The 57,671-nt window shown below is 71.1% G+C and carries 50 protein-coding genes, 2 tRNA genes and 1 other RNA gene (1 of these 53 cut by a window edge); 24 read left to right on the top strand and 29 right to left on the bottom strand.

What is annotated here, in order from left to right; translation table 11 throughout:
- Positions 1-465: the 3' portion of a metallophosphoesterase gene (locus Pen02_RS00525; RefSeq protein ID WP_203863879.1), read on the top strand. 429 nt of this gene lie to the left of the window's left edge; 465 of the gene's 894 nt are visible here — the last part of the coding sequence; the start codon falls outside the window, past its left edge; it ends in the stop codon at positions 463-465.
- A 107-nt stretch (positions 466-572) separates the two neighbouring features.
- Positions 573-649 (top strand) — tRNA-Pro (locus tag Pen02_RS00520).
- A gap of 56 nt (positions 650-705) precedes the next feature.
- Here the strand turns inward: Pen02_RS00520 and Pen02_RS00515 are convergent.
- The 5 genes from Pen02_RS00515 to Pen02_RS00495 form a co-directional block, all read right to left on the bottom strand.
- Positions 706-1,263 (bottom strand): SMI1/KNR4 family protein, encoded by a 558-nt coding sequence (locus Pen02_RS00515; protein WP_203863878.1) that lies wholly within the window; start codon positions 1,261-1,263, stop codon positions 706-708.
- Positions 1,264-1,421: 158 nt separating this feature from the next.
- Positions 1,422-2,567: an RNA polymerase sigma factor gene (locus Pen02_RS00510; RefSeq protein WP_203864290.1), complete on the bottom strand. Its 1,146-nt coding sequence runs from the start codon at positions 2,565-2,567 to the stop codon at positions 1,422-1,424.
- Between the two features lie 8 nt (positions 2,568-2,575).
- A complete protein-coding gene (locus Pen02_RS00505; RefSeq protein ID WP_203863877.1) occupies positions 2,576-2,983 on the bottom strand; it encodes a YciI family protein in 408 nt (135 codons plus the stop codon).
- Between the two features lie 242 nt (positions 2,984-3,225).
- Complete coding sequence (locus tag Pen02_RS00500) at positions 3,226-4,665, bottom strand: hypothetical protein (RefSeq protein ID WP_203863876.1); 1,440 nt, start codon at positions 4,663-4,665, stop codon at positions 3,226-3,228.
- Between the two features lie 362 nt (positions 4,666-5,027).
- Positions 5,028-5,510, bottom strand: a complete 483-nt coding sequence (locus Pen02_RS00495) for a GNAT family N-acetyltransferase (protein ID WP_203863875.1) — start codon at positions 5,508-5,510, stop codon at positions 5,028-5,030.
- Positions 5,511-5,882: 372 nt separating this feature from the next.
- Between Pen02_RS00495 and Pen02_RS00490 the strand changes: the two genes are divergently transcribed.
- Positions 5,883-6,452, top strand: coding sequence for a hypothetical protein (locus Pen02_RS00490; RefSeq protein ID WP_203863874.1), 570 nt, complete (start codon positions 5,883-5,885; stop codon positions 6,450-6,452).
- Between the two features lie 132 nt (positions 6,453-6,584).
- Here the strand turns inward: Pen02_RS00490 and Pen02_RS00485 are convergent, their stop codons facing one another.
- Entirely contained in the window at positions 6,585-7,034 is a 450-nt protein-coding gene (locus tag Pen02_RS00485) for a hypothetical protein (protein WP_203863873.1), read from the bottom strand.
- 315 nt (positions 7,035-7,349) lie between these two features.
- Here Pen02_RS00485 and Pen02_RS00480 point away from each other — a divergent pair, with 315 nt between their 5' ends.
- The 3 genes from Pen02_RS00480 to Pen02_RS00470 all read left to right on the top strand — a co-directional run bounded on the left by Pen02_RS00480 (position 7,350) and on the right by Pen02_RS00470 (position 10,763).
- Complete coding sequence (locus tag Pen02_RS00480; protein WP_239139850.1) at positions 7,350-8,318, top strand: GlxA family transcriptional regulator; 969 nt, start codon at positions 7,350-7,352, stop codon at positions 8,316-8,318.
- Between the two features lie 271 nt (positions 8,319-8,589).
- Positions 8,590-9,213 carry a DJ-1/PfpI family protein gene (locus tag Pen02_RS00475; RefSeq protein ID WP_203863872.1) on the top strand — a complete coding sequence of 208 codons (624 nt, stop codon included), beginning with the start codon at positions 8,590-8,592 and terminating at the stop codon, positions 9,211-9,213.
- Positions 9,214-9,332: 119 nt separating this feature from the next.
- Complete coding sequence (locus Pen02_RS00470; protein ID WP_203863871.1) at positions 9,333-10,763, top strand: sensor domain-containing diguanylate cyclase; 1,431 nt, start codon at positions 9,333-9,335, stop codon at positions 10,761-10,763.
- Positions 10,764-10,967: 204 nt separating this feature from the next.
- On the opposite strand, the gene Pen02_RS00465 is transcribed toward Pen02_RS00470, so the two are convergent.
- Both Pen02_RS00465 and Pen02_RS00460 read right to left on the bottom strand, forming a co-directional pair.
- Complete coding sequence (locus Pen02_RS00465; RefSeq protein WP_203863870.1) at positions 10,968-12,032, bottom strand: aspartate-semialdehyde dehydrogenase; 1,065 nt, start codon at positions 12,030-12,032, stop codon at positions 10,968-10,970.
- Between the two features lie 6 nt (positions 12,033-12,038).
- Positions 12,039-13,304, bottom strand: a complete 1,266-nt coding sequence (locus Pen02_RS00460; protein ID WP_203863869.1) for an aspartate kinase — start codon at positions 13,302-13,304, stop codon at positions 12,039-12,041.
- Positions 13,305-13,519: 215 nt separating this feature from the next.
- On the opposite strand from Pen02_RS00460, the gene Pen02_RS00455 reads away from it, so the two are divergent.
- The 3 genes from Pen02_RS00455 (at position 13,520) to leuA (ending at position 17,394) form a co-directional block, all read left to right on the top strand.
- The gene (locus Pen02_RS00455; protein ID WP_203863868.1) at positions 13,520-14,659 is read left to right on the top strand and encodes a hypothetical protein; all 1,140 of its coding nucleotides are present in this window, start codon (positions 13,520-13,522) and stop codon (positions 14,657-14,659) included.
- 85 nt (positions 14,660-14,744) lie between these two features.
- The gene (locus Pen02_RS00450) at positions 14,745-15,290 is read left to right on the top strand and encodes a nitroreductase family protein (protein ID WP_203863867.1); all 546 of its coding nucleotides are present in this window, start codon (positions 14,745-14,747) and stop codon (positions 15,288-15,290) included.
- Positions 15,291-15,639: 349 nt separating this feature from the next.
- Positions 15,640-17,394, top strand: coding sequence for a 2-isopropylmalate synthase (gene leuA, locus Pen02_RS00445; RefSeq protein WP_203863866.1), 1,755 nt, complete (start codon positions 15,640-15,642; stop codon positions 17,392-17,394).
- A 124-nt stretch (positions 17,395-17,518) separates the two neighbouring features.
- Here the strand turns inward: leuA and Pen02_RS00440 are convergent, their stop codons facing one another.
- On the bottom strand, positions 17,519-19,006 hold the full coding sequence (locus Pen02_RS00440) for an MFS transporter (RefSeq protein WP_203864288.1): 1,488 nt from the start codon (positions 19,004-19,006) through the stop codon (positions 17,519-17,521).
- A 182-nt stretch (positions 19,007-19,188) separates the two neighbouring features.
- Between Pen02_RS00440 and Pen02_RS00435 the strand changes: the two genes are divergently transcribed.
- The 4 genes from Pen02_RS00435 to Pen02_RS00420 all read left to right on the top strand — a co-directional run bounded on the left by Pen02_RS00435 (position 19,189) and on the right by Pen02_RS00420 (position 21,564).
- Positions 19,189-19,779: an HNH endonuclease family protein gene (locus Pen02_RS00435; protein WP_372445546.1), complete on the top strand. Its 591-nt coding sequence runs from the start codon at positions 19,189-19,191 to the stop codon at positions 19,777-19,779.
- The gene (locus Pen02_RS00430) at positions 19,674-20,042 is read left to right on the top strand and encodes a hypothetical protein (protein WP_372445545.1); all 369 of its coding nucleotides are present in this window, start codon (positions 19,674-19,676) and stop codon (positions 20,040-20,042) included. Before Pen02_RS00435 ends, Pen02_RS00430 begins: the two co-directional genes overlap by 106 nt.
- A 101-nt stretch (positions 20,043-20,143) precedes the next feature.
- Positions 20,144-20,698, top strand: coding sequence for a winged helix-turn-helix domain-containing protein (locus tag Pen02_RS00425; protein WP_203863864.1), 555 nt, complete (start codon positions 20,144-20,146; stop codon positions 20,696-20,698).
- Positions 20,695-21,564, top strand: a complete 870-nt coding sequence (locus Pen02_RS00420; RefSeq protein WP_203863863.1) for an SRPBCC family protein — start codon at positions 20,695-20,697, stop codon at positions 21,562-21,564. Before Pen02_RS00425 ends, Pen02_RS00420 begins: the two co-directional genes overlap by 4 nt.
- A 55-nt stretch (positions 21,565-21,619) precedes the next feature.
- Here Pen02_RS00420 and Pen02_RS00415 read toward each other — a convergent pair whose 3' ends face one another.
- The 9 genes from Pen02_RS00415 to ffs all read right to left on the bottom strand — a co-directional run bounded on the left by Pen02_RS00415 (position 21,620) and on the right by ffs (position 32,313).
- A complete protein-coding gene (locus tag Pen02_RS00415) occupies positions 21,620-22,750 on the bottom strand; it encodes an ABC transporter ATP-binding protein (RefSeq protein WP_443678471.1) in 1,131 nt (376 codons plus the stop codon).
- A gap of 73 nt (positions 22,751-22,823) precedes the next feature.
- The gene (locus Pen02_RS00410) at positions 22,824-23,987 is read right to left on the bottom strand and encodes an ABC transporter ATP-binding protein (protein ID WP_203863862.1); all 1,164 of its coding nucleotides are present in this window, start codon (positions 23,985-23,987) and stop codon (positions 22,824-22,826) included.
- Positions 23,988-23,993: 6 nt separating this feature from the next.
- Positions 23,994-24,971 (bottom strand): ABC transporter permease, encoded by a 978-nt coding sequence (locus Pen02_RS00405; protein WP_203863861.1) that lies wholly within the window; start codon positions 24,969-24,971, stop codon positions 23,994-23,996.
- 58 nt (positions 24,972-25,029) lie between these two features.
- Positions 25,030-26,034, bottom strand: a complete 1,005-nt coding sequence (locus tag Pen02_RS00400) for an ABC transporter permease (RefSeq protein WP_203863860.1) — start codon at positions 26,032-26,034, stop codon at positions 25,030-25,032.
- Positions 26,035-26,148: 114 nt separating this feature from the next.
- Positions 26,149-27,813, bottom strand: coding sequence for an ABC transporter substrate-binding protein (locus tag Pen02_RS00395; RefSeq protein WP_203863859.1), 1,665 nt, complete (start codon positions 27,811-27,813; stop codon positions 26,149-26,151).
- A gap of 430 nt (positions 27,814-28,243) precedes the next feature.
- Positions 28,244-28,837 carry a recombination mediator RecR gene (gene recR, locus Pen02_RS00390; protein ID WP_203863858.1) on the bottom strand — a complete coding sequence of 198 codons (594 nt, stop codon included), beginning with the start codon at positions 28,835-28,837 and terminating at the stop codon, positions 28,244-28,246.
- A gap of 11 nt (positions 28,838-28,848) precedes the next feature.
- Complete coding sequence (locus Pen02_RS00385) at positions 28,849-29,157, bottom strand: YbaB/EbfC family nucleoid-associated protein (RefSeq protein WP_239139934.1); 309 nt, start codon at positions 29,155-29,157, stop codon at positions 28,849-28,851.
- Between the two features lie 216 nt (positions 29,158-29,373).
- The gene (locus tag Pen02_RS00380; protein ID WP_203863856.1) at positions 29,374-31,992 is read right to left on the bottom strand and encodes a DNA polymerase III subunit gamma and tau; all 2,619 of its coding nucleotides are present in this window, start codon (positions 31,990-31,992) and stop codon (positions 29,374-29,376) included.
- A gap of 231 nt (positions 31,993-32,223) precedes the next feature.
- Positions 32,224-32,313: signal recognition particle sRNA small type (ffs, locus tag Pen02_RS00375), an RNA gene on the bottom strand.
- 85 nt (positions 32,314-32,398) lie between these two features.
- On the opposite strand from ffs, the gene Pen02_RS00370 reads away from it, so the two are divergent.
- Positions 32,399-32,483, top strand: a tRNA-Ser gene (locus Pen02_RS00370).
- Between the two features lie 232 nt (positions 32,484-32,715).
- Here the strand turns inward: Pen02_RS00370 and Pen02_RS00365 are convergent.
- Positions 32,716-33,207, bottom strand: a complete 492-nt coding sequence (locus Pen02_RS00365) for a hypothetical protein (protein ID WP_203863855.1) — start codon at positions 33,205-33,207, stop codon at positions 32,716-32,718.
- Between the two features lie 852 nt (positions 33,208-34,059).
- Here Pen02_RS00365 and Pen02_RS00360 point away from each other — a divergent pair.
- Positions 34,060-34,959 (top strand): phosphotransferase enzyme family protein, encoded by a 900-nt coding sequence (locus Pen02_RS00360; RefSeq protein WP_203863854.1) that lies wholly within the window; start codon positions 34,060-34,062, stop codon positions 34,957-34,959.
- Here the strand turns inward: Pen02_RS00360 and Pen02_RS00355 are convergent.
- A complete protein-coding gene (locus Pen02_RS00355) occupies positions 34,956-36,464 on the bottom strand; it encodes a helix-turn-helix domain-containing protein (protein ID WP_504739741.1) in 1,509 nt (502 codons plus the stop codon). The genes Pen02_RS00360 and Pen02_RS00355 overlap by 4 nt on opposite strands.
- A gap of 557 nt (positions 36,465-37,021) precedes the next feature.
- Here Pen02_RS00355 and Pen02_RS00350 point away from each other — a divergent pair.
- Both Pen02_RS00350 and Pen02_RS00345 read left to right on the top strand, forming a co-directional pair.
- Positions 37,022-37,324, top strand: a complete 303-nt coding sequence (locus tag Pen02_RS00350) for a hypothetical protein (RefSeq protein WP_203863852.1) — start codon at positions 37,022-37,024, stop codon at positions 37,322-37,324.
- A gap of 204 nt (positions 37,325-37,528) precedes the next feature.
- On the top strand, positions 37,529-39,103 hold the full coding sequence (locus Pen02_RS00345; RefSeq protein WP_203863851.1) for an FG-GAP-like repeat-containing protein: 1,575 nt from the start codon (positions 37,529-37,531) through the stop codon (positions 39,101-39,103).
- A 71-nt stretch (positions 39,104-39,174) separates the two neighbouring features.
- Here the strand turns inward: Pen02_RS00345 and Pen02_RS00340 are convergent, their stop codons facing one another.
- The 3 genes from Pen02_RS00340 to Pen02_RS00330 all read right to left on the bottom strand — a co-directional run bounded on the left by Pen02_RS00340 (position 39,175) and on the right by Pen02_RS00330 (position 43,513).
- Positions 39,175-39,774, bottom strand: coding sequence for a dihydrofolate reductase family protein (locus Pen02_RS00340; RefSeq protein WP_203863850.1), 600 nt, complete (start codon positions 39,772-39,774; stop codon positions 39,175-39,177).
- A gap of 287 nt (positions 39,775-40,061) precedes the next feature.
- On the bottom strand, positions 40,062-40,934 hold the full coding sequence (locus tag Pen02_RS00335; RefSeq protein ID WP_203863849.1) for a hypothetical protein: 873 nt from the start codon (positions 40,932-40,934) through the stop codon (positions 40,062-40,064).
- 209 nt (positions 40,935-41,143) lie between these two features.
- Positions 41,144-43,513 (bottom strand): HAD-IC family P-type ATPase, encoded by a 2,370-nt coding sequence (locus Pen02_RS00330; RefSeq protein ID WP_203863848.1) that lies wholly within the window; start codon positions 43,511-43,513, stop codon positions 41,144-41,146.
- Positions 43,514-43,669: 156 nt separating this feature from the next.
- Between Pen02_RS00330 and Pen02_RS00325 the strand changes: the two genes are divergently transcribed.
- The gene (locus tag Pen02_RS00325) at positions 43,670-45,478 is read left to right on the top strand and encodes a sensor histidine kinase (RefSeq protein WP_203863847.1); all 1,809 of its coding nucleotides are present in this window, start codon (positions 43,670-43,672) and stop codon (positions 45,476-45,478) included.
- Between the two features lie 75 nt (positions 45,479-45,553).
- On the opposite strand, the gene Pen02_RS00320 is transcribed toward Pen02_RS00325, so the two are convergent.
- Positions 45,554-46,369, bottom strand: a complete 816-nt coding sequence (locus Pen02_RS00320) for a hypothetical protein (RefSeq protein WP_203863846.1) — start codon at positions 46,367-46,369, stop codon at positions 45,554-45,556.
- Between the two features lie 144 nt (positions 46,370-46,513).
- Here Pen02_RS00320 and Pen02_RS00315 point away from each other — a divergent pair, with 144 nt between their 5' ends.
- The 3 genes from Pen02_RS00315 to Pen02_RS00305 all read left to right on the top strand — a co-directional run bounded on the left by Pen02_RS00315 (position 46,514) and on the right by Pen02_RS00305 (position 48,593).
- A complete protein-coding gene (locus Pen02_RS00315; RefSeq protein WP_239139846.1) occupies positions 46,514-47,050 on the top strand; it encodes a hypothetical protein in 537 nt (178 codons plus the stop codon).
- Positions 47,051-47,104: 54 nt separating this feature from the next.
- Positions 47,105-47,821 carry a hypothetical protein gene (locus Pen02_RS00310; protein WP_203863845.1) on the top strand — a complete coding sequence of 239 codons (717 nt, stop codon included), beginning with the start codon at positions 47,105-47,107 and terminating at the stop codon, positions 47,819-47,821.
- Between the two features lie 94 nt (positions 47,822-47,915).
- On the top strand, positions 47,916-48,593 hold the full coding sequence (locus tag Pen02_RS00305) for a flavin reductase family protein (protein WP_203863844.1): 678 nt from the start codon (positions 47,916-47,918) through the stop codon (positions 48,591-48,593).
- On the opposite strand, the gene Pen02_RS00300 is transcribed toward Pen02_RS00305, so the two are convergent.
- On the bottom strand, positions 48,556-49,437 hold the full coding sequence (locus tag Pen02_RS00300; RefSeq protein ID WP_203863843.1) for a DUF6082 family protein: 882 nt from the start codon (positions 49,435-49,437) through the stop codon (positions 48,556-48,558). The two genes, Pen02_RS00305 and Pen02_RS00300, sit on opposite strands and share 38 nt — an antisense overlap.
- An 89-nt stretch (positions 49,438-49,526) precedes the next feature.
- Positions 49,527-50,213, bottom strand: a complete 687-nt coding sequence (locus Pen02_RS00295) for an SCO2207 family protein (RefSeq protein WP_203863842.1) — start codon at positions 50,211-50,213, stop codon at positions 49,527-49,529.
- Positions 50,214-50,446: 233 nt separating this feature from the next.
- Here Pen02_RS00295 and Pen02_RS00290 point away from each other — a divergent pair, with 233 nt between their 5' ends.
- Positions 50,447-51,817 carry a glycoside hydrolase family 18 protein gene (locus tag Pen02_RS00290; protein ID WP_203863841.1) on the top strand — a complete coding sequence of 457 codons (1,371 nt, stop codon included), beginning with the start codon at positions 50,447-50,449 and terminating at the stop codon, positions 51,815-51,817.
- Between the two features lie 61 nt (positions 51,818-51,878).
- On the opposite strand, the gene Pen02_RS00285 is transcribed toward Pen02_RS00290, so the two are convergent.
- From Pen02_RS00285 to Pen02_RS00275, 3 genes are all read right to left on the bottom strand, one after another.
- Positions 51,879-54,503, bottom strand: coding sequence for an AAA family ATPase (locus Pen02_RS00285; protein ID WP_203863840.1), 2,625 nt, complete (start codon positions 54,501-54,503; stop codon positions 51,879-51,881).
- Between the two features lie 224 nt (positions 54,504-54,727).
- Complete coding sequence (locus Pen02_RS00280; protein WP_203863839.1) at positions 54,728-55,246, bottom strand: hypothetical protein; 519 nt, start codon at positions 55,244-55,246, stop codon at positions 54,728-54,730.
- Positions 55,247-55,331: 85 nt separating this feature from the next.
- The gene (locus Pen02_RS00275; RefSeq protein ID WP_203863838.1) at positions 55,332-55,871 is read right to left on the bottom strand and encodes a hypothetical protein; all 540 of its coding nucleotides are present in this window, start codon (positions 55,869-55,871) and stop codon (positions 55,332-55,334) included.
- A 366-nt stretch (positions 55,872-56,237) separates the two neighbouring features.
- Here Pen02_RS00275 and Pen02_RS00270 point away from each other — a divergent pair, with 366 nt between their 5' ends.
- A complete protein-coding gene (locus Pen02_RS00270; RefSeq protein ID WP_203863837.1) occupies positions 56,238-56,600 on the top strand; it encodes a MerR family transcriptional regulator in 363 nt (120 codons plus the stop codon).
- Between the two features lie 106 nt (positions 56,601-56,706).
- Entirely contained in the window at positions 56,707-57,597 is an 891-nt protein-coding gene (locus Pen02_RS00265; RefSeq protein ID WP_203863836.1) for a TIGR03619 family F420-dependent LLM class oxidoreductase, read from the top strand.
- Positions 57,598-57,671: the final 74 nt, after the last annotated feature.

Here is a 57,671-nt window from a genome sequence, read left to right as displayed (position 1 = left end):
GCCGAAGACCTCCGGGAGGTACTGGTCGGCGCGGGCTGGCACGACCTGAACAACGCGCGTACGTCGATCAAGGCCGGCGGTCGGAGCATCGAGCTCGTCGGCGTCGACGACCCGCACGTCGAACGGGACGACTACGCCTCGGTCGCCGGGCCGGTACCTGCCGGTGCCGACCTCGCCATCGGGGTCACCCACTCGCCCGAGCCCCGGGTACTCGACGAGATGGCCGCCGACGGCTTCACGCTGCTGCTCGCCGGGCACACCCACGGCGGTCAGGTCCGGGTCCCGCTGGTCGGCGCCCTGACCACCAACTGCGGCCTACCCCGCTCGATGGCCCGCGGCCTGCACCGCTGGCCCGAGACGGAATCCTGGCTGCACGTCTCCGCCGGCCTCGGCACCCACCCCACCGCCCCGGTACGGTTCGCCTGCCGACCGGAGGCGTCGCTGCTGACCCTGATCCCGCGCTGACCTGCCCCTGCCGGCCCGGTCCACGGGCCGGGGTGGGGCGGGACGCACCGGGCGGGATACCGAATTTGCCCGACGGGGCGGGTGGGCTACTATTGCTCGGCACGCCTCGGGGTGTGGCGCAGCTTGGTAGCGCGCTTCGTTCGGGACGAAGAGGTCGTCGGTTCGAATCCGGCCACCCCGACCAGGTGTAGAGGGCACATCCGGATGGATGTGCCCTCTGGCATTTCCCCCCTCGCCCGGTCAGTCGGCCGCCCGTCGCCTGGCCTCTTTCCACGGTGCCATCTCGAAGTCCTCGCCGTTCTCGGCCTTCACCCACCACCCCGTGTCGTCGACGTAGTGTTCCAGCCACTCCGCCAGGCTCGGCGTGTCCACGAACCACGCCTCGTCGGGGTCCCCGGGGTTCGGCTCGAAGAGCAGTACGGTGCCCGCGTCGCTCCGGCAGTCGACGCAGGCGTACATGCCGCAGCCCCAGGTCAAGATCGGAAGCACGCCCTCCGGCCAGGCCCACTCGGTACCGGCGCCTTCCGCCCGTGCCTTGAGGTAGCAGTCCACCGCCTGCTCGGACGTCGGCCCGTCGGTCAGACTCAACAGTTGGTACTCGGGGCCGAAGCCGCCGTTGGCGAAGTCCCGGTAGAGCGCGGCCAGCAACGGATGCAGCCTGAACCCCAGCCGCTCCTCGGCCCGCTCGATCGCGGCCTGGGAAAGCGGAGCGGGCAGGTCGTCGACGACCGGCAGGTCGGGGTCGTCGCGGCGCGCTCGTGCGGCGATGGCGGCCAGTGTGGCGGCGTGATCCGTCATGGGCAGCGATCCTGCCACCGACGGCCGACAGAGCCGGACCACGCCGACCAGACCGGTTCGCCCACCAGGATCTCCGGGCGCTGACCGCCGGGATGCCGGGGCGTTGACCGCAAGTATGTCCCGGGCGTCGACCGCCAGGGATGTCCGGGCGTCAACCGTCAGCGGCTCAGGCGGGTGTTGAGCCGGGCCGCCTGCCGGGTCAAGTGGTCGCGCTCGGCGAGGTTGGCTGCCTTGCGGGCCGCTTCGGCGTACAGGCGGGCCGCCGTGGGCAGGTCGCCGTCGCGCTCGTGCAGGTACGCCGCCACCGCCGTGTGGCGGGGCAGGGACGCGTCCAACGCCGCGAGTGCGGCCAGGCCGGCGCGCGGTCCGTCGGCCTCGCCGACCGCCACCGCACGGTTGAGCCGGACGACAGGGCTGTCGGTCAGCCGGGCGAGTTCGTCGTACCACTCGACGATCTGCACCCAGTCGGTCTCCTCGGCGACGGGCGCGTCGGCGTGCAGTGCCGCGATGGCGGCCTGGGCCTGGAACTCGCCCAGCCGGTCGCGGGCGAGCGCGGCTTGCAGGATCTCGACGCCCTCGGCGATCGACACGGTGTCCCACCGCCCCCGGTCCTGCTGGGCAAGCGGCACCAGGCTGCCGTCGGACGCGGTCCGGCTGGCCCGCCGGGCGTGGTGCAGCAGCATCAGGGCGAGCAGCCCCGCCACCTCGGGGTGGTCGATCGCGGCGGCGAGCTGCCGGGTGAGCCGGATCGCCTCGGCGGCGAGGTCGACGTCGCCGGAGTAGCCCTCGTTGAAGACCAGGTAGAGGACCCGCAGCACGGTGGCGACGTCGCCGGGCTGGTCGAACCGTACGCCGGAGACGGTGCGCTTGGCCCGGCTGATCCGCTGCGCCATCGTCGCCTCGGGTACGAGGTATGCCTGGGCGATCTGGCGGGTGGTCAGCCCGCCGACCGCGCGCAGCGTGAGCGCGACGGCCGACGACGGCGTCAGCGACGGGTGGGCGCACAGGAAGTAGAGCTGGAGCGTGTCGTCCACCTCGAGTACGGGTCCGGGCGCCGGTTCCTCGTCGACCAGGTCCTCACGGCGGCGGCGGGCGGCGTCCGCCCGGGTCGCGTCGAGGAACCGGCGCCAGGCCACCGTGATCAGCCAGCCCTTCGGGTCCTGCGGCGGATCCGCCGGCCAGGCCCGGACCGCCTCGACCAGCGCGTCCTGTACGGCATCCTCGGCCGCCGCGAAGTCGGCTCCACGGCGGACGAGGATGCCGAGCACGCTCGGCGTGAGGCTCCGGAGCAGGGCCTCGTTCATCGCAGCGGTCACTCCGTGATGGTGGGTGGCTCGGTGAGGAACGGGCGCAGTTCGAGCCACTCGTGGATCGGCTTGCCGCCCGCCCCCGGGGCGGCCGACAGCTCGCCGGCCAGTTCGACGGCGCGCTCGTAGCTGTCGACGTCGATCACCATCCAGCCGGCGATCAGGTCCTTGGTCTCGGCGAACGGGCCGTCGGTGACCGGCGGGCGCCCCTCTCCGTCGTACCGGACGAACGTCCCCTCGGGGGCGAGTGCCTGGCCGTCGACGAACTCGCCGGTTCCCTCGAGCCGGGCCGCGAAGTCGCGCATGTACTGCATGTGCGCCGAGATCTCCTCCGGCGTCCACCGGTCCATCGGCACGTCGTTCACTGCGGCCGGGGCGCCACGGTAGTGCTTGAGCAGCAGGTACTTGGCCATCGTCGTTCTCCTCGGTGCTGGTGCGACCCATTCTGGTCACGATCACCACGGGGACGGAGCCGGGCCCGGATTCTCGACATCGCCGTCGAAAAATCTTGGCTTCGTTGTCGAGCCCGGGTGAGTCGTCCCACGCTGCCCGGGTCGACGGCGTGGCACCGCGGAACCGTCAGCCGGCCCGGCATGCAGCACGGAGTCCCGAGGGCGGCCGGGGGCACCGGCCGTCAGCCGCAGGTGATCAGCGATCAGCCACGGGTGATCAGCGACCGGAAGGCTGCCCTGACGTTGGCGTCGGAGGCGGTGACGTAGACCTCGGAGGGCGGGCCGGTATCGATGAGACCCGTGTAGCGGGTGTAGGTGAGGATCCTCGGGCAACTCGTACCGGTGATCTGTATCTTGCCCGTGACCACGAGCTTCCCCGTCCGGAGTTCGTACGCCTTCATCGGGATCGCGATCTTGCGAAATGCCACGGTGGTCGGGAACTGGGGGAAGAGTTTGTTCTCGTACGGGCAACTCCGGACGGTTGTTCCGTACTCCTTCTGGCCCAGGCAGACCACCAGCACGGCAGCGGTGACGTCGGTCGCCCGCCAGGTACCGGGCAGCTTCTTGGCGTACTCGTCGTTGCCGTAGAACAGGGCGCGGTTCGTCCTGCCCTTGACGTACGGAGCGGCCGCGCTGTACGCCGCCGGCTGGGTGCAGTACCTGGGTTGGCCGCTGGTCGTACCGTCGAGCAGGCTGCGGACCGTCGCCAACTCGATGGCCAGACCTGCCTTCTTGACTCCCTCGGCCGCCCGGACGTTCAACTCCTGCCCCTGGCCCGGGTACTGGTCGAGAAGCTGCTGATAGCGCGTCCGGGCCAGCGCCCAGTAGGAGCCGGTCATCAGGCTGTCGGCACAGCCGACCAACGCCGCCGGCGCGGTCCGGGGCACGACCTCGGCCGACCGATCCAGTGCGTTGTTGGTCGGCTGCCGCTGGCGGAGCCAGTCGGTGACCGCGACGGTCCGGCACGGGTCCGGAGTCGGCAGCCCGCCGAGGAACCTGTCCAGGGCGGTGTCGACCATCCTGTCGTGGCCGGGCAGGTCCGCGAGGACGCGGCCGAGACCGTCGAAGCCCGCCGTCAGCCCGTCGGTGTTCCCGGTCAACCCGTCGGCGAGCCGCTCCTCGGCGACCTGCAACCGTTGGCAGGCTTCGACGCTCCGCTCGCCACGGACGGTCAGCGGTGCGTCGGCGACCCGGTGGCCGAACGACACCCCGTCCAGTGCGGTCAGCGCCCGCGTGCAGTCGCCGCTGCCCCGAGCCTCGGTGACGGTCCGCTCGATCCCTGCCGCGTCGAACCGCAGCAACCCCAGGGCCAGCAGCACCGGAACCGTGACGGCGAGCGCGACCAGTTGCTGGTCATGCTGTACCGCGCCCTGCCGGCGCCCGCCGGCCAGGAACCACGCGTGCCCGACGAGCGCCACCCACCAGACGAGCACGACGAGTTCGGCCCAGGTCGATCGTGCGCCCCAGACGAGCGAGGCGACGAGTACGACGCTGACCAGCGTCGCGGCCGCAGCCAGCCTGATCCGCCCGAGCATCAGGTAGCCGACGCCGATCAGCGAGGCGTTGCCCAGCGCGGCGGCCAACGGGTCATGGCTGCGTGCCGCCGGCTCGCGTTCCAGCCCGGCCTCTTTCACGAGATCCATCTGATCGCCGCCCGCCGCGCCCCACCGCATATCGACATCGTTCCACGAACAACGGTCATCGCACCCCGACCGATCCCTGCGGAATTTCGCACGGCGTCCATCGTGTACAGACCATCAGAGCCACGGCCGCCTGAGCCGTCATCATCGGCGGATCTCGTACGACGCGTACGTCTTCGCGGTCGCGGCGACGCCCGCCCGCCGGCACCGCCCCGTCTGGTCGTGGCGGAGCTGGCGGCGGATCTGCCGCTGCGGCGCTGACCTGCCCTGTCGGATACGCCACCGGATCCCCTTCAACCGGGGCCACCGGCCCGACGAGGAGCAGCGGTGAACGGCCGGCACGTTTCGCGTCCGCCCCGGGGCGGTCAGCCGGGCAGCACCAGGTGGCTCATGGTGGCGTCGGCACCTTCCCTGATCGGCGCGGTCCCGCCGTCGGGGCGGAAGCCGTACCGCTCGTAGAGCCGGCGGGCGTCGGGATTGCCGTCGGCCACCCAGAGGTCGACCGACAGCCCTCGATCGTGGGCCCAGCCGACCACGTGGTCGAGTACCCGCCGGCCGATGCCCTGGCCGCGCCGGTCCGGCTCCGTCCACATCGCCACCACCATCAGCCGGCCCGGCTCGTGGAGCCAGCCGGCACCGATCCCGACCGGCTCGTCCCCGGCGTACGCGAGCACGGACGGCCCACCCGTGCCGTCGAGCCGAGACCGCCAGGTCTGCTCGGTGAACGCCGCCTCGTGTTCGTGCGTGGAGCCGAACGCCTCCGGATCGTGCTGGAGGGAGCGCAGCCGCACGTCCCGCCACGACCTCCAGTCGTCGGGTCCCACCGTCTCGGTCCGGACATCAGCCACCCGCAACTCCTCCTCCACAGGGCTGCCGTGGCCCGGCCGGTCGAAGTGTGGCACTGGGGCAACGTCGGTACAGCACAGCCACCAGGTCATCATCGCCAGCCGGTCAAGGAGATTCCGCTCCCGCCCGTCCGGGCACGATCATCCGGGGCAGCAGCGGGCGCCAGCCCTCCGCATCGCCCACGGATCAGCCGTCGCACGATCATCCAGGGCAGCGACGGGCGCCGACCCGCCGCATCGCCCACGGATCAGCCGTCGCACGATCATGCAGGGCAGCGGCGGGCGCCGGCCCTCCGCATCGCCTACGGGTCGGCCGTCGGTCGATCGTGGCCGTGCCGAGCCTGAACGGTGATCGTCGCCGGTCACCGTGGAACCATGCGTATCCTCCGGACGGCACTGCTGCTGCCACTGGCTCTGACGGTCCTCACCGGCTGCACGCCGGCGGACGAGCCGCTGGCCGCGCTGGCGATCCGCGACGGCGAACCGACCGTCCTGCTGGTCGGCTGCGACTCGGGCCCCGCGTCGATCCACGTACGCGAGGACTCGACGATGGCCTCCGCCAGTCCGCGCCCGACCCGGAGCGCGACAACCGCCACCCCCGGCGGCCCGAGCGCCGGCCCGTCGGGCGCCAGCACCACCGGTTCCCCGCAGTGGTCGCTGCACACCGACCGGGCCCAGCCGGTCAACGAGATCCCGTTGCTCGACGCCGACCCGCCCGCCGGCTGGATCGTCGACGAGTCCACCCTGGGCCGGATCGAACCCGGGATCTGGTACGGCATCTCCGCGTACGGCCGCCGGGACGCCCACCCGGTCCGGTTCGACACGGACGCCTTCGCGAAGCTGGACGGCGAGCACGTGCTGGCTCCGGTCAGCCACCGGAAGCAGGAGATCATGACCCGGGCCGAGTTCGAGCGCGACGCCAAGGAGGCGTGCCCGTCCAGTTGACCGGGCCGACCGTGTTGACCGGGCCGACCGTGTTGACCGGGCCGACCGTGCCGTTGTCAGCGCGGCGTGCGCGGAGCGTTCCCGGACGGCTTGGGCGCGGATGGCCGAACCGGACCCGTCGCCGGGCCGGTCTCAGGGTGCCGGGACCGGGTCGTTGTTGAGCTGGGCGGTCACGATCGCCACCAGCCGGTTCCGGGCCTCCAGGAGCTGCCGGGACAGTTCGTCCAGGGCGCGCGGGTCGACGAGCTGGCGTACGTAGGTCTTGTCGTCGAACAGTTCCCAGCGCTGTACGGACTCGTCGGGGGCCTCGCTGACCCACATCGCGGAGACGACCGCGTGCCGCTTGGCGAGCAGTTTCGCCGCGATCTCGACCACCGGCAGGTACGCCTGGCGGTATTCCGGGGTGGCGAACTCGACCGAGCCCCGGGCGGCGCGTACCGGCTCGCCGGGTCTGGCGAGTACCTCGAACGCGTTGCCGCCGGCCTGGTCGGCGCCGATCCAGGCCAGGATGAGTTCCAGGTCGCCGGCAGCGATCGTGATCCGGCCGATCGCGGCCACCACCTCGTCGGGCAACCGTGCCATGTCGGGCTCTCCGTCCTCCGACTTCCCGTTCCATGATCACGAGGCGTCAGTGCTCGCCGAGCGTCCATGATCACAAAGACTGTGGCCGATCCTAGCCAAGCGCCGACCGGCGTACCCGGTCCGGCCCGGCGTATTGACCGACCGCCGGGCCGCCCCGACCGCCGTCCACGTGCGGACGCCGCCCCGAGACGAACCCGGCGTCGACGGCCGTCCGGCGGCCGTAGCGTAAGGCATCGGGGCCGTCCGGCGGCCGTGGCGTAATCTGCAATACCTGCGTCATTGACGCCACAACCCCGCCGCGAGCAGCATGAATACATGCGACGACGGGTGGTGGCAGTTACCTTCGAGGGCTTCCAGAACCTCGACCTCACCGGCCCGGCCGACGTGTTCGCGCTGGCGAGCCTGATCGTCGGCGAGAGCCGTGGTTACCGGCTTGACGTCGCGGCGGTACGCCCCGGCCCGGTGACGGCCGGAAACGGGGTCGCCACGCTGGTGCCGCTGGCGCTCCACCAGGTCACCGGCCCGATCGACACGCTGGTCGTGGTGGGCGGTCTCGCCGTACCGGCGCACGTCGCCGACGGGGAACTGGTCAGCGGCATCTCCCGGTTGGCCGGCATCGCCGACCGGGTCAGCTCGGTCTGCAACGGCGCACTGCTGCTCGCCGAGGCCGGGCTGCTCGACGGCCGGCGGGCCACCACGCACTGGCTGACCGCCCAGGAACTCGGCGACCGCTATCCGGCGGTCGAGGTGGACGCCGACCGCATCTACATCCGCGACGGCAACGTCTGGACCTCGGCCGGGGTCACCGCCGGCATCGACCTCGCCCTCGCGCTGGTGGCCGAGGACCACGGCCACGAGATCGCCCGGCACGTCGCCCGTGGGCTGGTGGTCTATCTGCACCGGCCCGGCGGGCAGAGCCAGTTCAGCACCCCGATGCGGACCGCCGTGCCGCGCAACGAACCGCTGCGGGAACTCCAGACCTTCATCGACGGCAACCCGACCGAGGACCTGAGCGTGCCGGCGCTGGCCCGCCGGGCCGGGATGAGCGAACGGCACTTCTCCCGGCTCTTCACCGAGCAGACCGGCGTCTCTCCCGGTCGGTACGTCGAGCGCAGCCGGGCGGACGCCGCCCGCCGGCTGCTCGAACGGACCGGCCATCCGCTGGACCGGGTGGCCCGGGAGTCGGGGCTCGGCGCCGCCGAAACCCTCTACCGCGTCTTCCGCCGGCACTGGCGGACCGCGCCCGGCGACTACCGCCGCCGGTTCCGGTCGAAACAGACCTGACCCCAACCCACCGGGTACGCCCACCGCACCTCCGACGCCCACCGGCACTCCGGTGGCCCCGGAGCCGACCCCGCACACCTGAAAACGGTCGGTGACCCCGGAGCCGACCCCGCACGCCCGAAAACGGTCGGACGCAGCCGCCCCGACCGGTCGATCCCGCGCGCCCGAACACACCTGCGGCGCGCGCCCGAACACACCGCACAGCACGACCGGAAACACCACCAACCACGACCGGAAGCACTTCCGAACTCCGAAGAAGGAGAAACCGATCATGCATGTCGCCATCCCGCTCTACCCGCAGTACACCGCTCTCGACGTCGTCGGGCCGTACACGGTGCTGGCCTTCGCGCCCGGCGTCACGGTGACCCTGGTCGCCGCCGAGCCCGGACCGATGGTCGACGACCGGGGCAGCCTGGCGCTGACCGCCACCGCCAGCTTCGCCGAACTGTCCCGCCCGGACGTGATCGTCGTCCCGGGTGGGCCCGGCACCCGGAAGGCGCTCGCCGACGCCGCGCTGGTCGGCTGGATCGCCCTCGCGCACCAGTACACCCGCTGGACGACCTCGGTCTGCGCCGGCTCGTTCCTGCTCGGCGCGGCCGGGCTGCTGACCGGGCGACGGGCGACCAGCCACTGGGCCTGGCTCGACCAGTTGACGGCCTTCGACGCCGAGCCGGTCCGGGAGCGGGTGGTCCGGGACGGCAAGGTGATCACGGCGGCCGGCGTCTCGGCCGGCATCGACATGGCGCTGACCCTGCTCGCCGAGGCGACCGACGTGCCGACCGCGCACAGCGTCCAGCTCGCCATCGAGTACGACCCGAAGCCGCCGTTCGACGCCGGCTCCCCGGCGAACGCCCCGGCCCCGCTCCGGCAGGCCGCCCTGGCGTTGATCACCTGACCGGACAGTCCGGGCAAGCGGTCCCGGGGAGGCGGGGGTCACTCGTGCCCAGCAGATTCTCAGCACCCTGAGTAATCTTGGTCCGGCCCCTCCCACCCCTGCACCCCGGATCGGAAACGGTGTCCCTCGACCACTCCCGCGTTGTCCGCGACGTGACCACCCGGCTCTCCACGGCGTCCACCGCCGTGGAGGCCGGCCAGGTGACGGTGGCCACGCTGGGCCGGCACACCCCCGGCCGGATCGCCGTGCTGCTGTGGGTACGCGACCGGCTCCGCTGTGTCGCCGCGACCGGATCGTGGCAGGTCTTCGCCTCGGTACCGGCCGGCGCGGGAACGGTCGGCCGGGTCTACGCCTCCGGCAAGACCGAAACGGTGCCGGAGGTGACGAACGAGCCCGACTACGTAGCGTTGCGCCCGGATGTCCGGGCCGAGATCTGTGCCCCGATCCTCGACCGGGCGGGGCAGCCGATCGGCGTACTCGACCTGGAGTGGCCGACCGCCGAGATCGACCTGGACGCCTGGCGGCAGACCGTCGAGCGGGTCGCCTCGCTGCTCGGCATCCGGATCGGGCAGCTCGGCGGGCCGCCGGCCGAGACGCGGAGCGAGAAGCTGCTCCGGCACGCCTCCGCGCTGACCTCCGCCGCCACCGAGTCGGAGCTGATGACCGCCGCCGTCTCCGCCGCCCGGGACGTCTCCGGGCTCGCCTCGGCGGTCTTCGTCCTGGACGGGCCGACCGGGCCACGGGTGGCCACCCCGAGCCTCGTACCGGACGGGTTGGAGTCGCGGGTGCACGCCGCGTTGGCGGGTGCCGGCCGTCCGGTGCTGGAACGGCTCCGGGGGCAGGCGCACCGGTACGGCGCCTCCTACACCCTCGGCGAGGGGCACCACCCGACAACGGCCGACCAGGACGTGCTGATCGCCGCCGGGGTACGCACCCTGATCTCGGTGCCGCTCGGCCCGACCGAGTTCTGCGGTGTACTCCTGGTCGGCGACACCCGTACGCTGCGCCCCGACCCGACCACCGTCAACCTGATCGAGCTGCTCGCCGCCCAGTCGTGGATCTGCCTCGAACGGCTGCGCGGGCTGGCGCAGTTACGCGAGCGGGCCAGTTCCGACCCGCTGACCGGGCTGCGCCACCAGGGGTCGTTCGGGGAACGGATCGCCGAGTCGAACCCGGGCCGGACTGCCCTGCTCGCCGTCGACGTCGACGACTTCAAGACGGTCAACGACACCTACGGCCACCAGGCCGGCGACCGGGTGCTCGTCGATCTCGCCCGGGCTCTCCAGGGTGCGCTGCGGCACGGCGACGAGCTGTACCGGATCGGCGGTGACGAGTTCGTGGCCGTGGTCGAGGTGCTCCGCCCCGAGGAGGCGGTCGGCATCGCCCAGCGCCTGGTGGAGGCGGCCCGCCGCACCGGCCGTACGGTCAGCATCGGCGTCGCCGTGCAGCAGGACGGCGAGTCACCCGACTCGACCCTGCACCGGGCCGACGACGCGCTCTACCTCGTCAAGCGCGACGGCCGCGACGGCGTACGCCTCGCCGCCGACTGACCCGCCGCCCCGCCCCGCCCCGCGCCGCCAGGCAAGATCGCGCTCGCTCCTGGAAAGAGTGGCCTGGACGACGGGTCGAGGCCACTCCCGCGGGGAACCAGCACGATCTTGCCCCCGGGCAGCGAAGTAGCACGATCTCGCCCAGGGCAGCGACGCGCGCGGACAGCGACCCGGGGGCAACACGGCCCGGCGCGGGGGCGGCGGTCAGCGGGCGGCGAGGAACTCGGCGGCGAGCAGTTCCGCGATCTGCGCGGTGTTCAGCGCGGCGCCCTTGCGCAGGTTGTCGCCGGTCACGAAGAGGTCCAGAGCACGCGGGTCGTCGATCGAGCGGCGGATCCGGCCGACCCAGGACGGGTCGGTGCCGACCGCGTCGATCGGCATCGGGAACTCGCCCGCCGCCGGGTCGTCGACCAGGATCACCCCGGGCGCGTTGCGCAACGCCTCCCGGGCTCCCTCGGCGTCGACCTCGGTGCCGAAGACCGCATGTACGGCGACCGAGTGCCCGGTCACCACCGGCACCCGTACGCAGGTCGCGGAGACCTTCAGGTCCGGCAGGCCGAGGATCTTGCGCGACTCGTTGCGCAGCTTCAGCTCCTCGGACGACCAGCCGCCGTCCCGCAGCGACCCGGCCCAGGGGACCACGTTCAGCGCCATCGGCGCCGGGAACGGGCCGAGGTCGTCGCCGACCGCCTGCCGCACGTTGCCGGGCCGAGAGCCGAGCACCCGGTCACCAGCGATCTTGGAGAGCTGGTCGTGCAGGGTGTCCACCCCGACCTGCCCCGTCCCCGACACCGCCTGGTACGACGAGAGCACCAGCTCCCGGAGGCCGTACTCGCGGTGCAGCGGCGCGACCGCGATGATCATCGTCAGCGTGGTGCAGTTGGCGTTCGCGATGATGCCCTTGGGCCGGTTGCGTACCTGCTCGGGGTTGATCTCCGGCACCACCAGCGGCACGTCCCGGTCGGCACGGAACGCGGCGGAGTTGTCCACCGCCACGGCGCCCCGGGAGACCGCGACCGGCGCCCACTGCGCGGAGACCTCGTCCGGTACGTCGAACATGGCCACGTCCACGCCGTCGAACGCCTCGGCGCTCAACGCCTGGACGGTCAACTCCTCGCCCCGGCACATCCGGGTCTGCCCGGCCGAGCGCGCCGAGGCGATCAGCCGGATCTCACCCCAGACGTTCTTCCGGGCGGAGAGCAGGTCGCACATGACGGTGCCGACCGCGCCGGTCGCCCCGACCACCGCGAGCGTGGGGAGCGTGCCCATCCCGGACTACCTCCCGGTCCCGGCGTAGACCACCGCTTCCTCGCTGCCGCCCAGGTCGAAGGCTTCGTGCACGGCCCGGACCGCGATGTCGAGGTCGGTGTCCCGGCAGACGACGGAGACCCGGATCTCGGAGGTCGAGATCATCTCGATGTTCACCCCGGCCTCGCCCAGCGCCGCGAAGAAGCTGGCCGCCACGCCCGGGTGCGAACGCATTCCGGCGCCGATCAGCGACACCTTGCCGACGTGGTCGTCGTAGAGCAGGCCCTTGAACTTGACCTGCTCCTGGACCTTGCTCAGCGCCGCCATCGCGGTCGGCCCGTCGGTCTTGGGCAGGGTGAAGGAGATGTCCGTCCGACCGGTGCCCTCGGTGGAGACGTTCTGCACGATCATGTCGAGGTTGATCTCGGCCGCGGCCACCGTCTCGAAGATCCGCGCCGCCGCGCCCGGCTCGTCCGGTACGCCGACCGCCGTGATCTTCGCCTCACTCCGGTCGTGCGCGACCCCGGTGATAAGTGCTTGCTCCACGGGTAGGTCCTCCGTCGATCCGGTCACCATCGTGCCGGTGTTGGTCGAGTATGACGAACGTACGCGGATCGGCAACCCGGCCCTTCGGGCGTACTCCACGCTCCGCAGGTGCAGTACCTTCGCGCCGCACGCCGCCAGCTCCAACATCTCCTCGTAGGTGATGGTCCTGATGTGCCGGGCGTTCGGCACGATCCGCGGGTCGGCGGTGAAGACGCCGTCGACGTCCGTGTAGATCTCGCAGACGTCCGCGCCGAGGGCCGCCGCCAGGGCCACCGCCGTGGTGTCCGAGCCACCCCGGCCCAGCGTGGTGATGTCCTTGGTGTCCTGGGAGACGCCCTGGAAGCCGGCGACGATCACCACGGCACCCTCGTTCAGCGCCGCCCGCAGCCGGCCGGGCGTGACGTCGATGATCCGGGCCCGGCCGTGCACCGAGGTGGTGAGCACGCCCGCCTGCGACCCGGTGTAGGACCGCGCCTCGTAGCCGAGGTTGTGGATCGCCATCGCGACCAGCGCCATCGAGATGCGCTCACCGGCGGTGAGCAGCATGTCGAGTTCGCGGCCGGGCGGCAGCGGGCTGACCTGGTTGGCCAGGTCGAGCAGTTCGTCGGTGGTGTCGCCCATCGCGCTCACCACGACGACGACGTCGTCGCCGGCCTTTCGCGCGGCGACGATCCGCTCCGCCACCCGCTTGATCCGCTCGGCGTCGGCGACCGAAGATCCGCCGTACTTCTGCACTATCAGTGCCACGACGGTGCACTCCTTCCCCTGGTCCGGGCGAGGCGCACCGGCCTGAGCGTGCCGACGCCGCCGGGTCGAGACCGGCGGCGCCGTGTGAGACAACCTCAGGGTACCGGCCACCGTCGTCGCCCCGACCAGGCGTTCCCACCATCCGACCGATCGACGACACGCGAGGGTAGCTGGACTGACCGCCCGTTCCGACGGCGTACCCCGAGAATGGCGGGGTGCATCCCGGCGTAGCCCCTCTGCCCGGCGCCGACCGGGACCGGACCGTGATCCTCCCGACCCGGGCCGCCGCCGCGCCACGCTGGACCGGCATCCTCACGACCCGGACTCCCGCCACACCGCACCAGTTTTCGGTCCGCTCCGACCGAAACGCCGCCGCACGGCACCAGGTTGCCATCCCGGCGGCCGGAAACGCCGCCGCACCGCCGTCCGCCGGTCGACGGTCGTCTGTCGGCAACCCGTCGCCGCAGCGCCGGGAGGACGTCCGCCCGCGCCGGGCCGGCCTCGGCCCGCTGGTCGGCGTGCTGCTGCTGGCCGGGCCGGCGCTGCTGGCCGGCTGCGGCGCGGACGACCCGGCACCGGCGGCCACCACGCCCGCCCCGGCGACGACCAAGCCGACCCAACCCCGGGAGCAACTCGCGGCGCTGGCCGCCGCCGCGCAGGACCGGCAGATGACGGCCGTCTACACGTTGACGGTGTCCGGCCAGCCGAACCGGTCGATCTCGGTGTTCCGGGCGGCGGACCGTTCCTGGCGGGTGGACATTCCGGCCGGCGCGCTCGGCGGTACCGCCGACGTCTCGCTGGTGCAGAACGGCGCCGGGCTCTTCCAGTGCGCGCTGCCCTCGGCCGGGTACCCGGAGTCGGCCGGCTGCGTACGGGTGGCCGACCCCGGCCAGCCGCTCGACCCGGGCATCGACCCCCGGATGCGGCACCCGTTCACCGACTGGCCGGAGGTGCTGACGGACCGGCGGGCCCCGCTCTCGGTCGCCACGGCCGAGTTGCCCGGTGCCCAGGGCTCGTGCTTCGCGGTCGAGTCGACCTCGGCCTCGGTCGGCCCGCCGCTCGATCCCGGCATCTACTGCTTCGCCGCCGACGGCACCCTGACCGCCGCCCGGCTGCCCGCCGGCACCCTGACCCTGGCCGGTACGCCCGCCGCCGCGCCGGCCACCGTCGCGCTGCCCGGTCCGGTCGTCGTCCGGGAGCCGCTGCGGATCGCCGGCCCGCCGGGCGGGTCCACCGACGACGGCCAGCCCGGCGGCGGCGAGCAGACCGGCGGCGGTTCCACCGACAGCTCGTCCTCCGACGACTCGTCCTCGGACGGCGGGGCGGAGACCTCTCCCGGGGGTACCGGCGGTTGATCTCCACTCACGTTGTGGGTGCGCTCGGTCACTTCTGGTGACCCCGGCTCGGGGACAGAGTGGCCGATACGGCACACTCGGCACCATGGCCCAGCTCTCTCCGATACTGGCGACCCGGTGGAGCCCGCACGCCTTCGACCCGGTCGCCGACCTCACCGACGCCGAGGTCGCCTCGCTGCTCGAAGCGGCCCGCTGGGCCCCCTCCGCCGACAACACCCAGCCCTGGCGCTTCCTGGTGGGCCGACGCGACGACGAGGCGTTCAAGCGGATCCTGACCAACCTCTCCGCCGCCAACCAGCGGTGGGCCGGCCACGCCTCCGCGCTGCTGCTCGGCGCGCACGCCACCACCGGCCCGACCGGTGGCCCGCTGCCGCACGCCGCGTACGACCTGGGTCAGGCGGTGGCGCACCTGACGGTGCAGGCGACCGCGCTGCGCCTCTACGTACGGCAGATCTCCGCGTTCGACGCGGCCGGGCTCCGTACCGACCTGGAACTCTCGCCCGAGGTACGCCCGCACGTGGTGGTCGCGGTGGGCCGGCTCGGCGACCCGTTCTCCCTTCCCGAGGACCTGCGGGCCCGCGAGATCGGCCTGCGGCAGCGCCGCCCGGTGGCCGAGCTGATGCTGCGCTGAGTCGCCGACCCGGTGCCGCACCGGATTCCGGACCGACGCGCGGAAACCCGCCGCCACCTGGGCGGTTCCCAGATTGCGGACTACGCTTACCCGATCGCGCACCGAGCACTTAAGGTGACTTTGTCATGTGGCAGGCCCTGCTCCTTCGCTGCCGCGACGAGGCTCCCCAGGCCGGCACCTCGTCGCGGAGTTGAAGCGCGCCGTCCTGCATTCCGGCCGTTCCCCGTTGCGGCCAGCCTCTTCTCCACGATCCGGCTCCGCGCCGAAGCGCCCGGATCCGACGCGAAGATCCGACACCTCGATCTGACCTACGGCGCTTTCCGCCACATGACCACGGGAGCTTCTCGCCATGGCACAACCTGCCGGCACCACCACCGACGGTGATCCGATAGCCCGTCAGCGGCCCAGCCGCATGCCGTTCCAGCGCTACCAGCCCTACCACCAGCAGTTCGCGGTCGACCTGCCGGACCGGCAGTGGCCGACCCGACGCATCGAGACGGCGCCCCGGTGGTGCGCGGTCGACCTACGCGACGGCAACCAGGCGCTGATCGACCCCATGTCGCCGGAGCGCAAGCGGCGGATGTTCCAGCTCCTGGTGCAGATGGGCTACAAGGAGATCGAGGTCGGCTTCCCGTCCGCCAGCCAGACCGACTTCGACTTCGTACGCCAGCTCATCGAGCAGGACCTGATCCCGGACGACGTCACCATCCAGGTGCTGACCCAGTGCCGGGAGCACCTGATCGACCGCACCTTCCAGGCGATCCGGGGTGCGAAGCGCGCGATCGTGCACTTCTACAACTCGACCTCGACGTTGCAGCGCCGGGTGGTCTTCGGCCTGGACAAGGCCGGGATCACCGACATCGCCACCTCCGGCGCCCGGCTGTGCCAGAAATACCACGAGATCCACGCCCAGGACACCGACGTCTTCTACGAGTACTCGCCGGAGTCGTACACCGGGACGGAACTCGACTACGCGCTGGAGGTCTGCGCCGCGGTGATCGAGGTGATCGACCCGACCCCGGACCGGCCGCTGATCATCAACCTGCCGGCGACCGTCGAGATGGCCACCCCGAACGTCTACGCCGACTCGATCGAGTGGATGCACCGGCACCTGCCCCGCCGGGAGAGCGTGATCCTCTCGCTGCACCCGCACAACGACCGGGGTACCGGGGTCGCCGCCGCCGAGCTGGGCGTACTGGCCGGGGCCGACCGGATCGAGGGCTGCCTGTTCGGCAACGGCGAGCGCACCGGCAACGTCGACCTGGTCACGCTGGGGCTGAACCTCTTCTCCCAGGGTGTCGACCCGGAGATCGACTTCTCCAACATCGACGAGATCAAGCGCGCGGTCGAATACTGCAACCAACTGCCGGTGCACGAGCGGCACCCGTACGCGGGTGACCTGGTCTACACCGCCTTCTCCGGCTCGCACCAGGACGCGATCAACAAGGGCTTCGACGCGCTGACCACCGACGCGCAGGCGGCCGGGGTACCGATCGACGACTTCGACTGGGCGGTGCCCTACCTGCCGATCGACCCGAAGGACCTGGGCCGCACCTACGAGGCGGTGATCCGGGTCAACTCGCAGTCCGGCAAGGGCGGCGTGGCGTACGTGATGAAGACGGAGCACCACCTGGACCTGCCCCGCCGGTTGCAGATCGAGTTCTCCGGTGTCGTGCAGCGGGTCACCGACGACGACGGCGGCGAGGTGGAGCCGGCCCGGATGTGGCAGCTCTTCGCCGAGGAATACCTGGTCGACCAGCAGCGGGAGCCGGTGGTCCAGGTGGAGAACTACTCCATCGGCAGCGTGGACGGCAAGGTCGAGATCGAGGCGGACGCCCGGTTCGGCGCCGGCCGTCGCGCGCTGTCGGCGACCGGCAACGGCCCGATCGACGCGTACGTGAACGCGTTGCAGGCGCTGGACGTCCGGGTACGGGTGCTCGACTACCACGAGCACGCGATGTCCTCGGGCGGCGACGCGCAGGCCGCCGCGTACGTGGAGTGCGAGGTCGACGGTCGGACGGTCTGGGGTGTCGGTCTCGACGCCAACATCGTCACCGCGTCCGTCCGCGCGGTGACCAGCGCCGTCAACCGCGCCCTGCGCTGAGCCCGCCGCTCCTGCCCTGACACCCGTGCGGGTCGGACCGGTCACCCCGGCCGGCCCGCACGACAGGCATCGCCGCCACCCGACGTGCCCGCCCCACAAGGCTGGGCACCGCCTGTCGGCACCGCTACGAGCGGCGCCGTTCCGCCGCCGACCGGTCCGCACCCTGGTCCGGTTCGTGCAGGTGGGTCGGGGGCGGCGGCAGGGCCGGGCAGGGTCGGGACTTCTTCGGTTCCCGCTCCGGCCGGTGCACCAGGACGAGGGCGAGCAGTGCGCCGAGCAGCATCAGCCCGGCACTGATCAGCACCGCCTGCCGGTACGCCGGGGTGAGTTGGCCGGAGTTCGCGTAGCCGCCGCCGGAGAGCCCGACCACCAGCGGCAGTGCGGAGACGGCGAGCAGTCCGCCGACCCGGGAGGCGGCGTTGTTGAATCCGCTGGCCGCTCCGGCGAGCCGGTCCGGGGCGGCGGCCAGCACCGAGGCGGTGAGTGGGGCCACCACCAGGGTCAGGCCGAGCCCGAAGAGGGTGATCCCGGGCAGGACGTCGACCCAGTACGAGTCGCCCCGGCTCACCCCGTGCAGCAGGAACAGCCCGGCGGCGGCGATCACGGGGCCGACGGTGAGCTGCGGGCGTGGCCCGATCCGGGAGGCGAGTGCGCCGGACCGGGCCGAGCCGACCAGCAGCAGGATGGTCATCGGCAGGGTGGCCAGGCCGGTTTCGAACGCGGAGTAGCCGACGGCGTTCTGGAGGTAGACGGAGAAGAAGAAGGTGAACCCGCCGAACGCGGCGTAGACCAGTACGGTGAAGACGTTGAGCACGCCGAAGAGCCGGGCGCCGAAGAGGGTCGGCGGGAGCATCGCCCGTTCGCCCCGGTGCCGTTCGAGCAGTACGAAGCCGACGGCGGCGGCCACCCCGAGTACGGCGGCGCCGACCACCTGCCCGGAGCCGGGTCCGAACTGCTGCGCCTCGATCAACGCGTAGGTCACGCCGGCCAGGCCGAGCGCCCCGAGCAGCGAGCCGGCCACGTCGAACCGCCTGCCGGCCGCGCCGTCGGACCGGCTCTCCGGGGTCCAGCGCAGCGCGGCGACGATCACGATCACCGCGAGCGGCAGGTTGAGGAAGAAGATGGCCCGCCAGGAGAGCGCGTCGATCAGCCAGCCGCCGAGGAACGGGCCGAGCGCGGTCGACACGCCGGCCAGCCCGGACCAGGCGCCGATCACCCGACCCCGCTCGTCCGGATGGAAGCTCGACTGGAGCAGGGCCAGCGATCCGGGGGTGAGCAGCGCGCCGCCGAGCCCCTGGAGGAACCGGGCCGTGATCAGCCATTCGATGCTCTGCGCCGCGCCGCAGAGTACGGAGGCGGCGGTGAACGCCACCACCCCGGCGAGGAAGACCTTCCGGCGCCCGAGCCGGTCACCGAGGGCCCCGCCGAGCAGCACGAAGGCGGCCAGGGTGAGCAGGTAGCCGTTGAGCGTCCACTGTAGTCCGGCGGTACTGGCCCGCAGTTCCGAGCCGAGGTGCGGCAGGGCGACGTTGACCACCGTGGCGTCCAGGAAGACCATCCCGGAGGCGACGACCGCGGCGAGCAGGGTGCCCCGGCCGGCGGTGCTGGACATCCGCAAGGGTGCTGACGAATCACTCACGGTGTCAATCTGCCCTGCCCTTGCCGTAAGATGCCGCGAAACGCCGGAACCGCCACCGGTTGCCCGGACCGGTCCACATCTCGCGAGCTGGAAGCGTGCCGTTCATCCGTACCAGATCACTAGCACGGTCGGGAACAGCCGCCGTGCTCTTCGGCCTGCTCGCCGTCGGCGCCGCCGCCTGCACTCCGGTGCAGGGCCCGGCGCCTGAGCCGTCCGGGCAGCCGGCCGACACCCAGGCCCAGCTCGACCAGCTCTCGGTGGCCAGCGCCGGTTCGATGCGGGGCTACAGCCGGGACCGCTTCCCGCACTGGCGCAACGCCGGCAAGAACTGCGACGTCCGGGACACCGTGCTTCAGCGGGACGGCACCGGGATCAAGCTCTCCGGCTGCAACGTGGTCGGGGGTCGCTGGTCCAGCCGGTACGACAAGCGCACCCTCGCCGATCCTTCGGACGTGGACATCGACCACATGGTGCCGCTGGCCAACGCCTGGCGGTCGGGTGCCGACGAGTGGGACGACGACAAGCGGGGCGACTTCGCCAACGACCTGGACCGGCCGCAGCTCGTGGCGGTTTCGGCGAGTTCGAACCGGGCAAAGGGCGACCAGGACCCGTCCCAGTGGAAGCCGTCGAACCGGGACGACTGGTGCCAGTACGCGGAGGACTGGATCGCGGTCAAGCACCACTGGCGGCTGTCGGTGACCTCCGCCGAGAAGGCCGCGCTCGACGACATGCTGGGGAGCTGCTGATGGGCGAGACGGGAACCGCCGCGCAGAGCACCGACATCACCGCCGGCCCGGGTGGGGTGATGACCGACGACGTCGGGGTGATCACCGGGGAGCTGACCCTGCGCACCGAGCTGGACGGCGGGCAGGCCGTACTCCGGGTGCAGTACAAGGACGCCGCCGAGTGGTATTCCGTCACCGGCGGCCGGGCGGCGTTGGCCGATCCGGCCGACCTGGCCGCCGTGCACACCATCGCGGTCGGCCTGCTGGACCGCCCCGAGGGCTGAGACCTCCCGCTCCACCACGCGCTTCCGCACATCCGCTCGACCACGAACTTTCGCACGCCCGATTGACAAAATTTTGTTTTACGTACAGGATGGTTTTTGCCATGAGAGACGTGATGTACCTGGAGCAGATCGAGCAGGCCGAGACCCTGCTCAAGCCGCAGCGCATCGAGGTGCTGCGGCAACTCGCCGAGCCGCACACCTGCACCGAGGTGGCGACCCAGCTCGGCCAGACCCCGCAACGGGTCTACTACCACGTCAAGCGCCTGGTCGAGGCGGGCCTCGTCGACCAGGTCTCCGAACGCAAGGTCCGCGGCATCACCGAGGGCATCTACCAGGCGAGCGCCCGGTCGTACTGGCTCTCCCCCCGGCTCGTCGGCCGGCTCGGACTGCGCAAGGCGCAGGACGAGATGAGCCTCGGCTACCTGCTCAACCTGATGGAGGAGGTCCAGGCCGACATCGCCGCCCTCGACCGGGCCGCCCCCGAACTGCCGTCGATCGGCGTCTCCGGCGAGATCCGGGTGCCGGCCGAGCAGCGCCAACAGTTCCTGACCGACCTACAGACCGCACTGCAAGAGCTGTTCACCCGCTACGGCGGAGCCGAAGGCGACGCCTTCAAGCTCGCCGTCGCCTGCTATCCCCATGGAGGCACGAAATGACCGCACCACTGACCCTCCGCGCCCGGGCCGCCGCACCGGTCAAGGTCGTCTGGCACGCCCTGACCGACGCCGCCGAGCTGCGCGGCTGGCTCGCCGAGCACGCCGAGGTCGAACTGCCGGACCGGTACGAGTTCTGGGGCAGGTACACACCGGAGGGCGACGCGCCACACCAGCGCCTGCTGGCCGCCGACGACCACACCCTGCGGTTCACCTGGCTGCTCGACGGCGAGGAGACCACCACCGAGATCACCCTCACCGAGGAGAGCGCCGAGTCCACGATCATCGCGCTCGCCCAGACCCACTGGAGCGTCGAGGACGTGTTCAGCGGGAGCGTCCGAGGCGTGCTCCAGACGTACTGGTCGCTGGCGATCGCCAACCTCGTCGACCACGTCGAGGGTCGGCCACTCACCCCGAGGACCGACTTCACCTCGACGACGTTCCGCGAGGAGATCGTCATCGACGCCGTTCCCGAGGCGCTCTACGAGTCGCTTACCGACTCGGCCAAGGCCACCGAGTGGTTCGGCTACCCGATCGGGATCGAGCCCGTCGTCGGCGGCCGGTACGCGATGGGCGGTTTCGAGAACAACCCGAACCCGGCCAAGGTGCTCGACCTGACCCCCGGCAAGGCGATGTCGGTCGACTGGGGTCCGATCGGGGTGGTGAGCTGGGAACTGGAGGCCAGTGGCGGCAAGACGAAGCTCTCCTTCATGCAGAGCGGCTTCGACCAGCCGCCGTACGCGGGCTGGACCGGGTGGCTCAGCGGGCTCGCCGAGCTGCGCCGCTATCACGAGCTGACCGACTGGCGTCCGATCTGGCTCTACGACCCGACCGAGAACGTACCCGCCGAGGCCCACGCCGAAGGCTGACCCCCACGCCCGTACGCCCGGCCCGGATCATCTTCCCGGGCCGGGCGTCGTGGCGTCAGACGAACGAGCCGGGCTCGCTCGGTGCGGAGACGACGCCGGGCGTCTCGCCCTCGTCCTCCGGCCGGACGATCTGCGCGGTCACCTTGTGCGGTCGGATCTCGCCGCTGTTGATCTGCTCCGCCCAGTGGCAGGCCACCCGGCTCTCGCCGATCTGGCGCAGCACCGGCCGCTCGTCGGCGCACCGGGTCGGCTGCGCCCACGGGCAGCGGGTGTGGAACCGGCAGCCGGCCGGCGGGTTGGCCGGCGAGGGCAGGTCACCGGCGAGCAGGATCCGCTCCCGGCGGTCCTCCACCTCCGGGTCCGGCACCGGCACCGCCGACATCAGCGCCCGGGTGTACGGGTGCAGCGGCTCCCGGTAGAGCCGGTCGCTCGGCGCCTCCTCGACCAGCGCGCCGAGGTACATCACGCCGACCACGTCGGAGATGTGCCGCACCACGGCCAGGTCGTGCGCGATCACCAGGTAGGTGAGCCCCAACTCGTCCTGGAGTTCGTCGAGCAGGTTCACCACCTGGGCCTGGATCGAGACGTCCAGGGCGGAGACCGGCTCGTCGGCCACGATCAGCTCGGGGCCGAGCACCAGGGCGCGGGCGATGCCGATCCGCTGCCGCTGCCCGCCGGAGAACTCGTGCGGGTAGCGGGACAGCGCCCACTTGGGCAGCCCGACCGCGTCCAGGGTCTTGGTGATGATGTCCCGCCGGGCCGTCCGGTCGGCGCCGATCCCGTGTGCCTGCAAGCCCTCGACCAGGATCGACTCGACGTTCTGCCGGGGGTCCAGGCTGGACATCGGGTCCTGGAAGATCATCTGCATCCGGCGGCGCATCGACCGGAGCCGGTTCGGCGGCAGCTTGGTCAGCTCGACGCCGTCGAAGTTCACCTGGCCGCCGGTCGGCGGGGTCAACTGGAGCAGTGCCCGGCCGAGCGTCGACTTCCCACAGCCGGACTCGCCGACCAGCCCGTACGTCTTGCCGCGCGGGATGGTCAGGTCGACCCCGTCCACCGCCTTGACGTGCCCGACGACCCGGTCGAAGAGCACTCCCCGGGTGATCGGGAAGTGCACCTTCAGGTCCCGGACCTCGACCAGGTTCCCGGACTGCCCGGTCGCGCCGGACTCCTCGACGTCGGTCACGGCCGCTCCTCGCTTCGTTCGTCGCCGCCACGACCTGGCGTACCGCGTCTCCCGACGCCCTCGCTCCGCCCGGTCATGCCGACTCCTCCTCGCGCGGGGCGGGCGGCGTCGCCCGCTCCGCCACCGGTGCCGGCGCGTCCTCGGCCGGTGCGGGCGCGTCCTCAACCGCTGCCGGTGCGTCCTCGGCCGCCGTCGCCTGCGCCGGCACGATCCCTTCGGCCGCCGGCTCCGCCGCCGTCGGCGACGCGGGCGCGGGCGAGCCGGCCGGCGGCACCGGGTTGACGCACCGGTACGTCCGGTCGGTGTGGGTCAGCGCGAGCTGCGGCGGCTGGCCCAGGCAGGCGTCCACCTGCCGGTCGCAGCGCGGCGCGAACGCGCACCCGTCGGCCCAGGGCAGCACGTCCCGGACCGAGCCGCGAATCGGGGAGAGCCGTTCGCCCCGGCCCGCGTCCAGCCGGGGAATCGACCCGAGCAACCCCACCGTGTACGGGTGCCTCGGCTCGGCGAACAGCGGCTTGCGCCGGGCGGTCTCCACCACCCGGCCGGCGTACAGCACGTTGACGGTGTCGCACATGCCGGCGACCACACCCAGATCGTGGGTGATCATCACCAGCGCGGTACCGGAGTCGCGTACCAGGTCCTTGAGCAGTTCCAGGATCTGCGCCTGGATGGTCACGTCCAGTGCCGTGGTGGGCTCGTCGGCGATCAGCAGCCGGGGTCGGCAGGCCACCGCGATCGCGATCAGCGCCCGCTGCCGCATCCCGCCGGAGAGCTGGTGCGGATATTCCTTGAGCCGCCGGTTCGGGTCCGGGATGCCGACCCGGTCGAGCAGTTCGGCGGCCTCCTTGCGGGCGGCGTCGCCGCTCAGTCCCCGGTGCCGGGCCAGCACCTCGGTCACCTGCCGGCCGATCGGGATGACCGGGTTCAGCGAGGAGAGCGGATCCTGGAAGATCATCGCGACGTCGCGGCCCCGGATGTCCCGCATCGTCCGCCGGTCGACCCGGAGCAGGTCGGTACCGTCGAAGTCGGCCCGGCCCTCGACGGCGATCCCGGGCTGCCGGGGCAGCAGCCCCATCAGCGCCAGCGAGGTCACGCTCTTGCCGCAACCGGACTCGCCGACCAGTCCGACGACCTCGCCCGCGTCCACCGAGAACGAGACGCCGTCGACCGCCCGCACCGTACGCTTCCCGCGCTGGCGGAACGTGACGGAGAGATCCTCCACATCAAGCAGTGCCATGACAGATCACTTCCGCAGCTTCGGGTCGAGGGCCTCACGCATCGCCTCACCGAGCAGGGTGAAGCCCAGCGCGGTGATGATGATCGCCACCGCCGGATAGATCGCCAGCGCCGGCCGGATGCCCAGGTACGGCTGCGCGTCGGCGAGCATCACGCCCCACTCCGGAATCGCCGTGTCCGGGTTGCCGAGACCGAGGAAGGAGAGCGCCGCCGCCTCGATGATCGCGGTGGCCAGGGTCAGCGTCGCCTGCACGATGACCGGGGCCAGCGAGTTCGGCAGTACGTGGCCGATGGCGATCTTCGATCGGCGTACCCCGAGCGAGGTGGCGGCGAGTACGTAGTCGCTGTTCGCCTGGGCGATCATCGAGCCGCGCAGCAGTCGGGCGAAGACCGGCACCGAGACCACGCCGACCGCGATCATCACCGTGGTCAGGCTCGCCCCGAGCAGGGCGGCGATGCTGACCGCCAGCAGCAGGCTCGGCAGCGCCAGCATCATGTCGACGACCCGCATCAGCGCGGTGTCGATCCAGCGCCCCCACCGGCCGCCGAGCCCGGCGGCGGCACCGGCAACACCGCCGACCAGCGCGCCGATCGCCAGACCGATCAGGGTGGAGACCACCCCGACCAGCAGGGTCTGCCGGGCGCCGACGACGAGCCGGCTGAACTCGTCCCGGCCCTGGTGGTCGAAGCCGAACCAGTGGTCGCCGGACGGGCCGGGGATGATGCCCTGGCCCGACTTGACCAGTCCCTCCCGGATCCCGATCGTGTCGGTCGGGGCGTACGGCACGAAGAACGGCCCGACGATCGCGACCAGCAGGAAGAGGCCGAGTACGACGGTGCCGACGATGGCGGCCGGGTTGCGCCGGAGCCGGCGGAACGCCTCCTGCCAGAGGCTGACGCCGCGCTCCTCGTCGCGGGCGGCGGAGAGTTCGCCGAGCCGGTCGAGCTTCTCGGCCTTCTTCCGGGCCCGTTCGGTGATCGTCATCGGGCCCACCATCCGTTCGCGCCGCCGGGGCTGCCCCGGAGCGCTCGTTCTGTCGTCCTCATCGGACCCTCACCCTCGGGTCGATCAGGCTGTACGAGAGGTCGACCAGCAGGTTGACCAGTACGAAGACCACCGCAATGATCATGATGAAGCCCATCAGCACCGGGTAGTCCCGCTGGCTGATCGAGTCGGCGATGAACGCCCCGATGCCGCTGAACGCGAAGACCGTCTCGGTGAGCACCGCACCGGAGAGCAGACCACCGGTGAGCAGGCCGATCGTGGTGGCCACCGGCAGCATCGCGTTACGCAGCACGTGCCGCTGACGTACGACGCGCTCGGTCAGGCCCTTGGCCTCGGCGGTCCGGACGAAGTCCTCGCCGAGCACCTCCAGCACGCTCGCCCGGGTGATCCGGACGATGATCGCCAACGGGATGCTGGCCAGGGCGAGACCGGGGAGCACGAGATGCCAGAGCGCGTCGGCGGCGGCGTCCCACTCGCGGGTCATCAGTCCGTCGAGGACGAAGAAGTTGGTGATCCGGGTGGCCTCGATCGTCGGGTCCTGTCGGCCGCTGGCCGGGAAGAGGTGCAGGTTCTCCGCGAAGATCGCTTTCAGCACGTACGCCAGGAAGAAGACCGGGATGCAGACACCGATCAACGATCCGGCGACCGAGACGTGGTCGAGGAGCCGGCCGCGACGGCGGGCGGCGAGGTAGCCGAGCGGGATGCCGACCAGGATCGCGATGATCATCGCGGTGGCGGCCAGCTCGACGGTACCCGGGAAGCGTTGCAGGAACTCGGTGGTGACCTCGCGCTTGGTGGCGATCGAGGTGCCCAGGTCGAGCCGGAACATGCGCTGCATGAACCGGCCGTACTGCACCAGGATCGGCTCGTCCAACCCGAGGTTCTCGCGGATCGCGGCCCGCATCTCCGGGGTGCCGCGCTCGCCCAGGATCGCGGTCTCCGGACCGCCGGGCAGCCGGTGCAGCCAGATGAACAACAGGATGGAGAGCCCGAAGAGCGCGGGTATCAGCTGCAACAGGCGTCTGACGATGAACCGGAACACGGGCGGCCTCTGGCGGGGTGCGGAGGGTCGCGCGGGCGGGCGCTGGGCTGATCTCCGGCCGGGGTCTACCGGCCGGGATCAGGGCGCGCCCGCCCGCGGTCCCTTTTCTCTATGTCAGGACTTGAACTCGGCGGTGGCGAACCGCTCGTCGGTGAGCGGGCTCGCCTTGACGCCGGTCACGTCCTTACCGAACACGATCGCCGGCGGCGAGTGCGAGATCGGCACACCCGGCAGGAACTCCATGATCTTGGCGTTGAGCTCCTTGTAGAGCTCGTACCGGGCGGCGGCGTCCGCGGTGGTGTCGGCCTTCTTGAACAGCTCGAACAGCTCCGGGTTGTTGAAGCCCCACTCCGGCTTCTGCCGGTCGAACATGGTGCCGATGAAGTTGTAGCCGTCGCCGTAGTCACCGGTCCAACCCAGGAAGTGCAGGTCGTGCTCGGTGCCGGTGCTGGTGGCGTTGAGGTAGTCCGGCGTCCACTTCAGCGGGATCGGCGTGATCTTGATGCCGACGGCCTGAAGGTCGGCCGAGAGCAGCTCGAAGAGGTCCTTCGGGTTCGGCATGTACGGCCGGGTGACCTCGGTCGGGTAGTGGAAGCGCAGCGTCAGGTTGCTGGCGCCCGCCTCGGCCAGGAGCTGCTTGGCCTTGTTGACGTCGTAGCTGTACTGGGTGACGTTCGAGTTCCAGCCCTCCACCGTGTCCGGCATGAACTGGGTGGCGACCTTCGCGCCCGGGGGCAGCTTCGAGTCGACCAGCGCCTGCCGGTTCAGGGCGTACGCGATCGCCTGCCGGACCTTGGGGTCGGCCAGCTTCGGGTTGCCCTTCTGGTTGATCGCCAGGTAGAGGATGTTGAACGCCGGGCGGGTGAGCATGTTGAAGCCCTCGCCCTTGAGCGGCTCGACGTCGGCCGGGCCGACCAGGTCGTACCCCTGGATGTCGCCGGAGCGCAGCGCCTGCTTGCGGGCGTTCTCGTCCGAGATCGTCTTGAAGATGAGGGTCTTCAGCTTGGCCTTCGGGCCGCCGGTGTACTCCTCGTTCCGCTCCAGGGTCAGCGTCTTGTTCGCGACGTCCCAGGACTTGAACTTGAACGGCCCGGTGCCGGTCGGGTGCTCCATCGCGTACGACGGGTACTGGATGTTGTCGGCGCTACCGCCGATGGTGCTGGCCTGGTACTGCTCCAGCGCCTTCGGGCTGTGGATGGAGAACGAGGGCAGCATCAGCGCGGCCGGAACCTTGCTGGAGACGCGGGTGAAGGCGAGGTCTACCGTGGTCGCGTCCTTGGCGGCGCAGGACTTGAAGAGGCTCGGCGGCAGGTCGGTCCGCTCGTTGGCGGCGAAGCCACCCATCACGTCCTGCCAGTACGGCGTGACGTCCGGGCTCTGCATCAGACCCTTGGCGTTGAACCAGCGGTTGAAGTTGGCGCAGACCGCCTCGGCGTTGAAGTCCGTACCGTCGTGGAACTTCACGCCCGACTTGAGCTTGAAGGTCCAGACGGTGCCGGTCGCGTCCGGGGTCCAGCTCTCGGCCAGACCAGGCGTGATCTTGGTGCCGCCCTCCTCCGGGCGGACCAGGGTCTCGAAGACCTGACGGGCCACCCGCAGCGACTCGCCGTCACTGGCGAGGCTGGGGTCGAGCACCTTCGGGTCGCCGGCCACGCCGAAGACCAGTGTGTCCTTCTGGCTTGCGCCCGAATCGCCGCGGTCGCTCTCGGCACAGCCGGCTACCGCGAGGGCCGCGACCGCTACGGCCGCGATGGCGACCTTCGGTCTTGGTGCACGCATGGTGCTTCACCTCGTCCTGTGGATACGACAAACGCGGTGACGGGGGCCACCGATGGCGAGACACTAGCCGCCGGGCGGACCGGGCGGAAACGGGCCACGAACGGGTTGGTACCGGATCGTGTCTTTACCGTCATGGCACCAGCGACAGAGCGTTGCGCATGGTCAACAATCAGGGTGTTTGTCCGGATCTGACTATGCGAATTTGTTACATCGCACAGCGGGTTGATCACCACCGATGTCAGACCCGCGCCAGGCTGCCGACCGCTCCGAACCGGCTCGGATTCTTGACGGGTCATGGCGCGGTTCTTGGCGGGTTGTGGCGCGTGCCCGGCCACAACCCGCCGAGAATCGTGGCGCGCCACCCGCGTCCAGCGGCGCACGCTGGGGCGGCGGACTCGTGGTCGACCGGGACCCGACTGCGTGGAGCGGGTCAGACCGCCCGGCGGCCCTCGAAGGCGCGGCCGAGAGTGATCTCGTCGGCGTACTCCAGGTCGCCGCCGACCGGCAGACCGCTGGCGAGCCGGGTCACCGAGATGCCCATCGGCTTGACCATCAGCGCCAGGTAGGTGGCGGTGGCCTCGCCCTCGGTGTTCGGATCGGTGGCCAGGATCAGCTCGCGGACCGTACCCGTGCCGAGCCGGGCCAGCAGCTCCCGGATCCGCAGGTTGTCCGGGCCGACGCCCTCCAGCGGGTTGATCGCCCCGCCGAGTACGTGGTAGCGGCCCCGGAACTCGCCGGTCCGCTCGATCGCCACCACGTCCTTGGGCTCCTCCACCACGCAGAGCACCTCTTCGGTGCGGCGTGGGTCACGGCAGACCCGGCACTGCTCGGACTCGGCGACGTTGTAACAGGTGGTGCAGAACCGGACCAGCTCCTTGACCCGGCGCAGCGCGGTGGCCAGCCGGGTCACGTCGGCCGGGTCTGCGGAGAGCACGTGGAACGCGATCCGCTGGGCGCTCTTCGGGCCGACTCCTGGGAGCCGGCCCAACTCGTCGATCAGATCCTGGATGGCACCCTCGTACATCGCGGGGTGGCTCAGAAACCGGGCAGGCCGAGGCCGCCCATGCCGCCGGTGACCGGGCCCATCTTCTCCTCGGTCAGCTTGCGCACCTCGTCGTGGGCGTTGTGCACGGCCGCGAGTACGAGATCTTCGAGGGTCTCGACGTCCTCCGGGTCGACCGCCTTCGGGTCGATCTTGACAGCCTTGATCTCGCCGGCACCGGAGATGGTCACGGTGACGAGTCCGCCCCCGGCGGTGCCGGTCAGCTCCGCCTCGGCCAGCTCCGCCTGCGCGGCGGCGAGCTGCTGCTGCATCTTCTGCGCCTGCTTCATCATCTGTTGCAGGTTGGGCTGTCCACCCGGGCGCACGGCGACTCCTCGGTTGCGGAAAACTTGTCGACTCCAGCCTAGTCCGGCCGGTCCCGGGCGGCTCGACTGCCCGTGACGGGCCGGCGGGTCGGTCAGTCCGATGCCCGTGACCGGCTGCGGGTCGGTCAGTCCCGATGCCCGTGACCGGCCGGCGGGTCGGTCAAACCGGGTCGGGGACCACCCGTTCCGGGACTACTTGAGGTCGACCTCGCCGATCCGCTCCGCGCCGAGGGTCTGCTGCAACAACTGCACCGCCTGCTGCTCGCTGGTCTGCCGGGCGGTCCGCTCGTCGATCACCTCGTCGAGCGGCTCGTCGCCCGGGTCGAAGCCCTCGTAGCCGATCCCGGGTGACGGGCGCGGGCCGTCGTAGTCGGGGTCGTAGGGCGGCTCGCCGGCCCAGTCCCGGTCCGCCGTCCGCTCCGGCGCCGGTGCAGGCTTCGGGCCACGGCCGGCCGCCGCCGCACGGGCCGCCGCGAGCCCGGCACTGACCGTGCCACCAGCGCCAGAACCACCTCCGGTACGGCCACCGCCCGTCGCGCCGGCTCCGTTGGCGTGCCCGCCCGGGCCGTTGCCGTTCGCGCTGGAACCGTTGGCCCGAGGGCCGTTTCCGGTGGCAGGGGCGGCGTTGCCACTGTTCGTACCGCCGCTGCCAGCCCGGGTGGCGTTACCGCTGTTCGGGCTGCCAGTGACCGCGCTCCGGCCGCCGTTACCGGTCGACGCGGCACCGCCGGCAGCCCCAATGCCGCTGTTGGTGGCGGAATCGTGGGTGCTGCCGCCCTGAGCCGGTGCGGCGGCGGAGTCGCCGGTCGGAGTGGCCGATCCGGCACCGCCGGGCGCGGCCGGCTCGGGCCAGTCGTCGTCGGTCGCCGTTCCGCTCGGCGCGGCGCCACCGGGTCGGGCCGGTTCCGGCCAGTCGTCGTCATCCGCGCCGGACGACGAGGCGCCGCCCGGGCCGGATGGGCTGGTCGTCCGCTCCCGGCCGGCGGTCGCCGCCCGGCCGGCCGGGGACGTGCCGTTGCCACCGTTGCGGGGCGGGGCGCCGTTGCCGGCCGGACCACCGTTGCCGGCCGGTTGCCGGGGCGCGGCGGTCGGCGCCGGCCCGCGCTGCTCACCGGCCACCTCGCAACGGATCTGCCAGCGCCCGCCCAACTCCTCGTAGAGAGCGTCGGTGAGCACACTGGCGGAGTTGGCGAGCATCTGGGCGAGTACCGGCGACTTGACGGTCAGCACCAGGGTGTCCCCGTCGAGGTCGCGTACGACGGCATCACGCATCAGGGCGGCGATCCGCTTGTTGGTGCGGTTGACCATGCCGACGACATCGCCCCAGACCCGGCGTACGGCGGCGGCGTCGAGTTCACCCGTCGGCTCGGTACCGGCCGGCATCGGATCAGGCGTGACCGGGTCGGGCATCACCGCCTCCGGCGGGACCGGGCGCCGGGCCGGCGGCTCCGACCGCTCTTCAGCCGGAGCGGCGGGCGCGTGGCTGGGCCCGGGGGCGGCGGTTTCGCGTACCTGCGGAGGAGGAGCGACCGGTGCGACGCTGGCGGCGGCCGGCGGTGCGGGAGTGGGCGCGGGCGGCGGGCCCGGGTCTGCGGCGGCGGCCGGTGCGCGGACGGGCGCGGCGGGCGGAGTTGGCGTCGCGTCGCCGGAGAGGGTGAGACGGCGCTCCATGCGTTCGAGGCGTTGCAGCAGGCTGCCGGTGGAGTCCTCGGCGCCGGGGAGCAGCATCCGGGCGCAGATGAGTTCGAGCAGCAGTCGGGGTGCGGTGGTGCCGCGCATCTCGACCAGGCCGTTGTGCACGATGTCGGCGCAGCGGGAAAGTGTCGCCGGGCCGAGGCGTTCGGCCTGGGCGGCCATCCGCTCGATCTGGTCGGCCGGACCGTCGATCAGGCCCTTGGCGACCGCGTCCGGCACCTGACGCAGGACGATCAGGTCACGGAGGCGTTCGAGCAGGTCGGAGGCGAATCGGCGCGGATCGTGCCCGGCCTCGGCCACCCGGTCGATGGTGGCGTACGCGGCGGCGCCGTCCCCGGCGGCGAGTGCGTCGCACATCTCGTCGATCAGGGCGGCGTCGGTCACCCCGAGCAGGGCGACGGCACGGGAATAGCTGACGCCCTCGGGGCCGGCACCGGCGATAAGTTGATCCAGCACCGAGAGCGAGTCCCGGGCGCTGCCGCCACCGGCCCGGACTACGAGCGGGAAGACGGACGGCTCGATCTTGACGCCCTCGGCCGAGGCGAGTTGCTCCAGGTAGGGGCGGAGCACGCCCGGCGGGATCAGCCGGAACGGATAATGGTGGGTCCGCGACTTGATCGTGCCGAGGACCTTCTCCGGCTCGGTGGTGGCGAAGATGAACTTGACGTACTCCGGCGGCTCCTCGACCAGCTTGAGCAGGGCGTTGAAGCCCTGGGTCGAGACCATGTGCGCCTCGTCGATCACATAGATCTTGAAGCGGCTGCTGGCCGGGGCGAAGAAGGCGCGTTCGCGCAGCTCACGGGCATCGTCCACGCCACCGTGGCTGGCCGCGTCGATCTCGATCACGTCGATCGAGCCGGCCCCGTCGGCGGCCAGGCTCTTGCAGGAGTCGCAGACGCCACACGGCTCCGGGGTCGGTCCCTGCTCGCAGTTGAGTGAGCGGGCCAGGATCCGGGCGCTGGAGGTCTTGCCGCAGCCACGGGGGCCGGAGAAGAGGTAGGCGTGGTTCAACCGACCGGTACGCAACGCCTGGGACAGCGGCTCGGTGACGTGCTCCTGGCCGATCACCTCGGCGAACGTGCGGGGCCGGTATTTGCGGTAGAGCGCCAGTGCCACTCGTCCCGCCTCCTCTCGACCGGGCCATTCTCCACCCGGCGCCGCGCTGCCGCCTGCCAGGTTGTCACGCGCGCCCGACGATTTCCACGTCGATCATGTGGGGGTCGGGGGTGGTGGGTGGCGTTGGTGGTGACAGACCGGGTCGATCATGGGAGGGCAGTGGCGTGTCGACCGGTCGGCCGGGCCGGGTCGGCGGCCTCGGGCCTGGTCAGCGAGTGTCTAGGGGGAATACAAGGCCCCCCGTGCACCCGCCAGAGCTCGCTTATCCTTGCTGCCTTCCGGCCCTGGGGAGGTTCACGAGGTGACGCCACACGGGGGGTGCCGCCAAGTGTACCCGGCCCCTCGGCGGAGCTTCGGGGGGATGGGCGGGGTGGGCGTACGGCGGGGAGCCTGTATCCTGTCGGACGGAGGATTCGCCTAGAGGCCTAGGGCGCACGCTTGGAAAGCGTGTTGGGTTCACACCCTCACGAGTTCGAATCTCGTATCCTCCGCTCGCCTGAGCAGCACGTATGTCGAGGCCGGTCCTGTAGGACCGGCCTCGGCTGTTCTCAGGGGCTTTCGTCTTGTTGCTCTGATCAGGCCGGCAGCAGCTGCCTGCCACCGAACCCCGTCGTCCTCTTCTGAGGACACTTTGAGTCCGACAAAGGATGAGGAGACGGTGGGCGCACGGGGACGGAAGCCACCGCACCCGCTGCTAGTGGTGGGGTTACCTAACCTGCCCGACTAGCAGGAGACCAGCTCCTTGACGGCCTCTTTAGCCCGCCGGACAAGCTCGCGACGAGAAGCAGGCAGGGACTGCTTCGCCGCAATCGTCAGTGCCTCAATCGCGAAGCTAGCTACCGGCTCCAGCACCTGATTCTGCTCAAGGCCCGGAGGGAGCGCCCATTCGCGTTCGAAGATAAGGCGATGGCGATGCGCAACACCAACCGTCACATAACGGCGCCGAGGCGATCGAAAAACGATCTGATCGAGAATTCCGGCGCCTTCGTCTTGCTCAACGCTTGCGAGATCCTCGGGCGACAGCGGCACGTACAGCCAGAGCGAAAAATCGCCGGTGTAGCCGAAGGCGCGCCAATAGAGGTGGGCTCCACCGTGAGCTTTGATGACACCTAGAGTAGGAACGCCATTATAGCGATCGAAGATTTCTACCTCGTCGATAGCCGAAAGGGGCGCCCACGCAAGGCTACCAACCTCGGGCATCAGCGACTTACCCATGAGCATGATCCTCCCCCGCGCCAGTGAAGCACTCATCAAATGCCTTCGCCAGGGATGTGTCCCACTCCACAGGGCCAACCTCGCCCTGAGGCGGAAATACGGACACATGGAGAGGGCTACCCTTCGTAGGCGAGTGTTTAACAACGAAACCGCGCCGCCTCAGAGCGCCAGCCGTGGTGTAGCGAGCAGCCGCAACCGGTGGCACCGTCTTGGTTACCAGCAGTGCGGCTGCCATGGCTGTCTGCCTTCCTAAAATCAGCGAAAGATCTAGTTCGCCTATCTCTTCTCTGAGAGAGTTACGAAACTCCTGCCCGTGTTCGCCATATTGGGTAAGCTCCGTATCGTCCGTCAAGATCTGGATGTCTGCGGGGCGAGGGGACACTACGTCTGCCTTCGGCCGGTCTATCCTGCGAGGGTTGCTAGAAGTTACCAGCATCTTGCAGGGAGTAGTGTCGGCTTACCGACAGCTATGACTACTGGCTGTAGTTGTATCGTGTACGATCCTCTGCCCAGACTAGCCGCCGTTGACGCCTACCGCAGCCGCTGTTCGGATGATGACTCTCGTTCGATCGGCGTCTATGAGCAAGAATCCCCACTCTGGAGCGGCCCCTTAGATCAACGTCGGCCTGTGGACGAGGGGCCAATCGCGGGCAGATCAGGGCACGCCGTGATCAGCTCGATGGCACGACAACAGTCGCGCGGCGCGAGGCCGATCTGGTCGAGTCCCAGCCCGGAACGAAGATCATCCGCTTCCCCCCTGCCCCTCCAAGGTGTTCTCAGCCCACCCAGAAGAACGCAGACACGCTCCCTGCTCCGACCTGTGGGCCCGCCTGTGCTGACGAGAGGAGGACCGTGACCGCCGCACTTGCCCCTCTGGATCACCTCAACGCTCGCTCGGCACTCGCCGAAGCCTGCCTCGCGGTCGGCCTCGATCCTGCCGGCGCCGAGCTTGTCCGCCTCGGCGAGAACGCGGTCTTCCGGCTACGCCGAGAGCCCGTCATCGCGCGGGTGGCCCGCTCGCCAGCGCGTCGCCGTGCGGAGCGCGAAATCGCCATCTCCCGCTGGCTCGACGCGGAGGGCATTCCGGTCATCCGCACCCTGGAGTTACCACAGCCGATCCTGGCTCAGGGACGCGTGGTCGTTTTCTGGAAATCCGCCGCTGACACGACGGCGTACGGCAACACCGCCGAGTTGGGTGAGATCCTCCACCGGCTGCACAGTCTCAGCCTCCCCGCAGAACTGTCGATGCCGCCGCTGGATCCGGTCGCTGGCGTCCGGCAACGCATAACTACGCTCACCAGTCTCTCCGAGAATCAACAATCGTTCCTCGACGCTCGGTGCGCGGAGCTTCTTTCGAACTACGGAGCCTTGGCAACCGAACTACCGACCGGGGTCATCCATGGCGACGCCAACGTCGGCAACCTGGTCCGGGGTCGCGACGGACACCCGGTTCTAGCGGACCTCGACGGGTTCGCGTACGGGCCACGGGAGTGGGATCTCGTGCTCACGGCCCTGTACCACGAGCGGTACGGGTGGCACACCCGTAAGGAGTACCAGCAGTTCGCCGATGCCTACGGCTACGACGTACTCCAAGCGGACTGCTACCGGACGCTTGCGGACCTGCGTGAGCTGCTCATGGTGGCATGGCTCGCCCAGAACGCCTCGCACGACCCGAAGGCGATGCAGGAACTGAACAAGCGGCTCACCACCCTGCGGACGGGAATCGGGCACCGGGACTGGCAGCCGTTCTAGCAGCCCTCCCTTGCTGCTCGACGATCCCACAGTCGATGTCCTACCGCGCCTTCTGTGAGGTCGCGATAGGCGCGGTGCCCAGCGAACCGGCTCGCCCGGGAGCGGAACTCCCGGACGTAATCTTCGCAACGAGCCGACTTGAGCTGCGAACCCAGGTCGAGCGCGTGCCGAACGGTACGGCAGGCTTCCTCGATCTCGCCGAGGTCGAGATAGCCACCGGCAAGCTTCATGGTCACGAAGAACGTCGTCCGGACCGATCCTCCACCCGAGGCGAGGTACCGCCCAGCGCTGGCAACGGCATCATTTCCACGCTGAAGGTCGCCGAACGTGTGACTTAACTCTGATGCCATCTCGGCGTCGTCGAAGTACCGGATCCACTGTGGGTCGTTTTCGGGCGATCTTCTCTCGAACATCCTGACCGCCTGGCCGAGGGCCCGTTGGGCGTCGCGGGCATCCCCGGCGGCCGCGAGGGCTCTTGCCTCCATGACGTGAAAGTGCGCGGTCAGCGTCGCAGTCGCGCAGCCACGTGTCCCGGTCCTGGCGGCCCGGGCGAGGTTCGCGGCATCCCGTGGTTTGGCCAGGTAGGTGGCCTGATGGCTCATGGCGTCGAGGATGCCTCCGGCGAGCAGCACGTCGTCGGCCGACTGGGCGAGCCGAAGGGCCTGCACGAAGTAGCGCTGGGCCAACCCGTGGAGTCCGGCGTCGTACGACATCCAGGCGGCGAGCAGCGCGGTCTGCGCGACCGCGGCGTGCAACTGCCGACCGACGGTCTTGCTGTACCGCGCCGAGAGGAGCGCGGCGACATCCGAGCGAAGGTACTGGATAAGTGCACGTCGGGCGTGACCACCGCCGAAGCGTTCATCCAGTTGGGCGAAGAGATCGCAGGTAACACGCACCGCTGCGATATCGGATGCGCCGATACGTAGTCCTCCCGGTCGGTCCTCAGTCAGATCCGCGCCCGGCCTGACGAGCCAGCTGAGCGAGCACTCAGACCAGGCACGACTTTCGGTCGGGGCGCCGAGGATCTCTCGCACCTCATCAAGATCGGCTTGCCACAGGCGTTCAAGCGCGTGGATCGCGTCACTTGCGCTGTCGCCGTAGACCGTTCCCACACTTCTGTCGACCGACTCCGGCTCGCCCATGCCAATCGCCACAAGCGAGACTGACCGCGCCAGTTTGACACCGAGTACCTCCGCGATGAGACGCGCCGTCCTGGCTCTTGGCCGCGTGCCGGCGAGCCATCGGCTCACGGATGTGTGATCGCAGTTGATCGGAGTGCCAGTTCGTCCGGAAAGCTGACGTACCGCACGGGCAAGGGCCTTGTTCGACATCCCGGCGGTTCGCATGACCTCAGCCAGTTGATCGTTGGGCGACGTGCCTGGCAATGCTCGGCCTCCTTTCCGCCGACGGGACGCACACCTCAGACCATCTTGCACATTTGCGCCCCCGGATGCGCCCTGCCCACGCCCGCAAATTCCCGCCACGCTGGTTTCAGCAATATCCATTTCCAAGCAGGCAGCCGGCCAGCGGGTGCACTCGAACTGGATGTGACGAGCGCGAACTCTTCAGCCTCCGGCCGCAAGTCACATCCGCCACGGCCGGGGCCGGTGTCTTCCCCGTACACCGGTCCCGGCCGCACTTCGACCGGGTGCGGCGGTCGGTGCCGGGTCGGGCCCGGCCGCCGCGCCCCACCGATCGAGGAGGTCAGTGTGAGTCTGTGGCGACGGTGGCGGGAGTACCGCCTCGACAAGTGGACGGCCGAGGTCGAGCGGGTGGCGCGGGCACAGGATGCGGCCGAGGCGGAGGCCGCGCGTCAGCGGGTACTCGAAATGGCCCGCCGGCAGCGCGACGACCCGGACCGCGGCACCGGTCCCGAACCCGCCCAGCCCGCCCACACTCGGCCCTCCCCGACCTCCGCTGTCGGCCTTCCTCCGGTCACCTATCTACCGGTCGGGACAGCAGTGCTGAGCTGGCTCCGACGCTGGTGGTCAAGGCGTTGGCCGATTCACCCCCAGGACTACCGATGGGACGGTCAGCGCTGGCGCCGGTACCAGGAATGGCGATGACCGAGCCGCACCCGACCGTCAACCCGCCCGTCGAGATTCCGGAGCTGCCGGTCGGCACCCTGCTCCGACTCCACCCCGGCGAATGGTCGCACTGTGCCATCGTGCCGCTCGGGATGTACCTGGAAATGACCCTGTCCCGGATCCACCGCAACACTGTCCACGCGGACCGGGCGGCGCTCTGGGTCTGGGTCGTCGGACACGAACACCCGGCCTGCACCTGGGCGCATGTCGATTCGCATCCACCGTGCCTACATCTTCTGGTACGGATCGACGTCCTCACCGCTGCCGCAGACCGGTAACCGCCTCCACCCGCACCACACGGTCTCGCCTCCACCGCCTCGCGAATCGCGGACGTCACAGTGGAAGATCGTCCTCCGAACGGCGGAGCCGGGCGGCAAGATCCGACTGGCATCATGTGTGCACCGCCAAATCACGAGGAGAACATCGTGCGCCCTCGCCTGCGCTGGTGCGCCGTGCCCGCTTGTGCTGCGGCGGTCGTGGCCATGCTGCCCACGACCGCTGTCGGAGCACCCGTAAAGCCACGGCCCACCACGCCTATCACCCGGGACAGCGCGGGGATCGACGTCCAACGCGTACGGACCTCCGGTACGGCCGCTCCGAAAATTGCCGCTGCCGCCACGACCTCACGTCTCGACATCGATCGTGACGGCAAAGACGAACTCGTCGCGGGTGGCTTCCTCCTGCGCGGTTACGGCGTTGTCGTCACCTATTCCGGCCTGCCCTACCGCGACCACATCACCGCGCCGATCACGTCGCCGACCCGGCCGAACTTCGGCGACTCGATGACCTCCGGTGACTTCAACGGCGACGGCTACGCCGATCTCGTGGTCGGCAACGCGGGCGAGTTCACCGCCACGGGCGACGCCTTCGGCGGTGCGGCCTGGATCTTCTACGGCAGCGCCACCGGCCTCGACGTCGACCGCCCTCAGCATCTCAACCAGGACACGCCCGGCGTGCCGGGCGACATGAGCTACTACGACAGGTTCGGGTCCGCGCTCGCCGCCGGTGACGTCAACGGCGACGGCCGGGACGATCTCGCGGTCGGCTCTCCCGGCGAAACGGTCAACGGGTCGCGCAACGCCGGCTCGGTCACCCTGTTCTACGGCAGCGCGACGGGGATCACGACGGCGAACGTCCAACTGGTCAGCGCCCCGGACCTGGCCATCGTGCCCAGCGCCGGGTTCGGCACGTCGGTCGCCATCGGCGACACGACCGGAGACGGGTACGCCGAGCTTGCCGTAGGGGCTCCGATGGACGGCGAGGACTACGAGACGCCGTACCGGGGCGGGTTCGTCAGGCTGCTGCGGGGCGGCCCCGGCGGGATCACGACCACCGGGGCCACCACCCTCTACGGTTCCAGTTTCGGCATCGGTGCTCTCGGCGACGAGACGACGATCGCCGACGTAGACGGTGACGGGGACGGCGACGTGGTCGCCGGTGCTCCGAGGAGCTGGGTCGGCTACATCGTTTCCGCCCCGGGCACGCCTGCGGGCATGGACACCTCGAAGGCCAGGGCGATCAGCATGGAGACGCCGGGGGTTCCCGGCGACCCGCACACCCACGTGGAGGGCGACTCGCCGCACTCGTACTTCGGCAACGGGCTGTCGGCCGGGGACGTGACCGGGGACGGACGGGCCGACGTACTCACCGGGGCGATCCGGTACGACCTCGGTACGGTGCAGGACGCCGGAGCGGTGCTGCTGATTCCCGGTACCGCCGAGGGGTTGACCGGAGCCGGCTCGGTCATGCTGACCCCGGGCTCCACCACCGGACCGCTGCACGACCCGCAGCCGAACCTTCTCGGGTCGCCGGTCCGGGAGGGCTATTTCGGCGAGGCGACCTCGATCCTCAACCTCGACGGCACCGGCGCGCTCGACATGCTCGCCGCGACGAGCATGTCCGGCGACGGCGGGCTGCTGGCCGAACTCGACGTCTGGTACACGGTGAAGCGCCGCCCCACCGACAGCCGGACGCTCTCCGGGCTGACCGTCGCCAACGTGCGGACCGGCACGGGGTTCGGGGCGTACACCCTCGGACACACGCTGCTGCACCGCTGAGCAGGGCCACACCGGGCCGAGCCGGGCCAAGCGCCCGGCCGGCCCGGTTGCCGGTCACGCTGCTGTTCGGGTCACTTCCTGACCCGGTACCGGAGGTGGGTGACGCCCGCACCCTCGACCACCTTGACCGGGCCGTCGAACTGCGCGGGTACGGCGGCCAGGTCGGCGAAGAGGGGCGTGCCGCTGCCGAGCACCACCGGTACGAGTTCGATGCCGATCTCGTCGAGCAGGCCGGCTTCGAGGCACTGCCGGGCCATCTGGCCCCCGTTGACGACGACGTCCTTGTCACCGGCGATCTCCTGCGCCTTTGCGACGGCGGCCCCGATGCCCTCGGTGACGAACACGAAGTTCTCGTCCGCCACCGGCCGATCCTCCGGTAGCCGGTGGGTGAGTACGACCACAGTGACTCCCATCGGATGACGGCCGCCCCAGGCGTTGGTCATGTCGTAGAGGTGCCGGCCGACGACCAGGGCTCCGGTGTTGCCCCACTCCCCTTGCAGCAGTTCCGCGCTCGCGGCCGAGAGCCGCAGCGGCGGTACGTTCGGACTGGCGGTCGGGATCTCGACGTCGCCGTTGCCGTACCACTGGAACAGCAGGTCGAAGCCGCTCTCGTTGGGGCCGGCGATGTAGCCGTCGAGTGACATCGTGCCGCCGGTGATGACCTTGCCCATGTCTCGGTTCCCTTCGTTTCTGGTCTCCTGTCAACACGTCGTCCGGCCGGACCGCCGGCAGGACATCCGGCGCCAAGTTTTTTCGCGCGTCCTTCCCCACCGCCTGCAACCTGGGCGCCTACGCCGCGAACCGGATGGGTTTCGATCGGGTCGGCCGACCAGGCCTCGACGATCGGGGCTCCGCCGACCAGCACCGTCGCCGCGAGCCGACAACCTGGGACCGGCATCCGAAAACAACGGATCCCCGTACGCCCGCGCAGGGCGTACGGGGATGTGAGGGGTACGGGTCAGGCGCAGATCGCGTACGCCTTGACGGCCCACGAGTTGCCGTAGCCGCCCTCCTCCTCGGCGCCGGTCACGGTGACCGTGGTGGACGAGTTCGCCCACATCGCGGTCATCCGGACCTCGCCCTGGCCGTTGTCGATCTCGCCGCCGACGCCGTGCACCCGCTTGCCCTCCGGGCACCGGGCGACCGCCGTCTTCGGGGTGGTCGAGTCGAGCGTCCCGAAGCCGGTGATCCGGACCAGCCCGGCCGGCGGCGTCGCGCAGATCGCCTTGCCGACCATCGTCCAGTTGTCGAGGTAGTCGGTGCCGCCGTCCTCCATCCCGGCAATCGAGATCTTGGTCAGGTCGGCGCTCGGCCGCAGGTCGTCGATGACCACCCGGCCCATCCCGCCGGACATCTCCGCGCCGAGGCCGAGGACCTTCTTGCCGGGCGGGCACTCGACGTCCATCGTCTTGCCGACGTTGGAGTTGTTGTCCGAGAGCTGCGTGCGAGTCTCCAGCCCGGCCGGGGCCGGCGCGCAGAGCGCCGAGGTGGTGATCGACCAGTCGCCGCCGAAGCCGTTGCCGTCCTCCCGACCCGTCACCGAGTACGCCTCGCCGCCGACCAGCGGCAGCATGGTGTCCATCACCACCTGGCCGTTGCCGTCGGAGATCCGTCCGCCGCCACCGAGCACCGTCGTACCGACCGGGCATTCCGCGTTCGTCGTCTTCCAGTCGCTGTTGTCCGGGCCGCCCGCCACCTTCAACACCAGGCCGGGTACCGCGCTGGCCGGCGCGACCAGCGCCAACTGCGCCACCAGCACCGCGGCGGACGCCAGGCCCGCCGTGCTGACGATCCGCCGGACCCGCCCAGCACCATTCCGTCGTACGTACATCGGGCAGCCTCTCCTCATTCTTCATCCCGTATTCGGGTCGGCCGGACTGTCAATTCGCCGACAGTTCCCCGAACTCGCTTTCTTTCGGGGCCGACCCGCCTCCGACCTGGGTTCTCCCGGTCGAGAAAGACGTTACGAGAAAGCAGTCCACACCCGACTCACCAATTCGTGCCGCCCTGGCGGGCAGCACGGGGCGGCCGGTCGACGCATCAGCGCGACGGTGCCGCCGATGCCCGGGGTACCGCCGGATTGTCCGCGCCGGTGCGGCGCAGGACGACCCGGATCAGTTCCATGGCCGCCCCGGCGGCGACCGCCAGCCCGACCGCCACGCCCGGCGCCGTCGTGCCGACCAGGCTCAACTGGAAGAACTCCTGGAGGAACGGCACCACCAGGATGACCGCGAAGGCCAGGCCGAGGGCCAGCACCAGCAGGATCCGCCACCAGGTGTACGGGCGGGCGACGATCGCCACCGCCCAGAGCCCGACCAGGAAGAGGGTCAGCGTCGCGGCCGAGGTCTCCGCCGCCAGGTCGCCGCCGTAGACGCTCCGGGCGAAGAGGTACGACGTGATCGTCGCCGTCATCGCCACCACCCCGGCCGGTACGGCGAACCGGAGCACCCGGCCCACGAAACCGGGCCGCGCCCGCTCGTGGTTCGGTGCCAGGGCCAGGAAGAACGCCGGAATGCCGATGGTCAGCGACGAGATGATGGTCAGGTGCCGGGGCAGGAACGGGTACGGCACCTGACTCAACACCACGATCACGGCCAGCAGTACCGAGTAGACCGTCTTGGTCAGGAACAGGTTCGCGACCCGTTCGATGTTGCCGATCACCCGCCGCCCCTCGGCGACCACCGCCGGCAGCGCGCCGAAGTTGTTGTCCAGCAACACGATCTGCGCCACCGCCCGGCTGGCCGGGCTGCCCGAGCCCATCGCCACGCCGATGTCCGCGTCCTTCAGCGCGAGTACGTCGTTGACGCCGTCGCCGGTCATCGCCACCGTCTCGCCGGCAGCCTGGAGCGCCGCCACCATGTCCCGCTTCTGCTGCGGCCCGACCCGGCCGAACACGGTGTGCTTCGCCATCACCTCGGCGAGTTCCGCCGGATCGGTGGGAAGTTCCCGGGCGTCGACCGGATGCTCGGCACCGGGCAGTCCGAGGGTACGGGCGACCGCGCCGACCGAGAGCGCGTTGTCCCCGGAGAGGACCTTCACCGCCACCCCCTGCTCGGCGAAGTAGCGCAGCGTGTCCGGCGCCTCCGGCCGGAGCCGCTGGGCGAGCACCACCAGCGCGACCGGGTGCACCGGATCCCGTGCCGACCCGTCGGAGACGGCCCGGGCCAGCAGCAACACCCGCAGGCCCCGGGCGCCGTACGCGTCCACCTCGGCCAGCGCCGGATGCCCGGCCGGCAGCAGTACGTCGGGAGCGCCGAGCCGCCACTGCACACTGATCCCGGACGGGTCGGTGAGGGTGGCACCGCCCCACTTCCGGGCGGACGAGAACGGGATCCGCTCCCCGATCCGCCACCCGTCCGACGGCGCCGGATACGCCTCGACCACCGCCCGCAGGCTGGCGTTCGGTCGCTCGTCGGCCGCGCCGAGCAGGCCGAGCAGTCCCGGCACCGGGGCGGTCGGGTCGAGTCGGCGTACCTCGGCCACCGCCATCGCCGCGTCGGTGAGGGTGCCGGTCTTGTCCAGGCAGACCACGCTGACCCGGGCCAGTCCCTCGATCGCCGGCAACTCCTGCACCAGGCAGCGCCGCCGGCCGAGCCGGATCACGCCGACCGCGAAGGCGACCGAGGTGAGCAGTACCAGGCCCTCCGGCACCATCGGGACCAGCCCGGCGACCATCCGCCGTACCGCCTCCGGCAGGTCGTCGGAGTTGACCAGGTACTGGCTGACGATCAGGGCCAGCCCGGTCGGGACGATCAGCCAGGTGACGAACCGCAGGATGGTGTTGAGCCCGCCGCGCAGTTCCGAGTTGACCAGGGTGAACCGGCTGGCCTCCTCGGCGAGCCGGGCCGCGTACGCCGCCCGGCCGACCTTGGTGGCCCGCATCGCCCCGGCGCCGGCCGTGACGAAGCTGCCGGAGAGCAGCGGGTCGCCGGGCTGCTTCACCACCGGATCGGCTTCGCCGGTCAGCAGCGACTCGTCGACCTCCAGTTGCTCCGCCTCGACCACCACCCCGTCGACCGCGATCTGGTCGCCGGATCCCAGCTCGATCAGGTCGTCGAGGACCAGGTCGGCCGAGGTCACCTCGACGGCCTGACCGTCCCGGCGTACGACCGGGCGGGCCGCGCCGACGATCGCCAGCCGGTCGAGGGTGCGTTTGGCCCGCAACTCCTGCACCACACCGATCAGGGTGTTGGCGATGATCACGCCGCCGAACAGGGCGTCCTGGATCGGGCCGACCGCGAGGATCACCCCGAACAGTACGCCCATGATCGCGTTGATCCGGGTGAACAGGTTCGCCTTGACGATCTCCCCGACGCTCCGCCCCGACCGCACCGGTACGTCGTTGACCTGCCCGGCCGCGATCCGTTCCGCCACCTGGGCAGTACTCAGCCCGGCTTCGGTTGTCAGCATGGGCTCGACGCTACGAATCGGAGGTACCGGTCGGCTGCACCCGATGGTCAGCGGTCGACCCTGAGCTTTCTCAGGGTTACCGGCGTCGACTTTTCCGGGTCGGCGGGGCGGCGTCCCCGATCCTCGGCAGCGGAGCGGCTGCGTACCGTCGGAACGGTGCGACGACCCGCCGCGCTCAACTGGACGCTGCTCCGGGACGTACTGCTCTGGGCACCGCTGGCCGCCCTGGTCACCTCGGCCTGGACCGGGCACCGGGCGTACCCGATCGGGTTGCTGTTCGGCGGCCTGGCAGTCTGGGGCGGCGCGGTGGCGGTGCGGCGCCGCCTGCCGCTGGTCCCGCTCTTCACGGTGGTGCTGCTCTGCACCCTGGACGGCAACTACTGCTTCGGCCTGCCGCTGGTCAGCTATCTGCTCGGTCGGCAGATGGCCGGCACCTGGCCGGCGGCGGCGAGCTTCTCCGCACTGGCGGTACTCGGCACCCCGCTGGTGCTGACCTGGTCCGGCTTCGTCGCCTGGGCGACGATGGCCGGCGCGCTGGTCTACGCCGGCCTCTTTCCGTGGCTGGTCGGGCGCTACCAGCGGCAGCAGCGTGCGCTGGTCGCCGCCGGCTGGGAGCAGGCCGAACAGCTCGAACGCGAGCAGCGGATGCTGGCCCGGGAGGTACGGCTCCGGGAACGGGCGCGGATCGCCGAGGACATGCACGACTCGCTCGGCCACGAGTTGAGCCTGCTCGCGCTCCGGGCCGGCGCGCTGGAGCTGGCCCCCGACCTGGACGAGCGGACCCGGGCGGCGGCCGGCCAGCTCCGGGCCGGCGCCGCTGCGGCAACCGGACAGTTGCGGGACATCATCGACGTCCTCCGGGACGATCCGGCGGACGCGGACGGAAACGAGCCAGCGGGCGTGGACGTGCCGGCAGCCGGTAACGAGCCGGCGGATGCGGACGTGCCGGGGGCCGGGGACGAGTTGCCGGGCGGGGACTGGCCGGCGGGCTGGAGCAGGCCGACGGCCAGGCATGGGAACGAGCCGGCGGGTGCGGACCGGGGTGAGTCGGTGGGCGCTGTGGCGGTGGGCGGTGCGGCGGTGCGGGCCGGCGTCGACGGCGTCGTCGAACTCGTGCACCGGGCCCGGTCGGCGGGGATGCCAGTGGCACTGACCCACACGACCGAACCCGAATCGCTGCCGCCGCTGGTGGCGCGGGCCGTCTACCGGGTGGTGCAGGAGTCGCTGACCAACGCCAACAAGCACGCCCCCGGCGCGGCGGTCACCGTCCGGCTCGGCACCGACGAGGCAGCCGAATCGGTGCTGGTCAGCGTCGTCAACGCCCGGCCGCCCGGTGCACCGCCGTCCGCGCCGGCTCCGGGCCGGGGCGGGCGCGGGCTGGTCGGGCTCCGCGAGCGGGTACGACTGGCCGGCGGCACCCTGCACACCGGCGAGCGGGACGGCGGCTTCGAGGTCGTCGCCCGACTGCCCAGCCGGGCCAACCGTCCCAGAGCCGCCCCGCCGCCGGCCTTTCCGCAGGGGTCGACGACGCCCAGCACCGTTTCGACGCCCAGCACCGTTTCGACGGCCGGGTCCGGGGTCGGTTCGGCGGCCGATCGGCGTCGGCGGGTACACCGGGAGGCCCGGCGGCGCCTGGTCGCCGCAGCCATGGTGCTGACCACGCTCGCCGGTACGCTCGGCGGCGCGGCGCTCGGCTACTACCTCTACGCGACCAGCAACTCCGTACTCAGTCCCGACCGGTACGCGAAACTGCGGGTCGGCCAGGACTGGGCCACAGTGCTGCCACTGCTGCCCCGCCGGGAGATGCTGGAGCCGCCGGACCCGGATCCGCTGCCGAAGCCGCCCGGCGCCGAGTGCCGCTACTACCGTTCACACGGCGACGTGCTCCAGCCCCGGCTGGACGTCTACCGGCTCTGCGCCGTACGCGGCCGGCTGGTGGCGAAGGACCTGCTCGCGACGCCCTGACGGGTCCGCTCACGACGCCGCCCGTCGTGGTGAGCGATGCTGCCCCGTCGAGATCGGTGATGCCGGCTGTCGGGGTCAGCGGTGCTGGACCCAGACGTTGGGCTCGACGTAGACGCCCTGATCGGCCTCGCGGTCGACGTGGAGTGTGCTCAGGCCGCCCGGGATGACGAAGTCTCCGGAGTCGGGCAACTCCAGGCCGGTCCAGCGCTGCCACTCGGCGACGGTGCCGGTGATCACCTGTGACCGGGGTGCCGTCGCCAGGATCCGCGCGCCCAGCCGCAGGTGGGTACGCAGCCACGGGTCGAACGGCAGGCCGTCCGGCCGGGTCCAGCCGGCGTACCGGTCGATCGGGGTGAGCGGATAGCGGGCCTTGTGGGTCGGCCGGACCGGGCAGATCACCCGCTGCCCGGCCGGGGCGAGGTCGCCGAGCGCCCGGAGCAGTTCACCGGCCAGCCCCCGGCCCTGCCGATCGGGGCGGACCTGAGCGGCGAGCACCGCCAGGGTGTCCGGCGGCCTGCCGGCGTCGTACGCGTCGAGCGCCCGGGCCAGCGAGTCGGTGTACCCGGTCGGCAGGTCGTCGACGGCGCCGGTCCAGCACAACGGAACCGCCCAGCCGGCCGCCACGACCTCGGCACCCTCGGCACCGCCGGCACTGCCGACGTTGTCGGCACCGTCAGCGTTGTCGGCACCGTCGGCGCTCTCGGCACCGTCAGCGCTCTCGGCGCCGTCGAGGAGGACGAGTTCCAGCCCGGCGAAGAGTTCGCGCACCCGGCCGAGGTGCCGCGCGGTCGCCTGGTCGTGGAAGACGAACTCCGGCCAGCCGTCGGCGAGCCAGGCCAACTCCTCCGCCGGTCGGGGCCGGGTGTGCAGCGGCTGCGCGATGATCACCATTACCGCATTGTGTCGGCGCGATCAGCTCGGCGTAACCGGTTTTCTTCGTACACACGTGCTATCCACAGGGTGTGGATGCGGCTCCACCACCCCGGCGAACTGGGCGAATCGGGGATAAACTACGCTGTGCTGCCGGAGGGTTACATGGAGGCACGAAAAGTCGTACGGATCGTGGCGGTGCTCGTGGCGGGCGCGGTCGCGCTCTGCCATACGTACCGGACGGTCTCGGACGAGCCGGCGGCGACGCCCGCGTACGGGCCGGACGTCCTCCACCTCAAGGGGCTACGCGACATCGAGTTCGGCGACACCGAGCAGGAGCTGCTCAGCCGTGGCCAACTCCACACCGAACCCGCACCGACCTGCGGCGCGAGCCTGGCCGGTCCGCCCACCGTCAGCCCGGTGTTCGCCGAGGACCGGCTGGTGCTGCTCTGGGCCAGCCCACCCGTACGCACCCCGGAAGGGGTCACCGCCGGTACCCCGGTCGACCAGGTCGAGGCCGCCTATCCGGCCGCCACCCGGCTGACCGCACCACCCGGCACCTACCGGTACGACGGGCTGCTGGCGAGGCAGGGCGACCGGGCGTACCTGTTCCTGCACGACGGGCGGACGGTCCGGAAGACCGTCGCCGGGTACGCCGACTACGCCAGGCGCCTCTTCGACGAAGGCTTCGGCGTCTGCTGACGCTCCCAACATCTGCCCGCTCAGGATGTCGGCGGTCGGCGATATGGTCCGGCGGTGCAGGGCAGGATCTGGTTTCCCGGCAACCCATGGCCGGACGGGCACCGCGTCACCGAGTTCGCCTGGACCGGCCGGCTCGACGGCACGGGCCGGCTCTGGTTCGACCTCATGCTGGAGAGCGCCGACTACGACGCCGACGACGAGGACCTCGAAGAAGCCGAGGACGAAGATATCGATGACGACGAGGACGATGATGTCGAGGACTTCCTCGCCCGCAACGTCTGGCAGAACTACCACTCCTGCACGCTCGGCTCCACCTGGGAGGACGCGACCGGGCTGGTCGCCGCGACACCCGGACGACCGTTCCGGCTCGCCGGCCCGGAGCCGCAACGGCTGACCGCCGACCCGCTGCCGATCGCCGATCCGCACGCCGCACCGGCGTTCCGGATCTACCTGCTCGGTCACGACTCGGTAGCCGAGCACCAGATCGAGATCACCCCCGAGCCAGGCGGCGGCGAGCGCTACCGGATCGGGTGGCAGGGACGGGTCGCGCTCACCTACACCGGGGACAGCGAGTTCCGGTACACCTTCCGGGCCGACCTGCGGGACGTCGAGCTGGGACACGTCGACATCCCGGAGACGCTCTCGGTCGACGAGGCACGCCAGCGGCTGACCGAGCTGGTCAACGTACCGGAGTGGTTCGTTCCGGCCGAGGTCGACGGGCGTACGGTGCTGAAGCTGGTCGGGCCGACCACCGCTACTCCGGTTGCCTGAGCCCGAGCAGGGCGCCCAGCCGGGTCCCGCCTGCCGGAACGCCACGTCCGATGGCCGCCAGCAACGGGCCACGCCGGCCGGCGAAAGTTGTCGCATGCACATCGTTCCCGGACTCAAGGTGCTGTACTTCGGCACCCCAGTGGTGCTGGTCAGCTCGCGCAACGCCGACGGCACCGCCAACCTCGCCCCGATGTCGTCGGCCTGGTGGCTGGGCCAGTCCGGCATGCTCGGGCTGGGCAACAGCGGCCAGACGACGGCCAACCTGCGACGGGAGCGGGAGTGCGTACTCAACCTGCCGTCGTCGGCGATGGTCGGGGCGGTGGACCGGATCGCACTGACCACCGGGAAGCGGACCGTGCCCGCGCACAAGCTGGCGCAGGGCTACCGGTACGAGCCGGACAAGTTCGCCCTCGCCGGGCTGACCGAGCAGCCGTCCGAACTCGTCCGGGCGCCCCGGGTCGCGGAGTGCCCGATCCAACTGGAGTGCCGGGTCGTCTCGGTGCTGCCGATGGCCGAGCCGACGCCGGACTGCACGGCCTTCCAGGTCGAGGTGCTCCGCGCCCACGTCGACGAGTCCCTGGTCATCCCCGGTACGCACTACGTCGACCCGGTCGGCTGGGATCCACTGATGATGAAGTTCTGCGAGTTCTTCGGCGGCGGGCACCACCTGCACCCGTCGAGGCTGGCCGACGGCTGGCAGATGCCGCACCAGCTACCGGCGGTGTCGAGCACGGTCAGCGAGAAGGTGGCCTCTGGTGGATCGCGCTCATGATCGCCGCTCCTGAGGCAGCCGCCAGCACACCGAGTGCCACCCCGATGCCCAACATCCGGAAGGAAGCGGGGCCACTTTCCGGGCGCCCGTACCGGCCGCTGCCCGGGTGCCCCTGACGACGCGCTTCTTCCAGCGCCTCGTAGGGACGCAGCGCCGGACCGGCCGCGACAGCTTCGCGGTACTGCTCGTCCAGCAGTCGGAAGAATCGCGCCCGGCGTCCGTACCGGTCCTGCCGCGCCGAACCGAACCTCTCCCAGTACTGTCGGGGCACCTCGCTCTGGAACATCCGCGCCGCGAATCCGCGCAGTCGCTCGGTGGACAGGTCTCCCGAACTCCACGCGTCGTACCAGTAACTCAGGATGCTGCTGACGTAGTAGTAGAGCCGCTCGTCCTGATGGATTTCGGCGACCCCTGGCCCCCAGCACTGGCCGTACCCGGGATTCTCGTAAGGCAACCTCATGATCGCCTCGTGCGCCTGGCGGGTCGCCCGAATGTGCTCCAGGCGGGCCTGCCTTCGCTGCATGAGCAGGGAGAGCGAGACTCCCGCCACCGCCAGTGCCGACAACAGCGCCGACACCGCGCCGTACGTCTGCCCGATGTTGCTCAGTTTTGCCCAGTCACTGCCGTCGCGGTCGATCAGCAGCAGGACGAATGGCGAGGTCGCGACGGCGATCAGCAGGATGACGACAGCGACGGTGGCACCTGTCAGCCGAATCGCCGTCGCGACGGCACGGCGGAGCTTCGCACGCCGGAGTTCCTGATTCCGCAGGCTCAGAGTTGAGAACTTCTTCGGCTGCATGTAGCGATTCTTGTCGCTGTTGTCCACCGATTCCGGCGTCCTCACCCGCATCCTCCGGGCGCCGTGCGTCGCCTGGACGGGTGGCCCGGACCGGTCGGCGGGACGGTCCGGGCCACCCGGGATGGGGGTGTCTGTCAGCCGATCCGCTCGATCACCGGCCGCCGGATGACGAACTTGCCCGGCTCCCGGACCTGCTCGTACGCGGCGTTGTTGAGCAGCAGGCAACTGCCGGACGGGCTGGTCACCTTGACCGTGATGCTCTTGTTGTTGTCCAGGTTGGTGACCTTCAGCGTGGTGCCGATCGGGAAGGTACCGCTGGACGCGGCCGGTCCGGCATCCTCGTTGAAGAGCGTGAGGGTCGAGCCCGCGCAGACCACCTCACCACCCGCTCCGTTCGAGCCGCCGCCGGTCGAGCCGTTGCCGCCACCGGAGTTGGCCGGCGGCTGGGCGGGCGGCTTCGGCGGCTGGGCCGGCGGCTTCGCCGGGGTCTTGGTCGGCTCGGCCGCCGGCGGGGCGGCGGGCGGGACCGGCGCGTCGGCGCGTACGTCGGCGGTGCAGCCGGCGGTGGCCCGGCGCTGCTGGATGAGGTCGACGACCGCCTGCCGGTTCTCGATCCTGGCAGCGGACTGGGCGTCCGGGTTGGCCTGCTGGCCGGCGATGAAGTTCAGGTTGTTCCGCAGTGCGGTGTCCAGCCCGGCGCAGCTCTCGCCCGCGTTGCCGAGTCCGGTACCGACGGCCAGCGCGCCGCCGAGCAGGGCCGCCGCCGCCACACCCAGGAAGATCTTGCGCCCCCGGCTGGGCGTCCTGCGTCGCCTGTTCATACACCGCTCCTCGAATCACCGCTGCCCGGTTGCAGCTACCGAGCAGTACGTGGGCGGGTTCGAAGTGGATCAGTTCAGATTCCTAAATGTTCTTTAACTACGCACCGCTACATCTTCGGCGCGATCCGGCGCGGCACACTTGACCACCCGACATCGACAGCCCTACCTTTCAGGGCACCGGAAAGTTTCCTAACTGTTCTGCCGACGCTCCATCCCCCGCTTCAGGAGTGCATATGCGCGGATCCGTTCTCCGTCGACTCAGCACCGCGACCGCGATCACCGCGGTCACCGCCCTGCTGGCCGGCATCGCCGTACCCTCGGCTTCGGCCGCCCCCGCCGCACCGTCCACGCACGACGGTGGCCGGGGTGGCGACTTCGTCAAGGTCGGATACTTCACCCAGTGGGGCATCTACGGCCGGGCCTTCACCGTCAAGAAGCTCAACGACTCGGGCGCGGCCGGCAAGCTGACCCACCTGAACTACGCCTTCGGCAACGTCAGCCCGGACGGCCGGTGCTACGTCGACGGCGCGGCGCCCGAGGGCGACGCCTGGGCCGACTACCAGCGGCCGGTACCTGCGCAGGAGAGCGTCGACGGCGTCGCCGACACCTGGGGCGAGCCGCTGAACGGCAACTTCGGGCAGCTCCAGAAGCTCAAGGCGATCCACCCCGACCTGAAGGTGCTGATCTCGCTCGGCGGCTGGAGCTGGTCGACGCACTTCTCCAACGCCTCCCTCACCCCGGAGTCGCGGCGGAAGTTCGTCGCCTCCTGCATCGACCTCTACATCAAGGGCAACCTGCCCAACCCGGACGGCAGTGCCGGCGGGCCGGGGTCGCTCGCCGGGGTCTTCGACGGCATCGACCTGGACTGGGAGTGGCCGGGCTCGGCCGGTGACGTCGACACCGTCTTCCGCCCCGAGGACAAGCAGAACTTCACCGCCCTGGTCGCCGAGTTCCGCCGTCAGCTCGACGCGGTCGGCAAGCCGGCCCGGAAGCACTACGCGCTGACCGCGTTCGTACCAGCCAACCCGGCCGCGATCGACGCCGGCTTCGAGGTCCGGAAGGTCTTCAAGAACCTGGACTTCGCCACCGTGCAGGGGTACGACTTCCACGGCACCTGGGAGCCGATCGCCAACCAGCAGTCCGCGCTGCGGGTACCGGCCGGGGCCACCGAGCCGGACTTCGCGGTGGACCGCACCATCGACGCCTGGCTCGACCGGGGCGCCGAGCGCCGCAAGCTGGTGCTGGGCATCCCCTACTACGGGCGCGGCTGGACCGGGGTCACCGGTGGGCGCAACGGCCTGTTCGGCACCTCCACCGGCGGCGCCGCCCCGGCCACCTTCGAGGCGGGCTACGAGGACTACAAGGTCCTGAAGACCAAGGTCGGCAAGGACGGCTACCAGGTCTACCGCGACCTGCGCGCCGGCACCGCCTGGCTCTACGACGGTACGACGTTCTGGACGTACGACGACCCGGCCGTACTGCTCCAGAAGACGCTGTACATCCGGTCGGAGCGGCTCGGCGGCGCGATGATCTGGTCCCTCGACGGCGACGACGACCAGGCCACGCTGACCCGCACCATCGACCTCGGCCTCTGGACGCCGTAGCCGACGACGGCACCGAACCCGACCGGTACGCCCGGCCGATCCACCCGGATCGGCCGGGCGTTCAGCGTGTGGTCGCACTCTCGTCCGCTTCCGCCGGCACGTCGAGCAGCCCGCGTAGTTCTGCCCGGCCGGTGATGCCGAGCTTGGTGTAGATCCGGGCGAGCGCGTTGTTGACGGTCGGCAGGGCGAGACCGAGCTGTTCGGCGATGGACCTGCTCGGCTGCCGGGTGGCGAGCAGGGCGATCTGCCGCTCCCGTACGGTCAGCAGGCTGCCGAGGTCGGCGTGGGCCAACAGCGGCGTACGCACACCCGGGCAGTTGGCCCGCCATTCGGTGGCGGCGGCGTTGGCCAGGGCGGCCCGGGCGGGGTACCCGGCGGACCGCAGGAGCCGGCCGGCGGCGGTGGCCAGTTCGGCGGCGACGAGGTGGTGACCGAGGCCGGCGAGCTGCTCCGCGACGCGTACCATCGCCGGTCCGTCGGGTTCGGACAGTGCCCGCGCGGCGGCGGCCAGCAGGCCCGGCACCGGTCCGGGCAGCGCCGCCATCCGGGCCAGGTCGGCGCGCCCGCCCAGCCGGATCATGTCGTAGCGGGCCTGGGCTTCGACGCACGGCATACCTGCGGCGGCGGCCAGCTCCGCGCCGTGCTCGGCGTGCCGGACGGCGGCGGCGGTGTCCCCGCCGGCCAGTGCCAGCCAGCCGCGCCAGGTGGCGATCCACGGGGCGAAGAGCTGGTTCGTTCCGTTGTCGGTCCGGTCGGCGTCCGCCATCAGTTCCGCCGCGACCGCGTACTGGCCGCGCAGCGCGTACCCGAAGGACTGTGCGGCCAGGCAGGCACGCCGCAGCCGGAAGGTGTCGCTCTGGTCGAAACCGGCCCGGGCCTCGGCGAGCCGGACCTCGGCGTGCGGCAGGCGCCCCTGGACGGTGGCGACGATGCCCTCGTAGAGGGCCCACGCGCTGACCATCATCGGTACCCCGCCCTGGGTGGCGGTGCGGTGGCCCTCGGCCGCTACCGCCGCCGCCGTCTCCGGATATCCGGCGGCCAGGTGCGCCAGACAGGCCCCCACCTCCATCTGGAACCGCCCCCACGGCAGTGCCGAGGCGTACGCGGTGGCGGTCGTCATGCCCCGCAGCCGGACAGCCTCGGCCCGGTCGAGATGGCCGAGGAAGCCCAGCGAGGCGGTGGCCGCAGCGGCGGCCCAGACCAGCGCCTGCGGATCGGCGTGCTCCCCGTCGAGCACCGTCTCGGCGGCCCGCAGCGCGTCCCCGCACCGGCCGGCGAAGACGAGGATGAACGCCCGCGCGCTCTCCACCCGGGGATGCCCGGCGGCGGTGTCGAGTACCCGTTCGGCGGTGGCCAGGTCACCACGACCCCAGTAGAACCAGTCCGCCCGGGTACCCGCCCAGGCGAGCCGTTCGGTCGGCTGCTCCGGCGGGCTCACCGGCAACAGCGCGGCGGCCTCCTCGCTGCGCCCCTGGTATTCCAGGATCTCGGCCAGCAGCCGGTCGGCCGGCGGGCCGGGTTCGGCGGAACGGGCGGACCGGGCCAGCCGTTCCGCCAGGTCGAGCCCGGACCGGCCGATCGCCTGCCGGGCCCCCTCCCGGACCAGGTCGGCCCGGACGATCCTGCCCCCCTCCACCTGCCACAGTGCGGCGCGCAGGGTGTCGTCCCGGCGCCGCAGCGGCGTCGCCAACAACTGCTCCGCGAGATCCCGGTACGCCTGCCGGGACCGGGCGGCAGCCATCCGGGTACGCAGCACCTCGCCGAAGAGCGGATGGTCGAGTCGGGCCTGCACCCGTACGCCGTCCCGCTCGGCGGCCACCAGTCCGCTCTCCTCGGCGGTGGCGACCACCTCCGGGCCGGCGAGCCGTTCGAGGAAGGCCAGCGGCACCGGCTCGCCACAGGCCACCAGCTCGACGACCCTGCGGGTGGCCGGATCGAGCCGGTCGAGCCGGGCGGCGATCAGGTCGGTCAACCCGCCCGCCACCGCACCGTGCAACAACTCGCGCAGGGCCAGCGGGTTGCCCCAGGCGCCCGCGCGCAGCCGGCGCCGCTCGATCGCGTCGACGGTGCCACAGGTGCTGTGGTCGATCAGCCGGTCGATGACCGGAGTGGGCAGCGGCGCCAGGTCCAGCAGTACCGCCTCGCCCTCCTTGGCCAGCCGGGCCAGGCAGTCGGCGACCGGCTCACCGGTACGCACGGTCAGCACGACGAACGCCGCGGAACTGGAGACCAGGTTGGCGACGACCGTACTGGAGGCGTCGTCGAGCAGGTGGGCGTCGTCGACCCCGACGGCCACCCGGGTCCGGCCACCCCAGCCGGCGACCTGGGCCGTAAAGGCGCGTACCAGCCCCACCGGCCCGACCTGGGTCAGCGGCGCCCCGTCCGGCAGCCGCATCGGTTCGTCCGGCGGCTCCGGCGTTTCTTCCGGCAGCCGGGACGGCTCGTCCGGGAGCAGGTGGGCCAGGGCGCCGAACGGGATGGCGGTGGCGGCCCGGGTGGCGGCCACCCATCGGGTACGGCAGCCGAGCCGGTGCAGCGCCTCCCGGGCCAGCCGGGTCTTGCCCAGCCCGGCCGGCGCCATGATCAGTACAGCGTTCGTGGCCGAGTCGGTGAACGCCTCGACCACGGACGCCAGTTCCGTGTCCCGCCCCTCGAACGGCCACACCGTCGGCGACCACTGCGACATGACCCTCCACCCCCGTAGCCAGGCATCTGTCCCGCAGGAAGATGCTGGCAGCCGGGACTGGAGGGCAACTGAACGCGATCATCTCGTCGCCCCGGCGGGGTGGATGGACAATTGTCCGCAGGTCTCGTGCCCGGGAGGACGGGCCGACCGCCCGGGGCAGGGCGGGCGGCCGGGTCGACCTCGGTCGTCAGTGGGGATCGAGCTGGGCCGTCGGGACGGCCGGGTCAGGGTGTGGTGTTGACGGCGCCCACGTAGACCTCGCGGATCACGTCGTCGCCACCGCACCTGGTGTGGATCACGGCGTAGACCCGGACCCGCGAGCCGACCGGGGCGTCCCAGGCGATCACGAAGGGCCGGACGGCGCCGGTGTCGGACGGGGTGGTCTCGACCGTCCTGATCACGATGTCGTTCTCGTCGACGAAGGTGAACCGCATCGTGCGGCGGGGTCGCTGCACCCCGGAAAGAGCGAGGTACCGCCGTTCCAGGTCGTTGGTGCTGAGCACGATGTCGCGGGGACTCCGGCTGTCGCTGCCCGGACCGCGCCACCGGCCGTCGGCCGTGGTCTGGTAGAACTCCGCGTACTCCTGACCGCAGACCAGCGGGCCGGCCTGGGCGGGGTCCGCGCCGGCCAGGGCCACGGCGCCGGTCACCGCCGCCGCCAACGCCAGCGCCAGTCCGGTACGCCGGGACATCGTCACCGCCTGCGGCGGCGAGCCGGCGCTTCGTACTGTCGACGTCACCACAGTGCAACTCCTCTCGGTGCTGATCGACCGCCGTGGCCGGCCCCGGTCGAGGGGCGGCGAGGACCGGCCACGGTCGGCGTCGGGATCACGGGACGGTGTTGATGGCTCCCACGTTCACGGTCTTCGGCACGTCGTCACCGCCGCACCGGGTACGGATGACGGCGGTGAACCGGATCCGGGTACCGGCCGGGTAGTCCCACGGAATGACGTTCCGCTCCTGCCGGACGACGCCGCCGTCGTCCGACGCCGTGGTGGTGTACTGCCGGATGAGCGCGTTGTCCTGGTTGTAGAAGTTGAAGACGATCGAGCGGCGCGGCCGGTGCACGCCGGCCAGGAAGACGTTGCGCACCGAGGCGGCGCTGGCGCTGATGTTGAACTCGGTCGGGTTGAACAGGCTGTCGATGCTGGGCCCGCCACCGCTGCCGCCGGGCGGCGTCTGGTGGATGTAGGCCCGCTCCGCACCGCAGGCGGGCGCGGCCATCGCCGGGCTCGCCCCCACGAACGCGACACCGGTCATCGCGGCGGCCAGCCCCAGCACCAGTCCGGCGCGGCGGGTGAGGCCGGCGGCGCGGCGGGGCGTACGTGCCGGGGTGGTCGGCGCGTCCTGTTCGGTCGATGTGAGCACAGTGGACTCCTCTCCGTGACCATCTGACTGGTCTTGGTAACAGACGGTAGGTGTCCGAGGAGCCTGCTCGACAGATCAGCCGGACTGACCCATAGCGCAAGATCGAAATGACCGGCTAACCCATCGGATCGGCCACCGAGCAGCGGCGTCCGGGCGGGTTCGACCGGCACTATCGGTCCGGTCGGCCGGGTGGGCCGGGTCGAGCGGCAGGTACCCGCCACCGGCCTTGGATGACGGGTTGGGGCGGGCCGGGAGCTCCACCGGCGGGGGGCGGCGCCGACCGAGACGGCCGTCACTCGGCGGACGTTGCCTTGACATCGGCGACAAGGTCTAGCGTTGCCGATACGGGCTGGTGGAGGAGGTCGGATGCTGATCGGCGAGCTGGCGGAGCAGGCCGGCACGAGCACCCGGATGCTGCGCTACTACGAGGCGCACGGGCTGGTACGCCCGGCACGGGCCGCCAACGGCTACCGCCGCTACGACGAGGCGGAGCTGCGGGTCGTACGCGAGATCCGGGAACTGCTCGCGGTCGGCTTCGGCCTCGACGACATCCGCCCCTTCGTCGCCTGCCTGCGGGCCGGAAACCCGTCCGGGGACGCCTGCCCGGACTCGGTGGCCGTACTGCGCCGCAAGCTCGCCGAGGTCGACGACTGCCTCGACCGGCTCGGCACGGTACGGCGGCACCTACAGGAGCAACTCACCCACGCGCTCGCGACCCGGCCGCAGTAGCCGATCCCGCCGACCGTAGGGCGCTGTGCCGGCCTGCCCGACCGGCGCTGGCCCGTTCGGGCAGGTGTGGTCGGATCCGGCGCCCCCAAAAGTGGAGTAAGACGCGATGAAGTTCGCGATCAGCTACAGCACGCCCTTCTACGGCGTCGACCCCGAGAAACTCGTCGGCTACGCCCAGCACGCCGAGTCGTGCGGCTTCGAGTCGCTCTACCTGCCCGAGCACATCGTGCTGTACCCCGGCGCGATGTTCGGCCAGTCCGAGATTCCGCCGACCCTGCCGTACGCCGACCCGCTCGACTGTCTGAGCTTCGTCGCGGCGGCCACCCGGCGGATCCTGCTCGGCACCGGCGTACTGCTGCTGCCGTACCACCACCCGGTGACCCTCGCCAAGCGGCTGGCCACGATCGACGTGCTGTCGAAGGGGCGGATGCGGCTGCTGACCGTGGGACTCGGCACCCTGCCCGGCGAGGCCCGCGCGGTCGGTGTCGACTTCGCCAGCCGGGGCCGCCGCGCGGACGAGTCGATCGACGTACTGCGGCTGCTCTGGGGCGGTGGCGAGGAGGGCGTCAGCTTCCACGGGGAGTTCTTCGACTTCGACGACCTGTGCAGCTTTCCGAAGCCGTACGGCGTCACCCAACTGCCGATCCACGTCGGCGGTTCGAGCCGGGCGGCGGCCCGCCGGGCCGGACGACGCGGTGACGGCTATTTCCCCGGCGGCGCGCTCACGCCGCAGGAGCGGGCCGGCCAACTCGACCTGGCCCGGTCGACCGCCGCCCGGGCCGGGCGGGACCCGGACGCGATCGAGTACACCCGCTGGGGGTCGATCGACATGTCGACGGAACGGGTAGAGGCGTTGGCTGCGGAGGGCGTGACCCGGGTGGTGGTCGGCGCCGGCAGTACGGAGCCGGAGCGGCAGCGCGACGAACTGTCCGCGTTCGCCGAGCGGTTCGGCCTGCTGGACAGTCGAGTGGACCAGCCCGGCCCGGGACCGGGCTGACGGCCTGGAACGGCACGGTGACAGCGTCCTGAGGCGGCGCGACCAGGCGGAACATCGTGTCAGTGGCCGTGTCA

Source organism: Plantactinospora endophytica (genome assembly GCF_016862915.1).
Taxonomy (GTDB): Bacteria; Actinomycetota; Actinomycetes; order Mycobacteriales; family Micromonosporaceae; genus Plantactinospora; species Plantactinospora endophytica.
This window is presented reverse-complemented; position numbering and strand designations above follow the sequence as displayed.

Coding starts and splice junctions, on each gene's coding strand:
- Pen02_RS00295 (WP_203863842.1), bottom strand. CDS start 50,213: ATGAACAGGCGACGCAGGACGCCCAGCCGGGGGCGCAAGATCTTCCTG.
- Pen02_RS00480 (WP_239139850.1), top strand. CDS start 7,350: ATGCGACGACGGGTGGTGGCAGTTACCTTCGAGGGCTTCCAGAACCTC.
- leuA (WP_203863866.1), top strand. CDS start 15,640: ATGGCACAACCTGCCGGCACCACCACCGACGGTGATCCGATAGCCCGT.
- Pen02_RS00345 (WP_203863851.1), top strand. CDS start 37,529: ATGCTGCCCACGACCGCTGTCGGAGCACCCGTAAAGCCACGGCCCACC.
- Pen02_RS00285 (WP_203863840.1), bottom strand. CDS start 54,503: ATGTCGCAGTGGTCGCCGACGGTGTGGCCGTTCGAGGGGCGGGACACG.
- Pen02_RS00305 (WP_203863844.1), top strand. CDS start 47,916: ATGCACATCGTTCCCGGACTCAAGGTGCTGTACTTCGGCACCCCAGTG.
- Pen02_RS00335 (WP_203863849.1), bottom strand. CDS start 40,934: ATGTACGTACGACGGAATGGTGCTGGGCGGGTCCGGCGGATCGTCAGC.
- Pen02_RS00475 (WP_203863872.1), top strand. CDS start 8,590: ATGCATGTCGCCATCCCGCTCTACCCGCAGTACACCGCTCTCGACGTC.
- Pen02_RS00320 (WP_203863846.1), bottom strand. CDS start 46,369: ATGGTGATCATCGCGCAGCCGCTGCACACCCGGCCCCGACCGGCGGAG.
- Pen02_RS00355 (WP_504739741.1), bottom strand. CDS start 36,464: ATGGATATTGCTGAAACCAGCGTGGCGGGAATTTGCGGGCGTGGGCAG.
- Pen02_RS00340 (WP_203863850.1), bottom strand. CDS start 39,774: ATGGGCAAGGTCATCACCGGCGGCACGATGTCACTCGACGGCTACATC.
- Pen02_RS00290 (WP_203863841.1), top strand. CDS start 50,447: ATGCGCGGATCCGTTCTCCGTCGACTCAGCACCGCGACCGCGATCACC.
- Pen02_RS00510 (WP_203864290.1), bottom strand. CDS start 2,567: ATGAACGAGGCCCTGCTCCGGAGCCTCACGCCGAGCGTGCTCGGCATC.
- Pen02_RS00315 (WP_239139846.1), top strand. CDS start 46,514: ATGGAGGCACGAAAAGTCGTACGGATCGTGGCGGTGCTCGTGGCGGGC.
- Pen02_RS00505 (WP_203863877.1), bottom strand. CDS start 2,983: ATGGCCAAGTACCTGCTGCTCAAGCACTACCGTGGCGCCCCGGCCGCA.
- Pen02_RS00365 (WP_203863855.1), bottom strand. CDS start 33,207: ATGGGTAAGTCGCTGATGCCCGAGGTTGGTAGCCTTGCGTGGGCGCCC.
- Pen02_RS00265 (WP_203863836.1), top strand. CDS start 56,707: ATGAAGTTCGCGATCAGCTACAGCACGCCCTTCTACGGCGTCGACCCC.
- Pen02_RS00440 (WP_203864288.1), bottom strand. CDS start 19,006: ATGTCCAGCACCGCCGGCCGGGGCACCCTGCTCGCCGCGGTCGTCGCC.
- Pen02_RS00410 (WP_203863862.1), bottom strand. CDS start 23,987: ATGGCACTGCTTGATGTGGAGGATCTCTCCGTCACGTTCCGCCAGCGC.
- Pen02_RS00465 (WP_203863870.1), bottom strand. CDS start 12,032: ATGGGCACGCTCCCCACGCTCGCGGTGGTCGGGGCGACCGGCGCGGTC.
- Pen02_RS00490 (WP_203863874.1), top strand. CDS start 5,883: ATGCGTATCCTCCGGACGGCACTGCTGCTGCCACTGGCTCTGACGGTC.
- Pen02_RS00270 (WP_203863837.1), top strand. CDS start 56,238: ATGCTGATCGGCGAGCTGGCGGAGCAGGCCGGCACGAGCACCCGGATG.
- Pen02_RS00425 (WP_203863864.1), top strand. CDS start 20,144: ATGAGAGACGTGATGTACCTGGAGCAGATCGAGCAGGCCGAGACCCTG.
- Pen02_RS00405 (WP_203863861.1), bottom strand. CDS start 24,971: ATGACGATCACCGAACGGGCCCGGAAGAAGGCCGAGAAGCTCGACCGG.
- Pen02_RS00350 (WP_203863852.1), top strand. CDS start 37,022: ATGACCGAGCCGCACCCGACCGTCAACCCGCCCGTCGAGATTCCGGAG.
- Pen02_RS00395 (WP_203863859.1), bottom strand. CDS start 27,813: ATGCGTGCACCAAGACCGAAGGTCGCCATCGCGGCCGTAGCGGTCGCG.
- Pen02_RS00420 (WP_203863863.1), top strand. CDS start 20,695: ATGACCGCACCACTGACCCTCCGCGCCCGGGCCGCCGCACCGGTCAAG.
- Pen02_RS00485 (WP_203863873.1), bottom strand. CDS start 7,034: ATGGCACGGTTGCCCGACGAGGTGGTGGCCGCGATCGGCCGGATCACG.
- Pen02_RS00330 (WP_203863848.1), bottom strand. CDS start 43,513: ATGCTGACAACCGAAGCCGGGCTGAGTACTGCCCAGGTGGCGGAACGG.
- Pen02_RS00450 (WP_203863867.1), top strand. CDS start 14,745: ATGGCCCAGCTCTCTCCGATACTGGCGACCCGGTGGAGCCCGCACGCC.
- recR (WP_203863858.1), bottom strand. CDS start 28,837: ATGTACGAGGGTGCCATCCAGGATCTGATCGACGAGTTGGGCCGGCTC.
- Pen02_RS00515 (WP_203863878.1), bottom strand. CDS start 1,263: ATGACGGATCACGCCGCCACACTGGCCGCCATCGCCGCACGAGCGCGC.
- Pen02_RS00500 (WP_203863876.1), bottom strand. CDS start 4,665: ATGGATCTCGTGAAAGAGGCCGGGCTGGAACGCGAGCCGGCGGCACGC.